At 67.8% G+C, this 57,671-nt stretch carries 47 protein-coding genes, 2 tRNA genes and 1 pseudogene (1 of these 50 running past the window's edge); 30 read left to right on the forward strand and 20 right to left on the reverse strand.

Features of this window, described 5'->3' with window-relative positions:
- From ABS73_RS04025 to lipB, 3 genes are all read right to left on the reverse strand, one after another.
- Positions 1–551 (reverse strand): cbb3-type cytochrome c oxidase subunit I (locus ABS73_RS04025; RefSeq protein WP_286693407.1); only part of this gene is annotated, 551 nt, incomplete at its 3' end.
- Between the two features lie 146 nt (positions 552–697).
- On the reverse strand, positions 698–1,138 hold the full coding sequence (locus tag ABS73_RS04030) for a c-type cytochrome (RefSeq protein ID WP_277020766.1): 441 nt from the start codon (positions 1,136–1,138) through the stop codon (positions 698–700).
- Between the two features lie 117 nt (positions 1,139–1,255).
- Positions 1,256–1,900: a lipoyl(octanoyl) transferase LipB gene (gene lipB / locus ABS73_RS04035; RefSeq protein WP_277020764.1), complete on the reverse strand. Its 645-nt coding sequence runs from the start codon at positions 1,898–1,900 to the stop codon at positions 1,256–1,258.
- A 108-nt stretch (positions 1,901–2,008) separates the two neighbouring features.
- Between lipB and ABS73_RS04040 the strand changes: the two genes are divergently transcribed.
- From ABS73_RS04040 to eutC, 5 genes and pseudogenes are all read left to right on the forward strand, one after another.
- Positions 2,009–2,095 (forward strand) — tRNA-Leu (locus ABS73_RS04040).
- A 428-nt stretch (positions 2,096–2,523) separates the two neighbouring features.
- Positions 2,524–2,863, forward strand: a pseudogene (locus ABS73_RS04045) (transposase); the annotation flags it as partial.
- A 569-nt stretch (positions 2,864–3,432) separates the two neighbouring features.
- On the forward strand, positions 3,433–3,810 hold the full coding sequence (locus ABS73_RS04055; protein ID WP_277020760.1) for a hypothetical protein: 378 nt from the start codon (positions 3,433–3,435) through the stop codon (positions 3,808–3,810).
- 606 nt (positions 3,811–4,416) lie between these two features.
- Positions 4,417–5,790 carry an ethanolamine ammonia-lyase subunit EutB gene (locus ABS73_RS04060; RefSeq protein WP_277020757.1) on the forward strand — a complete coding sequence of 458 codons (1,374 nt, stop codon included), beginning with the start codon at positions 4,417–4,419 and terminating at the stop codon, positions 5,788–5,790.
- Positions 5,787–6,512: an ethanolamine ammonia-lyase subunit EutC gene (gene eutC, locus ABS73_RS04065; RefSeq protein WP_277020754.1), complete on the forward strand. Its 726-nt coding sequence runs from the start codon at positions 5,787–5,789 to the stop codon at positions 6,510–6,512. Before ABS73_RS04060 ends, eutC begins: the two co-directional genes overlap by 4 nt.
- Here eutC and ABS73_RS04070 read toward each other — a convergent pair.
- From ABS73_RS04070 to ABS73_RS04080, 3 genes are read right to left on the reverse strand one after another with little or no spacing between them, the layout of a single operon-like run.
- A complete protein-coding gene (locus ABS73_RS04070; RefSeq protein ID WP_286693408.1) occupies positions 6,509–7,894 on the reverse strand; it encodes an efflux transporter outer membrane subunit in 1,386 nt (461 codons plus the stop codon). The two genes, eutC and ABS73_RS04070, sit on opposite strands and share 4 nt — an antisense overlap.
- Positions 7,891–11,007, reverse strand: a complete 3,117-nt coding sequence (locus ABS73_RS04075) for an efflux RND transporter permease subunit (protein WP_277018835.1) — start codon at positions 11,005–11,007, stop codon at positions 7,891–7,893. Before ABS73_RS04075 ends, ABS73_RS04070 begins: the two co-directional genes overlap by 4 nt.
- A 4-nt stretch (positions 11,008–11,011) precedes the next feature.
- Positions 11,012–12,232, reverse strand: a complete 1,221-nt coding sequence (locus ABS73_RS04080; RefSeq protein ID WP_277018832.1) for an efflux RND transporter periplasmic adaptor subunit — start codon at positions 12,230–12,232, stop codon at positions 11,012–11,014.
- A gap of 122 nt (positions 12,233–12,354) precedes the next feature.
- Here ABS73_RS04080 and ABS73_RS04085 point away from each other — a divergent pair, with 122 nt between their 5' ends.
- Complete coding sequence (locus ABS73_RS04085; RefSeq protein WP_277018831.1) at positions 12,355–12,936, forward strand: TetR/AcrR family transcriptional regulator; 582 nt, start codon at positions 12,355–12,357, stop codon at positions 12,934–12,936.
- 6 nt (positions 12,937–12,942) lie between these two features.
- Here ABS73_RS04085 and ABS73_RS04090 read toward each other — a convergent pair whose 3' ends face one another.
- From ABS73_RS04090 to ABS73_RS04100, 3 genes are all read right to left on the reverse strand, one after another.
- Positions 12,943–16,353, reverse strand: a complete 3,411-nt coding sequence (locus ABS73_RS04090; RefSeq protein WP_277018829.1) for a CheR family methyltransferase — start codon at positions 16,351–16,353, stop codon at positions 12,943–12,945.
- Positions 16,346–16,882 (reverse strand): PAS domain-containing protein, encoded by a 537-nt coding sequence (locus ABS73_RS04095; RefSeq protein ID WP_277018826.1) that lies wholly within the window; start codon positions 16,880–16,882, stop codon positions 16,346–16,348. The genes ABS73_RS04090 and ABS73_RS04095 overlap by 8 nt, the downstream gene beginning before the upstream one ends.
- Before the next feature lie 76 nt (positions 16,883–16,958).
- On the reverse strand, positions 16,959–17,984 hold the full coding sequence (locus ABS73_RS04100; RefSeq protein WP_277018824.1) for a LacI family DNA-binding transcriptional regulator: 1,026 nt from the start codon (positions 17,982–17,984) through the stop codon (positions 16,959–16,961).
- A 146-nt stretch (positions 17,985–18,130) separates the two neighbouring features.
- Between ABS73_RS04100 and ABS73_RS04105 the strand changes: the two genes are divergently transcribed.
- From ABS73_RS04105 to ABS73_RS04145, 9 genes are all read left to right on the forward strand, one after another.
- Positions 18,131–19,183 carry a sugar phosphate isomerase/epimerase family protein gene (locus ABS73_RS04105; RefSeq protein WP_277018821.1) on the forward strand — a complete coding sequence of 351 codons (1,053 nt, stop codon included), beginning with the start codon at positions 18,131–18,133 and terminating at the stop codon, positions 19,181–19,183.
- The gene (locus ABS73_RS04110) at positions 19,180–20,286 is read left to right on the forward strand and encodes a Gfo/Idh/MocA family protein (protein ID WP_277018819.1); all 1,107 of its coding nucleotides are present in this window, start codon (positions 19,180–19,182) and stop codon (positions 20,284–20,286) included. The genes ABS73_RS04105 and ABS73_RS04110 overlap by 4 nt, the downstream gene beginning before the upstream one ends.
- The gene (locus tag ABS73_RS04115) at positions 20,283–21,788 is read left to right on the forward strand and encodes a sugar ABC transporter ATP-binding protein (RefSeq protein ID WP_277018817.1); all 1,506 of its coding nucleotides are present in this window, start codon (positions 20,283–20,285) and stop codon (positions 21,786–21,788) included. Before ABS73_RS04110 ends, ABS73_RS04115 begins: the two co-directional genes overlap by 4 nt.
- Positions 21,785–22,780 carry an ABC transporter permease gene (locus ABS73_RS04120; RefSeq protein ID WP_277018814.1) on the forward strand — a complete coding sequence of 332 codons (996 nt, stop codon included), beginning with the start codon at positions 21,785–21,787 and terminating at the stop codon, positions 22,778–22,780. Before ABS73_RS04115 ends, ABS73_RS04120 begins: the two co-directional genes overlap by 4 nt.
- A 27-nt stretch (positions 22,781–22,807) precedes the next feature.
- Positions 22,808–23,743, forward strand: a complete 936-nt coding sequence (locus tag ABS73_RS04125; protein ID WP_136856678.1) for an ABC transporter substrate-binding protein — start codon at positions 22,808–22,810, stop codon at positions 23,741–23,743.
- A gap of 137 nt (positions 23,744–23,880) precedes the next feature.
- Positions 23,881–24,783, forward strand: a complete 903-nt coding sequence (locus ABS73_RS04130; RefSeq protein ID WP_277018809.1) for a hydroxypyruvate isomerase family protein — start codon at positions 23,881–23,883, stop codon at positions 24,781–24,783.
- 37 nt (positions 24,784–24,820) lie between these two features.
- Positions 24,821–26,509, forward strand: coding sequence for a GMC oxidoreductase (locus ABS73_RS04135; RefSeq protein ID WP_277018806.1), 1,689 nt, complete (start codon positions 24,821–24,823; stop codon positions 26,507–26,509).
- Positions 26,509–27,147 carry a gluconate 2-dehydrogenase subunit 3 family protein gene (locus ABS73_RS04140; protein ID WP_277018804.1) on the forward strand — a complete coding sequence of 213 codons (639 nt, stop codon included), beginning with the start codon at positions 26,509–26,511 and terminating at the stop codon, positions 27,145–27,147. The genes ABS73_RS04135 and ABS73_RS04140 overlap by 1 nt, the downstream gene beginning before the upstream one ends.
- A 52-nt stretch (positions 27,148–27,199) precedes the next feature.
- Positions 27,200–27,955, forward strand: a complete 756-nt coding sequence (locus tag ABS73_RS04145; protein WP_277018802.1) for a 3-keto-disaccharide hydrolase — start codon at positions 27,200–27,202, stop codon at positions 27,953–27,955.
- Positions 27,956–28,082: 127 nt separating this feature from the next.
- Here ABS73_RS04145 and ABS73_RS04150 read toward each other — a convergent pair whose 3' ends face one another.
- Complete coding sequence (locus ABS73_RS04150) at positions 28,083–28,940, reverse strand: sugar phosphate isomerase/epimerase family protein (protein WP_277018799.1); 858 nt, start codon at positions 28,938–28,940, stop codon at positions 28,083–28,085.
- Positions 28,941–29,131: 191 nt separating this feature from the next.
- On the opposite strand from ABS73_RS04150, the gene ABS73_RS04155 reads away from it, so the two are divergent.
- A complete protein-coding gene (locus ABS73_RS04155; RefSeq protein WP_277018796.1) occupies positions 29,132–30,616 on the forward strand; it encodes an inorganic phosphate transporter in 1,485 nt (494 codons plus the stop codon).
- On the opposite strand, the gene ABS73_RS04160 is transcribed toward ABS73_RS04155, so the two are convergent.
- From ABS73_RS04160 to ABS73_RS04185, 6 genes are all read right to left on the reverse strand, one after another.
- Positions 30,613–31,437: an alpha/beta fold hydrolase gene (locus tag ABS73_RS04160; RefSeq protein WP_277018794.1), complete on the reverse strand. Its 825-nt coding sequence runs from the start codon at positions 31,435–31,437 to the stop codon at positions 30,613–30,615. The genes ABS73_RS04155 and ABS73_RS04160 overlap by 4 nt on opposite strands.
- Before the next feature lie 85 nt (positions 31,438–31,522).
- Positions 31,523–32,326, reverse strand: coding sequence for an enoyl-ACP reductase FabI (locus ABS73_RS04165; RefSeq protein WP_277018792.1), 804 nt, complete (start codon positions 32,324–32,326; stop codon positions 31,523–31,525).
- A 13-nt stretch (positions 32,327–32,339) separates the two neighbouring features.
- Positions 32,340–33,569 carry a beta-ketoacyl-ACP synthase I gene (gene fabB, locus ABS73_RS04170; RefSeq protein ID WP_277018790.1) on the reverse strand — a complete coding sequence of 410 codons (1,230 nt, stop codon included), beginning with the start codon at positions 33,567–33,569 and terminating at the stop codon, positions 32,340–32,342.
- 23 nt (positions 33,570–33,592) lie between these two features.
- Positions 33,593–34,102: a bifunctional 3-hydroxydecanoyl-ACP dehydratase/trans-2-decenoyl-ACP isomerase gene (gene fabA, locus ABS73_RS04175; protein WP_277018788.1), complete on the reverse strand. Its 510-nt coding sequence runs from the start codon at positions 34,100–34,102 to the stop codon at positions 33,593–33,595.
- A gap of 108 nt (positions 34,103–34,210) precedes the next feature.
- Positions 34,211–35,062, reverse strand: coding sequence for a glycosyltransferase family 2 protein (locus ABS73_RS04180; RefSeq protein ID WP_286693409.1), 852 nt, complete (start codon positions 35,060–35,062; stop codon positions 34,211–34,213).
- Between the two features lie 23 nt (positions 35,063–35,085).
- A complete protein-coding gene (locus ABS73_RS04185) occupies positions 35,086–35,784 on the reverse strand; it encodes a hypothetical protein (protein ID WP_277018783.1) in 699 nt (232 codons plus the stop codon).
- A 153-nt stretch (positions 35,785–35,937) separates the two neighbouring features.
- On the opposite strand from ABS73_RS04185, the gene infC reads away from it, so the two are divergent.
- From infC to ABS73_RS04210, 5 genes are all read left to right on the forward strand, one after another.
- Positions 35,938–36,528 carry a translation initiation factor IF-3 gene (gene infC, locus ABS73_RS04190; protein ID WP_462686782.1) on the forward strand — a complete coding sequence of 197 codons (591 nt, stop codon included), beginning with the start codon at positions 35,938–35,940 and terminating at the stop codon, positions 36,526–36,528.
- A gap of 94 nt (positions 36,529–36,622) precedes the next feature.
- On the forward strand, positions 36,623–37,093 hold the full coding sequence (gene dut / locus ABS73_RS04195) for a dUTP diphosphatase (RefSeq protein ID WP_277018846.1): 471 nt from the start codon (positions 36,623–36,625) through the stop codon (positions 37,091–37,093).
- Complete coding sequence (locus ABS73_RS04200) at positions 37,090–38,142, forward strand: HesA/MoeB/ThiF family protein (protein WP_277018779.1); 1,053 nt, start codon at positions 37,090–37,092, stop codon at positions 38,140–38,142. Before dut ends, ABS73_RS04200 begins: the two co-directional genes overlap by 4 nt.
- A 25-nt stretch (positions 38,143–38,167) precedes the next feature.
- On the forward strand, positions 38,168–40,192 hold the full coding sequence (locus ABS73_RS04205) for a M3 family metallopeptidase (protein ID WP_277018776.1): 2,025 nt from the start codon (positions 38,168–38,170) through the stop codon (positions 40,190–40,192).
- A 107-nt stretch (positions 40,193–40,299) separates the two neighbouring features.
- Positions 40,300–40,593, forward strand: a complete 294-nt coding sequence (locus tag ABS73_RS04210; protein WP_277018773.1) for a hypothetical protein — start codon at positions 40,300–40,302, stop codon at positions 40,591–40,593.
- A gap of 122 nt (positions 40,594–40,715) precedes the next feature.
- On the opposite strand, the gene ABS73_RS04215 is transcribed toward ABS73_RS04210, so the two are convergent.
- A complete protein-coding gene (locus ABS73_RS04215) occupies positions 40,716–44,150 on the reverse strand; it encodes a pyruvate carboxylase (protein ID WP_277018771.1) in 3,435 nt (1,144 codons plus the stop codon).
- A gap of 176 nt (positions 44,151–44,326) precedes the next feature.
- On the opposite strand from ABS73_RS04215, the gene uvrA reads away from it, so the two are divergent.
- Positions 44,327–47,194 (forward strand): excinuclease ABC subunit UvrA, encoded by a 2,868-nt coding sequence (gene uvrA / locus ABS73_RS04220; RefSeq protein WP_277018769.1) that lies wholly within the window; start codon positions 44,327–44,329, stop codon positions 47,192–47,194.
- 125 nt (positions 47,195–47,319) lie between these two features.
- A tRNA-Gly gene (locus ABS73_RS04225) sits at positions 47,320–47,394 on the forward strand.
- Positions 47,395–47,733: 339 nt separating this feature from the next.
- Here the strand turns inward: ABS73_RS04225 and ABS73_RS04230 are convergent.
- On the reverse strand, positions 47,734–50,226 hold the full coding sequence (locus ABS73_RS04230; protein ID WP_277018767.1) for a GcvT family protein: 2,493 nt from the start codon (positions 50,224–50,226) through the stop codon (positions 47,734–47,736).
- Between the two features lie 153 nt (positions 50,227–50,379).
- Between ABS73_RS04230 and panC the strand changes: the two genes are divergently transcribed.
- Both panC and panB read left to right on the forward strand, forming a co-directional pair.
- A complete protein-coding gene (gene panC, locus ABS73_RS04235; RefSeq protein WP_277018765.1) occupies positions 50,380–51,225 on the forward strand; it encodes a pantoate--beta-alanine ligase in 846 nt (281 codons plus the stop codon).
- A 38-nt stretch (positions 51,226–51,263) separates the two neighbouring features.
- Complete coding sequence (gene panB, locus ABS73_RS04240; RefSeq protein WP_277018762.1) at positions 51,264–52,073, forward strand: 3-methyl-2-oxobutanoate hydroxymethyltransferase; 810 nt, start codon at positions 51,264–51,266, stop codon at positions 52,071–52,073.
- Between the two features lie 148 nt (positions 52,074–52,221).
- Here panB and ABS73_RS04245 read toward each other — a convergent pair whose 3' ends face one another.
- Both ABS73_RS04245 and ABS73_RS04250 read right to left on the reverse strand, forming a co-directional pair.
- On the reverse strand, positions 52,222–53,361 hold the full coding sequence (locus tag ABS73_RS04245; protein WP_277018759.1) for an MFS transporter: 1,140 nt from the start codon (positions 53,359–53,361) through the stop codon (positions 52,222–52,224).
- Positions 53,361–54,365 (reverse strand): 2-hydroxyacid dehydrogenase, encoded by a 1,005-nt coding sequence (locus ABS73_RS04250; RefSeq protein WP_277018757.1) that lies wholly within the window; start codon positions 54,363–54,365, stop codon positions 53,361–53,363. Before ABS73_RS04250 ends, ABS73_RS04245 begins: the two co-directional genes overlap by 1 nt.
- Before the next feature lie 201 nt (positions 54,366–54,566).
- Between ABS73_RS04250 and ABS73_RS04255 the strand changes: the two genes are divergently transcribed.
- From ABS73_RS04255 to ABS73_RS04275, 5 genes are all read left to right on the forward strand, one after another.
- Positions 54,567–55,061 (forward strand): SH3 domain-containing protein, encoded by a 495-nt coding sequence (locus ABS73_RS04255; protein WP_338118580.1) that lies wholly within the window; start codon positions 54,567–54,569, stop codon positions 55,059–55,061.
- 192 nt (positions 55,062–55,253) lie between these two features.
- A complete protein-coding gene (gene ndhC, locus ABS73_RS04260) occupies positions 55,254–55,571 on the forward strand; it encodes an NADH-quinone oxidoreductase subunit A (RefSeq protein ID WP_405406484.1) in 318 nt (105 codons plus the stop codon).
- The gene (locus tag ABS73_RS04265) at positions 55,562–56,095 is read left to right on the forward strand and encodes a NuoB/complex I 20 kDa subunit family protein (protein WP_136856657.1); all 534 of its coding nucleotides are present in this window, start codon (positions 55,562–55,564) and stop codon (positions 56,093–56,095) included. The genes ndhC and ABS73_RS04265 overlap by 10 nt, the downstream gene beginning before the upstream one ends.
- A 2-nt stretch (positions 56,096–56,097) precedes the next feature.
- Entirely contained in the window at positions 56,098–56,718 is a 621-nt protein-coding gene (locus ABS73_RS04270; RefSeq protein ID WP_277018754.1) for an NADH-quinone oxidoreductase subunit C, read from the forward strand.
- Positions 56,715–57,671, forward strand: partial view of an NADH-quinone oxidoreductase subunit D gene (locus tag ABS73_RS04275; protein ID WP_277018751.1) — the 5' portion only. 285 nt of this gene lie beyond the right edge of the window; 957 of the gene's 1,242 nt are visible here — the first part of the coding sequence; its start codon is at positions 56,715–56,717; its stop codon lies off the right edge, out of view. The genes ABS73_RS04270 and ABS73_RS04275 overlap by 4 nt, the downstream gene beginning before the upstream one ends.

Here is a 57,671-nt window from a genome sequence, read left to right on the forward strand (position 1 = left end):
AAGATCGCGAGGTCCATCGAGTAGCCGCCCTCGTTGGTGGACAGCGGCGGATACAGCACCCAGCCCACGCCCGAACCCAGCTGCTGGGTGCCGCCCGGCGACAGCAGCGAGGCGATGCCCAGCAGCAGACCGGTGACATACAGCCAATAGCTGAGGTTGTTCATGCGCGGGAAGCTCATGTCCGGCGCGCCGATCTGCAGCGGCATGAAGTAGTTGCCGAAGCCGCCGAACAGCGCGGGAATCACCACGAAGAACATCATCAGCACGCCATGATACGTGATCAGGACGTTCCACAGGTGGCCGTTCGGGCTGCACTCACGGGTGGCGTCGGCGAAGAATCGCGCGCCCTCCATGCACATGTACTGCACGCCCGGCTCGTGCAGTTCCATCCGCATGTAGACCGTGAAGGCCACCGCGATGAAACCGGCGATGCCGGAGGTGAAAAGGTAAAGAATACCAATGTCTTTGTGATTGGTGGACATGAACCAGCGGGTGAAGAACCCGCGCGTGTCATGATGGTCGTCGTGGCCGTGTGCGGCTGCGTCTGCCATACCCGAACTCCCTCAAGATGTCGTCGATCCGGCCTGTCGACCGTCATTATCACGCGTTCTTTAGACCACCTGCATGAATCGGGCAATGCGTCACTGTGGCCTTGCGGGCGAACGCCCCGTCATGCGGCGCATCGCCGCAGGCGCGATCACTCGGCCGGGGCGTCCGGCGAGACGGTCGTCAGATAGGCCGCCAGGTCCGCCTGGTTGCGGTTCAGCTTGAACGTCATCTTGCTGCGGGCCGAATCATCGCCCGACTTCTCGCGCACCCAGACCGTGGGGTCGGTGACATAGGCGATCATCTCCTCCTCGGTCCAGACCAAGTCGGGATTGGCCGCCTTGGCGGCCAGCAGGCCGTCGCCATAGCGATAGCCCTCCTCCTCGGCGATGGGGGTGCCGATGATGTTCCACAGGTTCGGACCGGTAGCGCCGCCCTTGACGATGTCGGTGCCACTGGCATCCTGGATCATGTGGCAGGCGCGGCACTTGCGGAATTCGCTTTCGCCCGCGACGGGGTCGCCGGTTTCCTGTGCAACGGCCGGAATGGCTAGGGTCGCGCCCAGCAGGGCGCCGACAATGGCTGATCTCATGCGTAGTTCCTCGCTCCGCCCCGTGGGTGGGGCCGTGGTCTCCCGACTGGCATCGTAGGGCCAGATCGAGGCGGAAGGCCAGCCACCGAAAGGTCGCATCGCAAGATTTGATCGGCCTTAGCCGAACTGGCGCGCGAACCCGTCCCGCAGGGCCAGATCCAGATCGGCCATCCCCACCGGCAGGCCCAGATCGACCAGCGAGGTCACCCCGTGCCCGCTGATGCCGCAGGGCACGATGCCGTCGTAATGCGACAGATCCGGGTCCACATTGATCGAGATGCCGTGAAAGCTGACCCAACGGCGCAGCTTGACGCCGATGGCCGCGATCTTGTCCTCGCGCATCTGGCCGTCGGGCAGGGGGGGCTTGTCGGGGCGCGGCACCCAGACGCCCACGCGTCCCTCGCGGATCTGGCCCGACACGCCAAAGCTGGCCAGCGCGTCGATCACCCATCCCTCCAGCTGTCCGACAAAGGCGCGCACGTCGCGGCCCCGCCGGTTCAGGTCCAGCATCACATAGACGATGCGCTGGCCCGGCCCATGATAGGTGTATTGCCCCCCGCGTCCCGTCGCATGCACCGGAAAGCGCGGCTGCAGCAGGTCCTGCGCCTTCGCGCTGGTGCCGGCGGTATAGATGGGCGGGTGCTCGACCAGCCAGACGGCCTCGGGGGCGGTGCCGGCCAGGATGGCGGCCACGCGGTCCTCCATGACGGCCACGGCCTGATCGTGGCCGGTCAGGCCGCTGCTGATGATCCATTCAACCATGTCCCGCGATGTGGCGGTTCCGCCCGGCCCCGTCAACATCGATCTGGCCGCGCAGAAAGCGCTTTTCTTTGCACCGCGCCTCGGCTATCAGGCGCGCACTGCCCGGATGCGGCCGTGGCGGAATTGGTAGACGCGCAGCGTTGAGGTCGCTGTTCCTTAACCGGAGTGGAAGTTCGAGTCTTCTCGGCCGCACCAACCTTTCTTTTCAAAGAAAATAAGGCAGGTATCAGGTTAAAGTATGGGGTGATCCCCCGGTCCGTCTCGCAGCGCTGGAGCAGGATGCTTCAGATCGGTTCGCATTGAATTGGTAAATGGATGCCCTCAAACGCCGTTGCCGTCACTCCAATTCGCTGAACGTCCGGCTCGTGTGACACTGTGTGAGGCATAGCTCCCAGCAGGGGCCACCTCCAGGGGGCAATGAATTGTCTTGTCGTGTTCTCCCCATCCCCGCACTGGCCATCATGGCTTTCTAGAACGCCCGGCACAGAGAATACAGGCGCGGCGTCATGCTCCGCTCGACTCCGACACGCCGTCCTCGGCCTCGAAGCCGGCCCCTGTCGAAATTCTCGCACCGCGGGCTGACCAAGGCGGGCCTGAGCGTGATGCTGATGAAGACCCGGCATCCCTCGCGGTTCGCGTCGTCGAAGAGGGTCGGCCTCACGCTGGCGTGCAACCAGTCGGGCGACCGCGACATCTTTGGCGGGATCACCAAAGCGGGGGACGTCACCCTCCGGCGGGTGCTTTGCCGGGAGGCGACGGTCATGATGCATGAGGACGGTTTTCCCGACGATTGGAGGCCGCTCGACATGGCTGAAACCATGGGTAGTACAGGACGCGCGCCGCCGCGGCGCGAAACGGGCCATGGTGGCCCTTGCCCGGCCCATCAGCGTGATCCTGCACTGGATAGCAACTGACGGCACAACCTTACGAAATCGAGGGTCTGCATGCACCGTGATCGGCTAGGCGCGGCACCGTTGCCTGCCTGACCGCAGGCCTTCGAGGTCTCCGCGGGTCGCGGTTCCGATGATGCCGTGGTCAGGACTGTTGCCGACCCACATCGGGCACGCCAATGAGATGGCCACACCGGACCTGCCTCATGATGGCGGCCTGCGCGGCATGTCACGGACCGAAGCAGCGCCCGCATGATCCCGGAGGAAGGTAGCCGCGACAGCCGTGCGACGATCAGACCAAAGCTGAAACCGCCACTCTGCGAACAGCAGCGCATGCGTGGAATCGCTTGACTGAAACGAACCCGTTACCGAAGGGCTGAGCATAGGTTTTATTAGTGAGATGCTGACCTGCCACGGGATCTTTCCCCCACCAGCAACGAAAGTCTCCCCAAGGAAGGAACGGGCATAAAGCGAGCAATGCGAACCGAAAAGCAAATCATCGGCATCTTGCAGAAGCATGAGGCCGGGGCGAACTGTGCCGCACGCACGGGATACCAGAGGGCGCGTTTTACGCTTGGAAGGCGAAGTCTGAACCGCTGCGGGTTTGCCGGATGCTTCAACGTCTGAGCAGGATGGAAGGTCATGAGCGAGACGACGAACAGGGTCTCCCGCGAGCTTCGTGAAAGCGCGGTGCGGCTGGTCTTTGGCAGCGATGGTCAGCATGAAGCGCGGTGGCAGACAGTCATGTCGATTTCCGTTAGGACCTTCTGTGCGCCCGAGGCGCTGACCGATTGGATCGAGAAGGCCGAGGCCTGTAGCGGACGGCGCATTGGTATCCCGGCAGACATCGTCGCGAATAGGAAGGCGCTAGAGCGGGGGAACCGGGAACTGCGCCAGAGCGAGGAGGGTCAGACGATAGCCTGGTGGACCGCTTTTCCGGTGAACGAGGTCCTGCGTAAGGCAAGTGCTTGTTTTGCGACGATCGAAGGCAGCAGCGGTATCGCCTCGAACGCTGCCTGAGATGCGGAAAACCCCGAGCGGTTCATGGTCGTGCCGGGGATCATGACGATCGCGCAATGCCGCGCCATCCGTCCGAGCGGTCGGGCGACGCCAGCCTGGTCAGGTCATATCCCTTGCTTGGAGTGACCGGCTGAGGCGCGATGGCATCCGGATCTGGATGGACGGCGAAGGGTGCTGCATCGACAACCCTGGGGCATTCACGCGGCACCATGGCGGTCACGCCCTCGATCATCGAAGGCCTGTGGCGGACCTGATATCTGGCTCCGCCTCGCTGAACGCTCGAAAGACCGGATCACAAGCCAAGGTGGGCATCGGGCGCTGGATCACGTTTCACAATCACCGGCGGCCAGACACCGCCCGCCATGGGCTGCCTCGACACCATCAACTGATCAGCAGCCACAGGCGGTAGCCTGGATCAGCCACTATCCAAGGATCGGCGAGTGGCTCAGGTTCTCGCGGCCAGCGTACTTGCGGTTTGGGACCCATCAAGTCGTTGGCGCCAAAGGAAAGAGGCCATATTTGGCCGCACCCAATCTCTCTTGGTCATGGATGTCTTGACGCCGTTGCGATGCGGGGCATTCTGGTGCCCTGACAATAGGGACGCCGATGCCCCTCTATTCCGCCGCCGCGCGACAAGAGACATTTCGCTTTGACGGGCTGGCCGCCGTGCTGGCCGCGGCTTCGCCTGAACGGTCAGGCGATCAGCTGGCTGGCATTGCGGCGGGCAGCGCGCTGGAGCGGGTCGCGGCGCGGCGCGTGCTGATGGACCTGCCACTGACGGCGTTCCTGAACGAGCCGCTGATCCCCTATGAGACCGATGAGGTCACGCGCCTGATCCTGGACGGTCACGACCGCGCGGCCTTTGCGCCGGTCGCGGCGATGACCGTGGGGGGCTTGCGCGACTGGCTGCTGTCGCCCGCCGCCGACACCGCCGCCCTGGCCGCGCTGGCCCCCGGCCTGACCCCTGAGATGGTGGCCGCAGTCAGCAAGCTGATGCGCAACCAGGACCTGATCCGCGTCGCGCGCAAGGTCCGCGTGGTGACCGCGTTCCGCAATACAATCGGCGGGCCGGGAGTGCTGGCCTCGCGGTTGCAGCCGAACCACCCGGCGGATGATCCGCGCGGCATCGCGGTGGCGGTGCTGGATGGGCTGCTGCAGGGCGCGGGGGATGCGGTCATCGGGATCAACCCGGCCTCGGACAACCTGGCCAATTGCCACGCGCTGCTGGTCGCGCTGGACGAGATGCGCCAGGCGCTGGAGATCCCGACCCAGACCTGCGTGCTGACCCATGTGACCAACGCGCTGACCCTGCTGGAGCGGGGCGCGCCGGTCGATCTGATCTTTCAGTCCGTCGCGGGCAGCCAGGCCGCCAATGACGGCTTCGGCATCAGCCTGTCCCTGCTGGCCGAGGCGCATCAGGCGGGGCAGGAGGCCGGTCGCGGCACCGTCGGCCAGAACGTGATGTATTTCGAGACGGGGCAGGGGTCCGCTTTGTCGGCGGATGCCCATCACGGCGTCGATCAGCAGACGATGGAGGCCCGCGCCCAGGGCGTGGCCCGCGCCTATGGGCCGCTGCTGGTCAACACGGTCGTGGGCTTCATCGGGCCGGAATACCTGTTCGACGGCAAGCAGATCATCCGCGCGGGGCTGGAGGATCATTTCTGCGGCAAGCTGCTGGGCCTGCCGATGGGGGTGGACGTCTGCTACACCAACCATGTCGAGGCCGATCAGGACGACATGGACACGCTGTCCACCCTGCTGGCGCAGGCGGGCGTCAGCTTTGTCATCGCGGTGCCGGGGGCCGATGACGTGATGCTGGGCTATCAAAGCCTGGCCTTCGAGGACATCGCCTATCTGCGCGAGATCACCGGCCTGACCCCCGCGCCCGAATTCGCCCGCTGGCTGGAGGGGTTCGGGCTGGCAGGTGGCACCCTGCCCGATGCGGGGGCGTTGGCCCGCCGCCTGGGTCTGCCCGCATGAGCGCGCCGGACCTGCGCCGCCTGTCCGCGCTGACGCCTGCGCGGGTGCGGCTGCAGGCCGGGGCGGGGGCCACGCGGCTGGCCGATCTACTGGCCTTTCAGGAGGATCACGCCGCCGCGCGCGACGCGATCCATGCCGCCGTCGACTGGGATGCGCTGGCGGGTGATCTGGCGCCGCTGCCGGTGCTGCGCGTGGCCAGCCGCGCGACCGACCGGGCGACCTATCTGCGCAGGCCTGATCTGGGGCGGCAGCTAGCGGATTGCGATCTGCCGCGCAGCGCGCCGCCGCTGCTGCTTGTGATCGGCGACGGGCTGTCGGCGCCCGCGGTCATGGCGCAGGCGGCGGGGGTCACGCGGGCGCTGGTGGGGCTGTTGCCCGAATTGCAGGGCCAGCCCGTCGTGCTGGCGCAGGGCGCGCGGGTGGCCCTGGGCGATGCGATCGGGACGGCGACGGGGGCGGGCATGGTGATCATGCTGATCGGAGAGCGTCCCGGCCTGTCGGTGGCCGACAGCCTGGGGGCATACCTGACCCATGCCCCCCGCGTGGGGCTGCGCGACAGCGCGCGCAACTGCGTGTCGAACATCCATCTGCGCGGCGGCCTGTCCCACGCCGCCGCGGCCGAGCGTCTGGCCTGGCTGGTGACCCAAGCCCGCCACATCGGCGCTACAGGCGTCGCCCTGAAGGATGAAAGCGGCAGCACCGGGATGCTGCCGCCGGATTAATTCGCGATCCGCGCCACGGCGGCACCGGCCCCCGTGGCGATCTGCAGCCGCGCCCATTCCTTGGCCGCGTCGTTCCTGGCCGACACTGCCTGCAGCCGGGCCGCCGCGCGCTGGCGGTCCACGTCCAGCAGATCGACCAGCGGCAGGGCGCCCGCCTCGAAATTGGTGCGGGCCAGCGCATAGGCGCGGTCATAGCTGGCCGCGGCCTGATCCAGCGCCGCAACCCGCTGGCGCAGGCGGCGCAGGGTCGACTGGCTGGTCTGCACATCCTCGACCGCCGCGGCGACCTGGCTGCGGAAGGCCAGATCGGCCTGGCGCGCCTCGGACAGGCGGCGGGTACGGGCGGCCCCCAACACGCCCTGATTGGCGACCGGCAGGCTGATGCGCGGGCCGAACCCCCAGGCCGTGGCCCCGCCCTGATCGCTGACCGTGCCCGAGAGCGACAACGACGGCAGCATGTCCGCCGTGGCGACCCCCACCGCGGCCAGCGCCTGCACCAGATCCTGCTGGGCTGCGCGGATGTCGGGGCGGTTGCGCAGCAGATCCGCCGGAACCCCGGTGCCCGGACCGGGCGGGATGCGCAGCGCGCCCGACCCGCCCTGCATCTGCGCCATCAGCGGCCCGGCCTGCTGGTTCAGCAGCGTGGACAGGCGATAGACCTGGGCGTTGAACTGTGCCTCGAAATTGGGCAGGTCGGCGCGGGCGATCTGCAGCAGGGCCTCGGTCTGGGCGATGTCGTAATCGGTGGCCAAGCCCAGGGCCTGGGTTTCGCGGGTCACCGACAGGGTGGCCTCGCGGGCGCGGATCGTCTCGCGCGTCAGGGCCATGGCCTGCTGGTTGAAGCGGGCATCGGCATAGGCGCCGATCACCTCGGCCAGCCAGGCCAGGCGGGTGACCTGGGCCTGCGCCTCGGCCGATGCGACGCCGGCTGTGGCCCCTTCGCGGGCACGGCGCGCGCCCCCGAACAGATCAAAGACAAAGCCCGCCGACAGGGTCGCGCTGCTGGTGGTCGCGGTGGGCTGGCCGTCACCGCCCGCGCGCACGCGGCTGGCCGAGGCCGGGTCGCCCGTGATCTGCGCCGACAGGGGCTGGGTCGCCTGCAGGTCGGCGGCGGCCGCGCGGATGCGTTCATTGGCGGTGATGATGTCCAGGCTGGTGCCCAGCCCGCCCGCGATCAGCCGTGACAGGGTGCGGTCCTGATAGCCCGACCAAAAGGCGTTGGTGCCGACCTGGCCCAGGGCGCCGCCCTCGGTTTCGGCAAAGGCACCCTGGACGCGGGTGTCGGGCAGGTCGGTGGGGTCGGGCCCCACCGCGGCACAGGCCGAGATCATCAAAAGCGCGCCAAGCGACAGCGTCGCGCGGGTCATGCGGAGATGGGTCACGAGGGTTGTTCCTTCTTGCGCGACAGCAGCGACCGGATCTTGAGCACGGCCACGTAAAAGACCGGCACCAGGAAGATCCCGATGGCGGCGGAGGAGGCCATGCCGCCCAGAACCCCGATGCCGATCGAGTTCTGCGCCCCCGCACCCGCACCGGAGGCGATGGCCAGCGGCAGCACCCCCAGCATGAAGGCAAAGGTCGTCATCAGGATCGGGCGCAGGCGCTGGCGCGAGGCGATCAGGGCGGCCTCGACGAAGGATTTGCCCTCCTTGACCTGCGCCTCGGCGAATTCGACGATCAGGATGGCGTTCCGGGCGGCCAGCCCGATGGTCGTCAGCAGGCCGACCTTGAAATAGACGTCGTTCGACTGACCGAAATACAGCGCCGCGACCAGCGCGCCCAGGATGCCCACCGGCACCGTCAGCATCACCGCCAGAGGCACCGCCCAGCTTTCGTACAGCGCGGCCAGCGACAGGAACACCACCAGCGCCGACAGCGCGAACAGCAGCGGCGCCTGGTTGCCCGACAGCCGTTCCTGGAACGAGAGGCCCGTCCAGGCGGTGCCATATCCGCCCTCCATATCCGCGACCATCTGTTCTATCACGCTCATCGCCTCGCCCGAGGAGAGGCCCGGTACCGCCGCGCCGCTAAGCTCTAGCGCCCGCGTGCCGCCGAACCGCGCCAGCGATTGCGGCTCCTGCTGCCAGCTTTGATCGGCAAAGGCGCCGAAGGACACCATCTCTCCCTGGTTGTTGCGGGCATACCAGCGGTCCACATCCTCGGGCTGGCTGCGGGCATAGGCCTCGCCCTGCACGATGACGGGGCGCAGGTCGTTGCCAAGCGCAAAGTCGTTCACGTCCCGCCCGGCAAAGATCACCGACAGCATGGCGTTCACGTCGCCGATGTTCAGGCCAAAGGCCGCGGCCTTTTGCTGGTCGATGTCCAGGCGCAGGGCGGTCTGGGTGTTGGCGGTCTCGTTGCCGCGCAGGTTGGTGACCTGGCCGCCCGCCTGGGCATCGGCCACCAGCTGGTTGGCGGCGGCCGCCAGCGCGTCCTGACCCTGTCCGGTCTGGTCCACCAGATACATGGTAAAGCCCGACGAGGTGCCCAAGCCCTGGATCGCGGGCGGCTGCAGGGCAAAGATCAGGCCCTGGCGGTTGGTGGTGAAGAAATAGCCGTTCGCCCGGTTCACCAGGGACGCGATGTCGAACCCGTCGCGTTCGGCGTAATCGCGCAGCTTGATGAAGATCAGCGCGTTGCTTTGGCCCGTGCCGCCAAAGCTGAAGCCCAGGGCGGCAAAGACCGATTCCACCGTGTCGGTTTCCTGGGTCAGCAGATATTGCTCGACCCGCTCGACCAGGGCCTGGGTCTGCTGGGTGGTCGATCCGTCGGGGCCCTGGATGATGGCCAGGGCGACGCCCTGATCCTCGTCGGGCAGGAAGGACCCAGGCAGACGGTCGAACAGCGTCATGACGCCAAAGCCGATCGCGACCAGCACCAGAAGCATCCGCAGCGGGCGTTTCACCAGCCGCGTCACGGCGCTCATGTAGCCGTCATTGACCCGGTCCAGGTTGCGGTTGAACCAGCGGGCGGGCGCGATGCCGCCCTGACCATGCTTGCGCGCCTTCAGCAGGCTTGCGCACATGGCAGGCGTCAGGATGACGGCCACGCCCAGGGACAGGATCATCGCCGTGATGATGGTGATCGAGAACTGGCGATAGATCACGCCCGTGGCGCCCGTCTGGAACGCCATCGGCAGGAACACCGCCGACAGGACCAGCACGATGCCGACCAGCGCGCCGGTGATCTCGTCCATGCTCTTTTCCGTGGCGGCGACGGGGTCCAGGCCCTCCTCCTCCATCACGCGTTCGACGTTCTCGACCACGACGATGGCGTCGTCGACCAGCAGGCCGATGGCCAGAACCAGCGCGAACATGGTCAGCGTGTTGATGGAAAAGCCCGCCACCGCCAGCACCGCAAAGGTGCCCAGCAGCACGACCGGGATTGCCACGACCGGGATGATCGTCGCCCGCCAGCTTTGCAGAAAGACCAGGATGACCAGAAAGACCAGCACGACGGCCTCGGCCAGGGTCTTGTAGACCTGGGTGATCGACTTTTCGACGAAGGGCGAGGTGTCATAGGGATAGGTGATCTCGACCCCCGGGGGCAGGGCGCCCGCCAGCCCGTCGATGGTCTCGCGCACTGCGGCGGCGGTGGACACCGCGTTCGCGCCGGTCGCCAGGTTCACCGCGACGGCGGCCGCCGGGTTGCCGTTATAGCGCGAGTTGCCGCCATAGCTCTCCTGCCCGATCTCGATCCGGGCGACGTCGCCCAGGAACACGGTCGATCCGTCCGGGTCGACGCGCAACAGGATGCTCTCGAATTCGTCGACGGTGGACAGCTGCGACTGGGCGGTGACGGACACGGTCAGGCGCTGGCCCTCGACGGCGGGCTGGGCGCCAAGATTGCCGACGGTGACGTTGGTGTTCTGGGCGGCGACGGCGGCGGTCACATCGGCGGGGGTGACGCCGTATTGCACCATCCTCATCGGGTCCATCCAGATCCGCATCGCATAGCCCGACCCGAAGGTGTTGATCGAACCGACCCCCGGCGTGCGCTTGACCGGGTCCTCGATGAACTGCGCGATCAGGTCGCCCAGCTGGACGGTGGAATAGCTGCCATCCGCCGCCGTCAGCGCCGCCACCAGCAGGATAGAGCTGGACGAGCGTTCGACCTGTACGCCCTGCTGCTGCACCACGTCGGGCAGCTGCGAGGTGACCAGCTGCAGCTTGTTCTGCACCTGCACCTGGGCGATTTCCGGGTCGACCGTGTCGTCAAAGGTCAGCGCGATCGAGGCCGAGCCCGGCGTCGAGTTCGACGTCATGTAGGTCAGCCCGTCGATGCCGGTCATGGCATCCTCGATGACGGTGGTGACCGAGGATTCGACGATCTCGGCCGAGGCGCCGTTATAGGCGGCGCGGATCTGGACGGTCGTGGGGGCGATCTGGGGATATTGCTCGATGGCCAGACTGTTCAGGCCAAGCGCGCCGACCAGCATGGTGATCAGCGCGATCACCCAGGCAAAGACGGGGCGGTGAATGAAGAAACGGGCCATGCGCTTACTCCGCCGCGGGTGCGGCTGCGGCATCCGCCGCGGGTTGATTGGCGGCATCCGCTGCGGGTGCGTCCCCGGCCGGAGCCAATTCGCGCACCACGCCGGTCTGGTCGATGGTCACGGGGACGGTGACGACCTCCATGCCCTCGGCCAGGCCCGCCAGGCCGTCGACGACCAGCAGGTCGCCATCCTCCAGCCCCTCGGTGATGATCCATTGCTGATCATAGCTGCCATCCTCGGTCAGGCGGCGCTGGCTGACCTTGCCGTCCTGGACGACCCAGGCCGTCAGGGTGCCGATCTTGTCGCGCGTGGCCGAGGATTGCGACACCAGGATGGCCGAGGTCACGCCCAGCTCGACCTTGCCGCGCAGGAACATGCCCGGCAGCAGCAGGTTGTCGGGATTGTCGAAACGGAACCGCGTGTCGATCGACCCGGTCGAGGTGGACACCGTCACCCCCGGCGCGACCAGCTGACCCACCGCCTGATATTCGCGCCCGTTCTCCAGCGTCAGGGTCGCGGCCAGTTCGTCGTTCAGGCGCAGGCTGCCATCGGTGATGTCGTCCAGAACGCTGAGAAACCGCGACGAGGGTTCGTACATGTCGACCTCGATCGGGTCCAGCTGGGTGACCGTGGCCATCGCCTCGGCCTGGCCCGCGGTCACCAGATCGCCGACCGATGCGGCGGCCACGCTGGCGATGCCTGCAATGGGGCTGGTCACCGTCGTCCAGTCCAGATCGGCCTGTGCCAGCGTGCGCGTGGCTTCGGCCGATTGAAGGGTGGCATTGGCCTGGTCCAGCGTGGCCTGAGCCTGCTCGACCTGGGCCTGGGTGGTGCCCGACCCCAGCAGCTGCCGCGTGCGGTCAAAGGACGATTGCGCCTGCGTGACCTGGGCCGTGGCCGAGGCGACCTGCGCCTCGGCGCTGGCCAGGTTCGCCTGATAGGTCGTGTCCTCGATGCGGAACATCGGCGTGCCCGCTTCGATCGGGGCGCCGGGCTGATACAGGATCTCGGTGACGATGCCGCCGACCCGCGGGCGGATCGCGGTGTCCGAGGCCGCGACCGCGCGCCCCGGCATGGTGACGATTCGCGGCACGTCCTGGCGCGTGACGGGCATCACCCCGACCTGCTTGGGGGGCATCCCGCCCGGCGCCTGCGACCAGGCCATGGCGGGAAGCAGAATCGCGGCGACCATGGCGGCGCCGGTCGCAAGGCTGTATTTCGGCATTGTAATCGTCCTGGAAGTGCACTCGACGGTGCGTCACTGTCGGGCGCTGATTGCATGATTTTGCGGACTATGCAATATTTGCTTTAACTGCATGGATGCTGCATGGGGAGACTGCCACGAAAATGACCATCAACCTTCGCGACCGCCGCCGCCTGCAGACCGCCCGCGATATCCAGCTGGCGGCGCTGCGGCTTAGCCTGCGGCACGGCTATGCCTGCGTCACGACCGATTCCATCGCCGCCGAGGCCGGGATCAGCACCCGGACCTTCTTCAACTATTATCCGAACAAGCAGGCGGCGGTTCTGGGCATGCCCCCCCAGCTGGACAGTTGTGCGGCGGAATGGATCGTGACCTCGACCGGGCCGCTGGTTGACGATCTGGCCTGTCTGCTGGGCCGCATGCTGGAGGCGAAGGAGATCGACCGCGAGATCGTCCGCATGATCGAAAAGGTCTGGGACACTACGCCCGAGCTGATGGCGGTGTTCCGCAATTCGATGGACAATATCGCCCTGACGTTAGGTGGGCTGCTGCATACGCGCCTTGGCCCCGACCGCCAGCCCGAGGCGATGCTGATCGCCGAACTGGCGACCCATGCGCTTTCGCATGCCGTGCGCCACTGGGCCGCCGATGACGCGATGTCGGTCAGCGACATCCCCCCGATGATCGTCCGCCAGATGCGGCAGGTGGGGCACCTGCTGGTCTGAGCGGCGCTAGAATGTCAGGCGCGTGCGGCGGCTGTCGGCGTCGGCCGTGACCTCAAGCATGCCGCCGATCTGGGCGGTGGCGCCCTCCAGCAGGACCGACCCGAACCCCGCATCAGGGTCCGCGCGGTCCGGATCGGTGGCGTTGGGCGCGTCATAGCGTTCGGTCCAGTCCAGCACGGTGCCGCTGTCGTCGCTGTGCCAGCTGACCTCCAGCGTGCCGTCCACGGGGCCCAGCACGCCGTATTTGAACGCGTTCGTCGCCAGTTCGTGCAGGATCAGCGACATCGGCACGACCCGCTTGGCCGCGATGGTCAGATCACCGCCGCCGATGGTCACCCGCGCGCCGCGATAGGGGGCCAGCGTGGTGTCGACCAGATCCTGCAGGCCGACCTGCGACCGGGTGCCCTTGGCCGTGGTCAGCCCGTGGGACGCGGCCAGCGCATTGATGCGGGTGCCGACCTCGTGGACGACGGTCTGGGCGTCGTCGGTCTCGCGGCCCGCCATCCGCAGCATGGCCGAGATCTGGGTGAACAGGTTCTTGACCCGGTGGTCCATCTCGGAAATCACCGCCTCGCGCAGGGTGGCGGCCGATTGCGCGGCGGTCACGTCCAGCATCACACCCAGCACCCGGCAGTCGCCGTCATCCGTGCCGAACCGCGCGCCCGCCGTCTCCAGCCGCACGCCAGAGCGCGCGTCGGATGCGGGCGTCAGCACCCGCCGAAAGCCCTGGCCCGCCGCGCAGGCCGCCAGATCGGCCAGCAGCCCCTCGCGGTCGGGCGCCGCGATCATCGCCGCAAAGGCCGAGATCGGCAGCTGCGCGGTCTGCCCCAGCCCCAGCAGGTCCGAACTGTCGTCGATGGTCAGCACCTGGGCGCGCGCGTCATAGTCCCAGACCGCAATGCGCGCCAGCGACCGCACGGCCTTGAGCCGTTCCTCCTGACGCTCGACCTCGATGCGCAGGTCGCGCAGGTCGGTCACGTCCTCGAAGACCAGCATGGCGCCGTCCAGATGCCCCTCGGGGCCGCGATAGGGTTTGGCGTCGATGCGCCAGACGCGATGGCCGGTGGCCTCGGGCAGTTCTGTGGTCTGCGCCTCGCCCTGCCGGGCGACCTCGGAGGCCATGTGCAGCAGGACCTCACTGGCAAAGACGTTGGACACATCCGCCAGCGGGCGCCCGTGATCCGACCGGCGCAGCGGAAAGATCTGCTGCGCGGCGGCGGTGAAATTGCGCACCCGCACGTCGCGATCCACCACCAGCAGCGGGATCTTGGTCGCCAGAAAGAAGTTCTGCAGGTCGCTGTTGGCCGCCGTCAGATCGTCGATCTTGGATTTCAGCTCGTCGTTGACGGTGCTCAGTTCCTCATTCGTGGACTGCAGCTCCTCGTTCATCGACATCATTTCTTCGTTGGAGCTTTTCAGCTCCTCATTGGCCGTCTCCAGCTCCTCGACGGCGCTGTGCAGCTCGATCCGGGTCAGGCGCAGCTGCTCCTCCAGCAGGTCCGACCGCGATTCCGTCAGGCTCAGCTCGTCCGTCTCATCCTCGGTGCCCGCGGCCAGCTGCTCGCCCGCCTCGTGGAACACCAGCAGGACGCTGCGGTCGGGCAGGGGTTCGGCGAACAGCGTGACCGGCTGCGACCCCAGGTCCGACCGTGCGGTCAGGTTGCGCATGATCACCGCGCGCCCGCCGGTCACCACCTGATCCAGCGCGGCGGCCACCGCCTCGCGCAGGCCGGGATGCACGATGGCGGGGGCCAGGACCGGGCGCCGCGCCGTCGGATCGACCGCCAGATAGCGGCCCAGCCTGCCCGCGGTCCACAGAACCTCGCCCGCGCGGGACACCTGCAGCGAGGCGGGCGCAAAGCGGTCCAGCACCCGGCGTTGTGCGGCCATCGCGTGATCGCGCGCGGTGGCGCCCTCGGGCGCGCGGGCGGGACCGGCGGGGGGGCGTTCGCCCTCGGCGCGCAGAAACGGCAGGTCCAGCGGCAGGCGGGCCGCGGTCTGGTCGCGCTGGAACAGCCGCGCGGGGCGGTCCATCTCGGTGAAATGGGCCGATTCCCGGCGCACCCCCTCGGACGGGCCCAGGAACAGATAGCCACCCGGACGCAGCGCGTAATGGAACAGCGGCAGGATGCGGCCCTGCAGTTCCTCGTCCAGATAGATCAGCAGGTTGCGGCACGAAATCATGTCCACCCGCGCAAACGGCGGATCGCGCAGCACCGAATGCAGCGAGAACCGCACCCGGTCGCGCAGCTGCGGCGTGATCTGCATCAGCGCATCGCGATGGGTGGTATAGGACGCGCGCATCTCCTCGGGGATGTCGGCCAGGGCGCTGATCGGATAGGTGCCCGCGCGGGCGATCTCGATCATCTGCTTGTCGATGTCGCTGGCGAAGACGGTAAAGCGCGGCCGCAGCCCCGCCGCCCGCATCTCGGTGTCGATCAGCATCGCCAGGCTGTAGGCCTCCTCACCCGAGGAGCATCCCGCGCACCAGACGCGCAGCTCTTCTCCTCCGGCGGCCGCGATCATCGGGCGGATGGCCTGCTCGCGCAGGGTCTGGAACAGCTCTGGGTCGCGGAAAAAGCGCGTGACGTTGATCAGGAACTCGTTCAGCAGCGCCTCGCATTCGTCGGGATGGCGCTTGAGGTGGCGCAGATAGTCCTTGGTGCTGGTCATGTTCAGCACATGCAGCCGCCTGCGGATGCGGCGGATCAGCGTCGACATCTTGTAGCCCGAAAAATCATGCCCGCAGCGGTCCAGCAGGTGCTGACAGATCAGCCGCGCATCGGCCAGCATCACGTCCTCGGGCGGGGTCGATCGGCCCGACTGAAAGAACTGCAGGATCGCGGGGACGATGCGGTCGGGGGGCAGGATGTAATCGACCAGCCCGGTCGATTCCGCCGACAGCGGCATTCCGTCATAGCGGGCGGTGCGCGGCTCCTGAATGACGCAGATGCCGCCATGCTCCTTGACCGCGCGCAGGCCCAACGTGCCGTCCGCCCCGGTCCCCGACAGGATCACGCAGGCCGAGGCATGACCGCGGTCATGGGCCAGGCTTTCGAAGAAATCGTCGATCGGGCGGCGCAGCCCGCGCGGCTGGTCGAAATCGGCCAGATGCAGGCGGCCGTCGCTGATCAGCATCCGCGACCCCGGCGGGATGGTATAGACATGCCCCGGCTGCAGCGTGGTGCCGTCGGTGGCCTGCTGCACGCTCAGCGCCGTGCGGCGGTCCAGCAGCTCGGCCAGCACGCTGTCATGGGTCGGGTCCAGGTGCTGGATCACCACATAGGCGGCGGGGTCCTCGCGGCGGGCATCGCGCAGCAGGTCGTGCAGTGCCTCCAACCCCCCGGCCGAGGCGCCGATGCCGACCACGGCGAAATCATGGCGCGTCGTCGCGCGGTTGGGCGAGGCGTCATTCATCGCGCACGGTGATCCTTGCAAGCGTGCTGATCGACCGTGCGATCAGGTCGGTGGAATCGGCCATGATCAGCCCGAACTCTCCGGCGGCGCGGCGCAGGTCGGTCATGTGGCGGCCCAGGGCGGCGTCGTCGCGGTTGCGGGTGCCCGCCGCCGTCGCCGCCGTCACGTCGAATTGCGACGCGAGGACATAGCGCAGCACGCCGTCGCTGCCGCGCAGCTTGGACATGAATACCAAGTTGATGAACGTGCGCCCGTCGCGTGTGTGGTTCAGCACCGGAAAGCGGGCATCGTCCTGCCCATCGTTGCGCAGGAAATCGGACATGGCGCGGACCTGATCGGGCGGCGTGTCCGGCCCCTGCAGGAACCGGCAGTTGCGGCCGCAGGCGTCATCGGTGCCATAGCCGGTCAGGGTCAGGAATGCTTCGTTCACCAGGCACAGCGGCATGTCCGGCAGCGTGGTGGCCAGGGACAGGGCGATCCGGGACCGCGTGATCTGGTCACGCAGCGCGTCGGGCAAGTCGTGGTGCATCGTCATCCTGTTCCGGCGGGGCGGTGGGCCGCCCGTCTGCGGCAGCAGTTTACCGGGCGAACAAACGGGGGGCAAATCACGTTTCGGCGCACGGCCCCGTGCTGCCGCGAACGACCAGATCAACCCCCAGGGTCACGTGATCGGTGACGGTCTGCCCCTTCATCTGCGCCAGCAGCAGTTCGGCCGCGCGCCGCCCCAGACGGGCGCGGTGCTGGCGGATCGTGGTCAGGCCGGGGCTGCAATAGGCCGCCATCTCGATATTGTCGAACCCCATGACCGAGATGTCGCGCGGCACGTTCAGGCCCGCCGCGATCAGGCCGTGCATCAGGCCGATGGCCATCTCGTCATTGTCGCAAAAGACCGCGCTGGGCCGGTCTGGCATCGCCAGCAGATGCGCCGCGACCTGCTGGCCGAACCTGGCGGTGAAATCCCCGGTCATGCGGTGGCTGTCATCCGGCGCGGGCAGCCCGGCCTGGGCCAGACCGCGCAGGAACCCCTCGCGGCGCGAGGTGGTCAGCGAACTGCCCTCGGGGCCGGTCAGGTGCAGGATGCGGCGGTGGCCCAGATCGGTCAGGTGCCGCGCGGCCAGGCGCCCGCCCTCGACATTGTCGGCCAGCACGCGGGGGGCAGACAGCCCCTCGATCCATTCGCAGGCCTGCACCAGCGGCGGGCAGCCCGCGCGCGCGAACAGATGCGGGTCCATCTGCCCGTCCAGCACGATCACCCCGTCCGATCGCGACCGCGTCAGATAGGGCCCCAGAACCGTCATTGCGGGCTGGTCGGGCACCGCCGTCGTGTCCATCACCAGCAGGCTGAGGTGATGCGACCGCAGCACCTCAGAGATGCCCGACAGGATCTGCGAAAAGAACGGATTGGCCAGGTTGGGCACCAGCGCCAGCACGCCGCCCACCTGCTGCTGGCGCAGGTTCCGCGCGGTGAAGTTCAGCGTGTAGCCGGTCTGGGCGATCGCCGCCTCGACCGCCTGGCGCGTCGCCTCGGACACGATGGCCGGGTTCGAGATGGCGCGGCTGACGGTCGCCACCGACACGCCTGCCAGCTTGGCGACATCGTGGATGCGGGGCGGACGGGGTTGATCTGACACGACAAACTTTCTGATGGGGTGGGTCAGGCTTAGCGGAAAAAACAGTGTTGTAAACCTTTTCATCCTGTGAGAACGTCACATGAAACCGATTACATGACGCGGAATCGGTCAGGGGGAGCTTCGGAGGGGAAGTTCCGGGAGGATGCATGAAGACCATCAAGGGCCCCGGCCTGTTTCTGGCCCAGTTCATGGGCGACACGGCGCCGTTCGACAGCCTGCCCGCGATCACCGCATGGGCGCGCGATTGCGGCTATCTGGGGGTGCAGGTGCCGTCAGGGGCGGCATCGCTGATCGACCTGGACCTGGCCGCGACCTCGGCCGGCTATTGCGACGATCTGGCGGGGCAGACGAACGGGCTGGCCATCACCGAACTTTCGGGCCATCTGCAGGGCCAGCTGGTCGCGGTGCATCCGGCCTATGACGCGGCCTTTGACGGGTTCGCCCCTGAGGCGGTGCGCGGCAACCCGGCGGCGCGGCAGACCTGGGCGGTGGATCAGATCCGCAAGACCATCGACGCATCGGCCAATCTGGGGCTGGACCGGATGGCGGCGTTTTCGGGCGCGTTGGCCTGGCCCTATCTCTATCCGTGGCCGCAGCGCCCCGCCGGTCTGGTCGAGGCCGCCTTTGACGAGCTGGCCGCCCGCTGGCGCCCTCTGCTGGATCATGCCGAGGATAAGGGCGTCGACATCTGCTTCGAGATCCATCCCGGAGAGGACCTGCATGACGGCGTGACCTTCGAGATGTTCCTGGACCGCGTGGACCAGCATCCGCGCGCCCGGATGCTGTACGACCCGTCACATTACCTGCTGCAGCAGCTTGATTACATAGAGAACCTGGACATCTATGCCGAACGCATCGGCATGGTCCATGTCAAGGATGCCGAATTCAACCCGACCGGGCGTCAGGGCGTCTATGGCGGCTTTCAGCCCTGGGCGCAGCGCGCGGGGCGGTTCCGCAGCCTGGGTGACGGGCAGGTCGATTTCGGGGCGATCTTCTCCAAGCTGGCGGTGATGGGCTTTGACGGATGGGCCGTGGTCGAGTGGGAATGCGCGCTCAAGCACCCCGAGGATGGCGCCCGCGAAGGCGCGGCCTTCGTGCGCGATCACATTATCCGCGTCACCGACCGCGCCTTTGACGATTTCGCAGATGGAGGGGCCGACATGACCGCCAACCGCCGCATGCTGGGGCTGGACCGATGAGCCGCCCCATCCGCCTTGGCATGGTCGGCGGTGGCGCGGGTGCCATGATCGGCAACGTCCACCGCATCGCCGCCCGGCTGGATGGCCGGTTCGATCTGGTCGCAGGGGCCCTGTCCTCGGACCCGGAACGCGCGGCGACCAGCGCGCGGGATGCGGGCATCGCGCGCAGCTATGCCGATTACGCGCAGATGGCCCACGACGAGGCCGCCCGCCCCGACGGGATCGAGGCCGTGTCCGTCTGCACCCCTAACCACCTGCATTTCCCGGTGGCGCAGGCCTTTTTGGCCCAGGGCATCCACGTGATCTGCGACAAGCCGATGACCGCCACGCTGGATCAGGCCCGCCAGCTGGCCGATGCGGCGCGGGCGTCGGACGCGCTGTTCATCCTGACGCATAACTACTCCGCCTATCCGCAGATCCGCCAGGCCCGCGCCATGATCGCCCGTGGCGATTTGGGCCGCCTGCGGCTGGTGCAGGTCGAATACGCGCAGGATTGGCTGACCGAGGACAGCGACAGCAAGCAGGCCGCATGGCGCACCGATCCGGCCCGGGCGGGCGCGGGCGGCGCCATCGGCGATATCGGCACGCATGCGTTCCAGCTGGCGCGCTTTGTGACCGGGCAGCGCCCTGAGATGTTGGCCGCCGACCTGACCAGCTTTGTCCCCGGCCGCGCGCTGGACGACAATGCGCATATCCTGCTGCGTTACCCGTCGGGGGCGCGGGGGATGATGTGGGCCTCGCAGGTGGCGCCGGGGCGCGAAAACGGGCTGCGCCTGCGCGTCTATGGCGACAAGGGCGGGCTGGAATGGCAGCACGACACGCCCGAAACGCTGCAATACACCCCCTTTGGCCAGCCCGCGCAGATCCTGCGCCGCGCCGGGCCGGGCAGCCTGTCCGAGGGCAGCCGCGTGCCCTCTGGCCACCCTGAAGGCTATCTGGAGGGGTTCGCGAACCTCTACTCCGAGGCTGCGGACGCAATCCGCAGCGGCACCATGCCCGACACCCTGCCGGGGATCGAGGACGGGCTGGAGGGGCTGCATTTCATCGGCGCCTGCATCCGGTCGGCCAAGGCCGATGCGGGCTGGGTCAGGGTGATGCCATGAGCGGTGCCATTCTGGCGCTGGAGGGCGTCACCAAATCCTTTGGTCCCATCGAGGTGCTGCACGGCGTCGATTTCGCCCTCCATCCCGGAGAGGTCCATGCCCTGATCGGAGAGAACGGCGCGGGCAAGTCGACCACGATGAAGATCCTGGCGGGCTATCTTGACCCGACGGGGGGCCGCGTGACCTTCGAGGGCAAGCCGATCACCTTCACCGGGTCGGATCAGGCCGAGGATCTGGGGATCGTCATGATCCACCAGGAGTTCAATCTGGCCGAGCATCTGTCCATCGACCAGAACGTGTTTCTGGGCCGCGAGCTGAAACGCGGCTTGCTGCTGGATCACAAGGCGATGCGCGTGCGCACGGCGGAATTGCTGTCGCGGCTGGAATGCCGGGCCGATCCGGGCGCGCAGGTCAGCCGGATTTCGGTGCCCGACAAGCAGATGGTCGAGATCGCCAAGGCCCTGTCGCGCAAGGCGCGCGTGCTGATCATGGACGAGCCGACCGCCGTGCTGACCGAGAAAGAAACCGAGATCCTGTTCCGCCAGATCGAGCGTCTGCGCGAGGAGGGGGTCGCGATCCTCTATACCTCGCACAAGCTGGGCGAGGTCAAGCGCATCGCCGACCGCGTGACCGTGCTGCGCGACGGGGTGATGGTGCGGTCGGACCGCACCGCAGACGTCACCGAGGACGACATGGCCACCGCCATGGTCGGGCGCGAATTGTCTGACCTGTTCCCGCCCAAGATCACCGCCCATGGCAAGCCGATCCTGGTGGCGCAGAACGTCACCGTGCCGGGCATCGTCCACGATGCCAGCCTGACGCTGCACAAGGGTGAGGTTCTGGGCATCGGCGGGCTGGTCGGATCGGGCCGCACCGAACTGGCCGAGGCCATCGCCGGTCTGCGCCCGCGCCAAGGCACCGTGCGCCTGAACGGGGCCGAGCTGCCCGCGGGTCAGGTGGCGCAGGCGATGCGCGCAGGCCTCGCCTATCTGACCGAGGATCGCAAGGGCGCGGGCCTGCTGCTGGAAAAGACCCTGCGCGAGAACCTGACCCTGCCGCTGCTGGAGACCTTCGGGCGCCCCCTGATCGACCGCAAGCGCGAGGAGGCGGCGCTGGACCGCGCCATCGCCGATTTCGCGATCAAGGCCCCCGACCGGGGCATGGCGGTGGGCGATCTGTCGGGCGGCAACCAGCAGAAGCTGCTGCTGGCCAAGACGCTGCTGTCGGACCCGCAGGTCGTCATCATCGACGAGCCGACGCGCGGCATCGACATCGGCACGAAACAACAGATCTATTCCCTGATCGCCCAGCTGGCGGCCGAGGGCCGTAGCATCATCGTCATCTCGTCCGAGATGCCGGAACTGATCGGCCTCGCCTCGCGCGTGGTCGTCATGCATGCGGGCCGCATCGCCGGCGCGCTGTCGGGCGACGCGGTGACCGAACGCGGCATCGTGGGCCTGGCGATGGGAATGGACGGATCATCAAAGGACCACGCCGCATGACCACGGCCACGAACACCCTGACCCGCCGCCCGCGCGTCAACCTGACCGTCATCGCGCCGCTGGTGGCGCTCTTGGTGCTGATCGGCATCGGCATGGCGCTGAACCCGAACTTCCTCAGCTGGGCCAACATCACCAACGTGCTGGCGCGATCGGCCTTCATCGGCATCATCGCGATCGGCATGACCTTTGTCATCACCGCGGGCGGGCTGGACCTGTCGGTGGGGTCGATGGCAGCCTTCGTGGCCGGGCTGATGATCCTGTCCATGAACATGCTGACCGAAAGCATGGGGCCGGGCCTGCCGGTGATCTTTGCGGGCATCGCCATCGCGCTGGCCACGGGGCTGGCGGCCGGTTTCATCAACGGCATCCTGATCACGCGGGCGGGGATCGAGGCCTTCATCCTGACCCTGGGCACCATGGGCATCTATCGCAGCCTGGTCACCTGGCTGGCCGATGGCGGCACCCTGTCCCTGGGCTTCGAGATGCGCGAGATGTACCGCCCCGTCTATTACAGCGGCGTCGCGGGCATCGCCTGGCCGATCATCGTCTTTGCCGTGCTGGCGGTCCTGGGCGAGATCACCATGCGCCACACCGCCTTTGGCCGCCACTGCGCCGCCATCGGATCGAACGAAAAGGTCGCGCGCTATTCGTCGGTGGCCGTGCTGCGGGTGCGGCTGGCGACCTATGTGCTGCTGGGCGTGCTGGTGGGCATCGCGGTCGTCATGTACGTCCCGCGCCTGGGTTCGGCATCGGCCACGACGGGCCTTTTGTGGGAGCTGGAGGCCATCGCCGCGGTCATCATCGGCGGCACGCTGCTCAAGGGCGGTTTCGGCCGCGTCTGGGGCACGGTCGTGGGCGTGCTGATCCTGTCGCTGATAGGCAACCTGCTGAACCTGACCGACTTCGTCAGCCCCTATCTGAACGGTGCCATCCAGGGCGTCGTCATCATCCTTGCCGTCGTGCTGCAACGAAACACCGGCGCGGCACGCTGATTTTAACCTGTGGGAGGAGTAACCACCATGAAGACGACCCTGATCGCCACCACCGCCTTGCTGAGCCTGACCGCCTTTCCGGCGCTGTCGCAGACCGTCGGGATCTCGATCCCGGCGGCGACGCATGGCTGGGCGGGGGCGCTGAACTTTCACGCCGACCGCACCGTCACGCGCCTGCAGGAGGCGAACCCCGACATGACCTTCGTGCTAACCACGACCTCGGACCCCGGTCAGCAGGTGTCCGACCTGGAGGACATGGTCGCCACCCGCAACATCGACGCGCTGGTCGTGCTGCCCTTTGAATCCGAGCCCCTGACCGGCCCGATCCAGCGCATCGCCGAAAGCGGCGTCTGGGTCACCGTCGTGGACCGCGGCCTGAGCCAGGAGGGGATCGAGAACCTCTATGTCGCGGGCGACAACGACAGCTTTGGCCGCACCGCGGGCCAGTACTTCGCCGACACGCTGGAGGATGGCGCCAAGGTCGTCGTCATGCGCGGCATCGCGTCGACCGTGGATAACGAGCGCGTGGCGGGTTTCGAGGCCGCGCTGGAAGGCTCGGGCATCGAGGTGCTGGCCATGGATCACGGCAACTGGAACCGCGACACGGCCTTCAACCTGATGCAGGACTGGCTGGCGCGCTTCCCCGAGATCGACGCGGTCTGGGCGGCCGATGACGACATGGCCGTGGGCGCGCTGGCCGCCATCGACCAGGCGGGCCGCACCGAGGACATGTTCGTCGTCGGCGGCGCCGGCATGAAGGAGATGGTCCAGCGCATCCAGAACAACGACCCCACCGTGCCGGTCAACGTGACCTATCCGCCGGCGATGATCTCGACCGCGATCGAGATGACGGTGCTGGGCCTGACCTCGGGTGCGCCGCTGTCGGGCGAATTCATCATCGCGTCCGAGCTGATCACGCCCGAGAATGCCGCCGATTACTACTTCGAAGACAGCCCGTACTAATCTGACACGGCGGCGCGGGGACACCCCCGCGCCGCATCCGACCCCGGAGGAGGGGTCGTTCCGCCCCGACATGTAAACGGTTTCATCTTTGGCCCTGACGGGCCGCGACCGGGGCACCACATGAAAGGGAGGAGAGCATGACCGATTTATCGGACCGGATACCGGCTGCCGTGACGCGGCGCGGGTTGTTCCACGGCGCGGGCGGTCTGGCCGCTGTGGCCGGACTGGGGGGCCTGGGCCTGGGCACCGCCACCGCGCAGCAGGCGCAGGGCCTGCAGGGCAACATCAACCATTCCGTCGCGCGCTGGACCTTTGGCGACATGGCGCTGGACGATCTGTGCGTGCTGGCGCGGCAGGTGGGACTGGGCGCCATCGACCTGTGTGGTCCGGACGACTGGCCGGTCTTGGCCGAACACGGGCTGGCCAGTTCCATGTGCAACGGGGCCGAGATCAGCCTGGAGGATGGCTGGGCCGACCCCGCCAACCACGCGACCCTGATCGACAGCTATACCCGCCACATCGCGCTGGTGGCGCAGTCGGGCCATACCAACCTGATCTGCTTCAGCGGCAACCGGCGCGGCATGTCCGACGCGGAGGGTCTGGACCATTGCGCCGAGGGCCTGTCGCAGATCCTGCCCATCGCCGCCGATGCGGGGGCGGTGCTGCAGATGGAGCTGCTGAACAGCCGCGTGAACCATCCCGACTATCTCTGCGACCGCAGCGCATGGGGAGTGGCGCTGTGCGAGCGGCTGAACAGCCCCAATTTTAAACTGCTCTATGACATCTACCACATGCAGATCATGGAGGGCGACGTGATCCGCACGATCACCGATCACCACCAATGGTTCGGGCATTACCACACCGCCGGCAATCCCGGACGCAACGAACCCGATGACAGCCAAGAGCTGAACTATCCCGCGATCTGCCGCGCGATCCGCGACACCGGATATCGGGGCTGGATCGCGCAGGAATTCGTCCCCCTCGACCCGCAGACCGGTCCGCAATCGCTGCGCGATGCGGTGCTGATCTGCGACGTTTGAACCCGCCTCAAGCCTACCCAAGACAAAGGAACGCCAGATGGCAGACAACATGCACTACGACGCGATCGTCGTCGGATCGGGCATCAGCGGCGGCTGGGCCGCCAAGGAGCTGACCGAGCGGGGCCTCAAGGTCCTGATGCTGGAGCGCGGCCGCAACATCGAACACCTGTCCGATTACGTGAACGCCGACAAGGAGGCCTGGGATTATCCCCATCGCGGCACCGCCACGGTCGAGATGAAGGACAACTATCCGGTCCTGTCGCGCGACTATCCCCTGAACGAGCAGACCTTTGGCATGTGGGCCAATGAGCAGGAGAACCCCTATACCGAGGCGAAACGCTTTGACTGGTTCCGGGGCTATCACGTGGGCGGGCGCAGCCTGCTGTGGGGCCGCCAGACCTATCGCCTGTCGGAAACCGACTTCACCGCCAACGAGCGCGAGGGCGTGGCCGTGGACTGGCCGATCCGCTATGCCGACATCGCGCCCTGGTACGACCATGTCGAGCGGTTCGCGGGCATCGCCGGCACGGCCGAGGGGCTGGACATCCTGCCCGACGGCCAGTTCCTGCCCCCCATCCCGCTGAACATCGTCGAAAAGGACGTGGCCGCGCGCCTGCGCAACGCGTTCGGCGGTAAGCGCTATCTGATCAACAGCCGCGTCGCCAACATCACCGAGGCGCTGCCCGAACAGAACCGCGTCGCCTGTCAGTATCGCAACAAATGCTGGCTGGGCTGCCCCTATGGCGCCTATTTCAGCACGCAATCGGCGACGCTGCCTGCCGCGATGGCCACGGGCAACCTGACGCTGCGCCCGTTCTCGATCGTCAAGGAGGTCCTGTACGACAAGGACACCAAGCGCGCGCGCGGCGTCGAGATCATCGATGCCGAGACCAACCTGACCTATGAATACACCGCCGATGTGGTGTTCCTGAACGCCTCCAGCTTCAATTCGACCTGGGTGCTGATGAACTCGGCCACCGATGTCTGGGAGGGGGGCTTGGGCTCGTCCTCGGGCGAGCTGGGCCATAACGTCATGGACCACCATTTCCGCGTCGGCGCCGAGGGCCGGGTCGAAGGCTATGACGACAAATACTATTTCGGCCGCCGTCCCGCCGGTTTCTATGTGCCGCGGTTCCGCAACATCGACGGAGAGGAGCGGGGCTATACCCGCGGCTTCGGCTATCAGGGCTCGGCCAGCCGTCAGGGCTGGCGGCGCGACATCGCCGAGCTGAACATCGGCGCCGACATGAAGGAGGCGCTGTCCAAGCCCGGCGACTGGACCATCGGCATGACCGGGTTCGGAGAGATGCTGCCCTACCACGACAACTTCATCGCGCTGGACCGGGGAACGACCGACAAATGGGGCCTGCCGGTCCTGTCGATCAGCGTGGAGCTGCGCGAGAACGAGATGCGCATGCGCGAGGACATGAAGCAGGACGCCGTCGACATCTTCGAGGCCGCCGGCGTCGTCGATGTGAAACCCACCGAAAGCGACTATGCCCCCGGCATGGGCATCCACGAGATGGGCACCGCGCGCATGGGCCGCGACCCGGAAACCTCGGTGCTGAACGCGCATAACCAGGTCTGGGACGCGCCCAACGTCTATGTGACGGACGGGGCCTGCATGACCTCGGGGTCCTGCGTGAACCCCTCGCTGACTTATATGGCGCTGACCGCGCGGGCGGCGGACCACGCCGTCACCGCCCTGAAGAACGGAGACCTGTGATGAACCGCCGCCAACTGCTGACGATGATCGCCGCCGTCACCGGCACGGCCATGATCGGTGCGAACCGCGCCTTTGCCTATGACCCGACCGAGGTGGGGGACAACATCTTCACCCCCGAAGATGCCGCCTTCCTGGACGAGGTGGCCGAGACGATCCTGCCCGCCACCGACACACCCGGCGCCAAGGAGGCCGGGGTCGGCGCCTTCATGACCGTGTTCGTCAGCGACTGTTTCGACGCTGAGGGGCAGCAGGCCTTCCGCGAGGGGATGGATGCGCTGCGCGATCTGGCCCAGGATCGCCACGGCACGACCTTCGAGGCGCTGTCCCCCGAGGACCGCCAGGCCCTGCTGCAGGAGGTCTCGACCGAGGCCAACCGCCAGGCCGCCGTGGTCGCCGAATATGCCGAGGAGCGTCGCCAGCAGTCGCTTGACATCCAGCCCTCTGCCGACACCGCCGCGGATGAGATCGTGGACCCCGACGCGCCGCAGCCCCATCCCTTCACGGCGATCCACCAGCTGGTGCTGTTCGGCTTCTTCACCTCCGAGGTCGGGGCCACCCAGGTCCTGCGCTATGAGCCGGTGCCGGGCGAGTACATCGGCGATCTGGATTACGACGGCGAACCGGCCTGGGCCACCTGACCCCGCGCGGCCCCGGACCGTCCGGGGCCGTTTCCCAATGAAAGGACAGCCGATGAAGACGATGACCACCCTGGCCGCGCTGATGGCGCTGACCGCCCCGGCCCTTGCGCAGGACGCCGACGTCACCCCCGAGGAGCGCCGCGCCCAGTCCGAAGTCACCGAGGTCTGGGAGCCGGTGCCCGAAACCGTCCAGACCCCCGAGGGCCAGCCGCCGTCGGACGCGATCGTGCTGTTCGACGGCACCGGCCTGGACGGATGGGAATCCGTCAATGGCGGGCCTGCCGAATGGACGGTCGAGGATGGCGCCATGCGCGTCGGGCGCGGCACCGGCGACATCCGCACCACCGACAGCTTCTGCGACGTCCAGCTGCATGTCGAATGGCGCTCTCCGCCGAATGACGAGAGCCATGACGGCCAGGATCGCGGCAATAGCGGCATCTTCCTGCAGAGCCGATACGAGGTGCAGGTGCTGGACAGCCATGAGAACCCGACTTACCCGAACGGGCAGGCGGGCTCGATCTACAAGCAGCACCTGCCGCTGGTGAACGCGTCGCGCGCGCCCGGGGAATGGCAAAGCTATGACATCATCTTCCAGGCGCCGGTCTTTGCCGAAGGCGGGGCGCTGCGCCGCCCGGCCCACATCACCGTCCTGCATAACGGCGTCGTGGTCCAGAACCACGCCCAGATCCAGGGCGCGACGGAATGGATCGGCTATCCCGCCTACGAGGCGCATGATTGCGCGCCGATCCAGCTGCAGGATCACGATGCGGACGTGGCCTTCCGCAACATCTGGGTCCGCCCGATGTGACAGGCGCCCCGCGCGCCGCATGGCCCGTCCCGAGCGATCGGGGCGGGCCTTTTTCATGGCCGCCGCGCCGCATGAAAAAGGGGCCGCGACGGATCGCGGCCCCAGTCAACCTGTCCGGCAGGGAGGTTCAGCGCGTGGCGCTGTCCGGCAGGTTTTCGGCAAGGAAGGTGGCGCCGGTCATCACGACCTGGGCGGCGTCGATGGGCTGGTCATGCTCGATGATGTACCACTGCGCCCCGGCCTCCTCGGCGGCGGGCAGGATCGCGGCCCAGTCCAGCGTGCCCTCGCCCAGGGCCTTGAAGCCACGCTCGTCAGGGGCCTCCCCCTCGGGGGCGTTGTCCTTGGCGTGGATCGCAAAGATGCGGTCGTCAAAGCGGGCCAGATACTCCACTGGGTCCAGGCCCCCGCGCGCGACCCAGGCCAGGTCCAGCTCAGCCATGACGTCATCGCCGGCGGCCTCCATCATGATCTCCAGCGCGGTGCGGCCGTCATAGTCGACCATCTCGAAATCGTGGTTGTGATAGGCCAGCACCATGTCCTCGGCCCGCAGCGTCGCGCTCAGGCCCGCCAGTTCCTCGCCCAGGGCGGTCCAGCCGGCGGCGTCCGTCGGACGGTCCTCCTCGGCCAGATAAGGCACGGTGATGACGTCATTGCCGATCGCCTTGTTGAACTCGATCACCGCCTGCGCATCGGCACGCAGATCGGCCAGCTGCGCATGGGTCGAGATCGGCTCGATCCCGTATTCCGCCAGCTTGGCCGACAGATCCTCGGCGGTGGTGCCCTGCATGCCCACGGTCTCGACGGCGGTGACGCCTGCGGCCTGAACGGCGGCCAGCTGTTCGTCCAGCGTGCCGTGATCGCGCAGCGTGTACATCTGCACCGCGATGGGCAGATCGCCAGGTTCGCGCGCCATGGCCGCGGGTGCGGCCAGCGTCAGCACGCTCAGCGTCAGGCCGCCCGTCAGGGCGCGTGTTGCGATGGTCATGATATCCTCCTTGGTGGCCCCTGCTCCTCCGGGGGTTGCACCAGATGTAATGGATTTCATTTCCCATGAAAAGGATTACATCGCCGTCCCGACAGGTTTCCGCCGATGCCCCGGGGCAGGGGCGGCGGCCCCGGGTTGCACATGGCGGCAATTCCCCCTAGGCCCCCGCTGCGCCCCACCCAGAGGACATCATGGCCCGTAACGACCTGGAAGCCCGACATCTCGACACCCTGGACCGCGATCTGGGCCGGTTCTCGACCCTGGAATCGGCCACCGCGCTGGTCGCCCGGCCGCTGGTCGCGCCGGGCATAGCGCTGGTCTTCGTGCTGCTGGCGGGGCTGGGGGCGATGATCGCCTTTGGCCAGGCCAACAACGGCATGATCGTGGTCGTGGCGGCCATCTTCGGCGCCTACATGGCGCTGAACATCGGCGCGAATGACGTGGCCAACAATATGGGCCCCGCCGTGGGCGCCAACGCGCTGACCATGGGCGGCGCCATTGTCATCGCCGCCGTGTTCGAGACCGCCGGAGCGTTGATCGCGGGCGGCGACGTGGTCGGCACCATCTCTCGCGGGATCATCGACCCCGCGACCATCGGGACCGAGGGCGTGTTTGTCTGGGCGATGATGGCCGCGCTGCTGGCCTCGGCGCTGTGGGTGAACCTGGCGACCTGGATCGGTGCGCCGGTCTCGACCACGCATTCGGTGGTGGGGGGCGTCATGGGCGCAGGCATCGCGGCGGCGGGCTTCGCGGCGGTGAACTGGCCCACGATGGGCCTGATCGCGGCCAGCTGGGTGATCTCTCCGGTGCTGGGCGGGCTGATCGCGGCGGCGTTCCTGTGGTTCATCAAGGCGCGGATCATCTATCGCGATGACAAGATCGCGGCGGCGCGGGTCTGGGTGCCGGTGCTGATCGGCATCATGGGCGGCGCCTTTGCGGCCTATCTGGCGCTCAAGGGGCTGTCGCGCCTGATCTCTCTGTCCTTCGGTCAGGCGCTGCTGATCGGTGCGGTGCTGGGGACCGCCATCTGGCTGGTGATGATCCCGGTCATCCGCCGCCAGTCGCAGGGGCTGGAGAACCGCAATAAGTCGCTCAAGGTGCTGTTCGGCATCCCGCTGGTCGTGTCGGCGGCGCTGCTGTCCTTTGCGCATGGCGCCAATGACGTGGCCAATGCGGTCGGGCCCCTGGCCGCAATCGTGCAGGCCTCGTCCGCGGGCAGCGCGTCCGAGGCGGTCACCATCCCCCTCTGGGTCATGCTGATCGGCGCCTTCGGGCTGTCCTTCGGGCTGTTCCTCTTTGGGCCGAAACTGATCCGCATGGTCGGCAGCCAGATCACCAAGTTGAACCCGATGCGCGCCTATTGCGTCTCGCTGTCGGCGGCGCTGACGGTGATCGTGGCCAGCTGGCTGGGCCTGCCGGTCAGCTCGACCCATATCGCGGTGGGCGCGATCTTCGGCGTGGGCTTCTTTCGCGAATGGGACGCGGCCCGGCGCGCCCGCGCGGTCCAGGGCGCGATGCCCGAACTGCCCCGCACCGCCCCCGAGGAACGCCGCCGCCGCAAGCTGGTGCGCCGCTCGCATGTGCTGACCATCGCGGCGGCCTGGGTGGTGACGGTGCCTGCCGCGGCCGGCCTGTCGGCGGGCCTGTTCCTGATCCTGCGCGCGATCGGCGGCTAGGCCGCGCAGGCCGCCAGCCAGGCCCGGATCGCGGCCAGGGCAGGGGCCTCGTCCAGCCAGGGAATATGCGCGCGGCCCGGCACCTCGGCCAGGATCAGGTCGGGGCGCATCGCCTGCATCCGCGCGGCGACCGCGGGCGACAGCAGGTCCGAATTGGCCCCCCGGATCAACGCCACGGGCAGGCCCGCGGTCGCCTGCCACAGCGGCCACAGATCCACCGGATCGCCCTGAAACGCAGCCAGGAAGGCCTCGCGCAGCGCCGGGTCATAGCGGATGCGCAACCCCTGCGGCGTCTCGTCGTAATGGCGGCGCACGTCGTCCAGCCAGCGCCCCTCGGGCACATCCTCAAAGCCGGGCATCAGCGCGGGCAGCCGCGCCGCCAGCGCCGCATGGGTCGCATCCGACGGGTTGCGCCCGACATAATCAAAGATCCGCTCCAGCCCGGCGCGCTCGATCTCGGGGCCGACATCGTTCAGGCACAGGCCCAGCAGGCGGTCATGCGCGGTCGCGGCCAGGAACATCCCGACCAGCCCGCCCCGCGACGTGCCCAGCACCGCAGCCCGGTCCACCCCCAGATGGTCCAGCAGCCCCACCGCGTCGCGTGCCTCGCGTGGAACGGTATAGGTCGCAGCACCGGTGTAATCGGACGCGCCGCGCCCGCGATACTCCATCCGGATCAGCCGCACCCCATCCAGATGCGGCGCGAGATAGTCGAAATCCGAAATCCCCCGCGTCAGCCCAGCCAAGCACAGGACCGGCATCCCGGCCCCCTCATCGGAAAACACGATCCGCGCCCCGTCATCCGCCCGAAAATCCGCCATGGCCCCGCGCCTTCTTCTTCATGAAAATATCCCGCGGGGGTCCGGGGGCGCGAAGCCCCCGGCCCTGCCATCGACGGTCGGGCGCTCAGAGGTTCTCGCTCTGCGGCATGCCCAGCACGTGATAGCCGCCATCGACCATCACGATCTCTCCGGTGGTGCAGGCCCCCCAGTCGGAGGTCAGCCAGACCGCCGTCCCGCCGATGGCATCCAGCGTAGCATTGGCGCGCAACGGCGCATTGGCCTCGGTATGGCGAAAGGTCTTGCGCGCCCCCCCGATGGCCGCGCCGGCCAGGGTCTTCATCGGGCCGGGGCTGATCGCGTTCACGCGGATGTTGTCCGGGCCCAGATCGTTGGCCAGATAGCGCACGCTGCTCTCCAGCGCGGCCTTGGCGACGCCCATGACGTTGTATAAGGGCGTGACCCGGTTCGACCCGCCATAGGTCAGGGTGATGATCGACCCGCCCCCCGATCCGTCCTGGGCAGCCATCAGCGGATGGGCGCGCCGCGCCACCTCGATCAGGGAATAGCAGCTGATCTCCAGGCTGCGGCCGAAATTGGCGCGGCTGGTGTTCATGAACCGGCCGGTCAGCTCGTCCTTGTTGGAGAAGGCGATCGCGTGGATGACGAAATCCAGCCGGCCCCACCGCTCGGCGATCGCGCCAAAGGCCGCGTCCAGCGAGGCGTCGTCGGTCACGTCCACATCGACCAGGAAATCGGACCCGACCGAGGCGGCCAGCGGTTCGACCCGCTTGCCAAAGGCCTCGCCCTGATAGGAAAAGGCCAGCTCGGCCCCCTGGTCGGCCATCGCGCGCGCGATGCCCCAGGCAATGGACCGCTCATTGGCGACCCCCATCACAAGCCCGCGCTTGCCCTTCAGAAGATCGCCCATGTGTTTTCGGCCCTTATTCGTGATAGCGCGACATCACCAGCGTCGCATTGGTGCCGCCAAAGCCGAAGCTGTTCGACAGGACCGAATCCAACCCTGCGTTGTCCACGCGGCTGGTGGCAATCTCGCCCGGTTGAATCTCGGGGTCCAGTGTGGTCACGTTCGCGGAGGCGGCGATGAAGTCATTCTGCAACATTAGCAGGCTGTAGATCGCCTCATGCACGCCCGTCGCGCCCAGAGAGTGGCCCGTCAGCGACTTGGTCGAACTGACCGGCGGGGTCGAGCCCTCGCCCCAGATGCGGCGGATCGCCTTGATCTCGCCCAGATCGCCCACGGGGGTCGAGGTGCCATGCGCATTGATATAGCTGATCTTGCGGCCCTCGGGCAGCGTCTCCAGCGCGACGCGCATCGCGCGTTCGCCGCCCTCGCCGGACGGGGCCACCATGTCGTATCCGTCGCTGGTCGCGCCGTAACCGGTGACCTCGGCATAAATCTTGGCGCCGCGCGCCAGGGCGTGGGACAGCTCTTCCAGCACGACGACGCCGCCGCCGCCCGCGATCACGAACCCGTCGCGGGTCGCGTCATAGGGGCGTGACGCGGTCTCGGGCGTGTCGTTATATTTCGACGACATCGCGCCCATCGCGTCAAACAGGCACGACAGCGTCCAGTCCAGCTCCTCGCCGCCGCCGGCAAAGACGATGTCCTGCTTGCCCATCTGGATCTGCTCGACGCCGTTGCCGATGCAATGTGCCGATGTCGCGCAGGCCGATGTGATGGAATAGTTCACGCCCTTGATCTTGAAGGGCGTGGCCAGGCAGGCCGAATTTGTCGACGACATGCAGCGCGTCACCATGAACGGCCCCATGCGCTTGGGCGCGCCCTTTTCGATGACCGTCTGATGCGCCTGGAAGAAATTCGACGTGGACGGCCCGCCCGATCCCATGATCAGGCCGGTGCGCGGGTTCGACACGTCGCCCTCGTCCAGGCCGCTATCCTTGATCGCCTGTTCCATGGCGATGAAGTTATAGGCCGCACCCGGACCCATGAAGCGCAGGTCGCGCTTGTCGATGTGATCCTCCAGCACGATCTGGGGCATGCCGTGGACGCGGCTGCGGAACCCGTGCTCGGCATAGTCGGGGGCTGCGACGATGCCCGAACGGCCCGTGCGCAGGCTTTCGGTGACTTCGTCGGCATTGTTGCCGATGGGGGATACGATACCAAGCCCGGTGATGACGACGCGGCGCATGGGGGCCTCCTTCTGGATGGGGGTCAGCTGGCCGACAGGGCCACTTTCATGTCACGGACCTGATAGATCACCTCGCCATCGGCCTCGACGCGGCCGTCGGCCACGCCCATGGTCAGGCGGCGGGTCTGGATGGCCTTGGTGAAATCGACGGTATAGCGCAGCATCTTGCGGTCCGGGCGGACCATGCCGGTCAGCTTGACCTCACCGACGCCCAGGGCATAGCCGCGCCCCTGCCAGCCGCGCCAGCCCAAGTTAAAGCCGGTCAGCTGCCACAGCCCGTCCAGGCCCAGACAGCCCGGCATGATCGGGTTGCCGGGGAAATGACAGCCAAAGAACCACAGGTCGGGGGTGATGTCGAATTCGGCGACGATATGGCCCTTGCCATGTTCGCCCCCGTCCTCGGACACCTCGGTGATGCGGTCCATCATCAGCATCGGCGGCTCGGGCAGCTGGGCGTTGCCGGGGCCGAACAGCTCTCCGCGCGCGCAGGCAAGCAGGTCGTCGCGGTCAAAGCTGGTCTGGGTCATCGCCATGCGGATCATGCCTTTGTCTGTGCGGCCCCTGCGGGCCGGTCGGTTTTTCAGGTTGCCGCAGGGTCTATCATCCGGGGCAAGACCCGCGCAAGGGCCAGCCGCAGGCGGCTAGAACCACTGGCCGGGCTCCATCAGCCCCAGATCCATCAGCTGCTGCCCGCTCCAGTCAAAGCGGTGAGAGTTGCGCCAGGTCATGTCGCTGATCTCGTCGCGCGATCCGGGGTTGCGCACCAGCGCCTTGGCCACCCGGAAGGACGCGATGGCCGCCGTCAGGTTGTGATGCCAAGGGCAGGAATAGGTGTTGTACTCCTCGACCGAAAAGCGGTGATCGGCGGTCACGGTCAGGCCTTTGGCGGCGCGGAACAGCGCGATGCGGTCGATGCGGCGGCGGTCAGCGGGCAGGTATTCCTCATAGCGCCAGCGCAGCCCGCCGTGGAAATCCAGCTGGCGTTCGCGGGCCTGCCCGTCCGGCCCCTTGCGGCCCAGGGCGTAATAGCCGGTGCGGTCGAACAACGCGTTCTCCAGGTCGACCGCATCCGGGCAGACACTCAGATCGGGCGCATAGAGGTCGATCACATAGGTCAGCATCGCCGGGCGGCGTTCCTCGGTGTGAAAGGCCAGCATCTCGCCGACGCTGCGCGTCTCGCAGAAGGGGTGGAACAGGAATTCCGCGTTGAAGCAGTAATACAGCCACGTCCCTTCGGGCACTGCCGCGATGATGGCGTTGACCGCATCGACATGGGCGGCGGGGCGGCGGGTGTCGTGGCGCAGATGGGTCACGCGGGCGGCCATCGCCTCGGACAGGTCCTGCGGCTGGTCCGACAGCAGCAGGACATGGCGGAACCCGCGCTCCAGATGGTGCTGGACGGTCTGCGTGACGGCGGCGGCGTCCTCAACCAGGATGATGGCCAGCGGGCCCTTGTCCAGGACGGCGGGCTTGTCCGCCAGGAACCGGGCCATGTCCCGGATCGGCAGTACCGGCATCAGCGCATGACCGCGCGGACCTGCTCCAGCGCGGCGGCCAGCAGCGGGGGGTTGTCGGCGGCGCGGGCGATCAGCTGCTTCAGCGTGGCCTTTTGCGCGTCGCTGATGGCGGCGCTGTCGATGATGCGGTCGACCTCGGCGCGGTCAAAACCCTCAGGCGTCAGCAGCGCCTCGATGCGCGCCGCGACCGAGGCCGCGTCGGCGGTGTCGGCGGCGGCCTCGGCGGCCTCCTGCGTGGCGGTGGCGGCCTCTTCGGCGGCCGCATCGGCCAGGGCCGCGACGCCCGAGGTGGCACCTGCCGCGGCGGCGGCCGCACGGTCGGCGGCGTCGATGGCGGCCTGGGCTGCGGCCTCGGCGGCTTGGGCGGCCTCGCTGGCGGGACCGGCGGCAGAGGCTGCGGCCTCGGCTGCGGCATCGGCGGCGATGGCCGCGGCATCGGCTGCGGCATCCGCCGCGGCATTGGCGGCGTCGGTGCTGTCGGTGGCCGGATCGCCCGTGGCGTCATCGGCGGTCTCGGCCGCGGTCTCGGCGGCCTCGGCCGCGTCATCGGCCAGGCGCGCGGCGTCGCCCGCGGGGCTGGCGGGGGCCTCGGCCACGACCGGATCAGGCGCCTCGGAGGTCTGGGTGCGGTTCTGCCAGAACAGCACGCCCCCCGCGATCAGCACCAGAATCACCATGACCGGCAACAGTTTCGACATCACGTACCCTCGACCCAAACGACATTCGGACCCTCTATGCCACAGCCCCCCGGGCCAGAAAAGCCGCGCCTGCCCCCGCCACGCGGCGATCAAGGCCTCCGGGGGCACGATTTGGCCCCCGTCGCGATCAATTCCGGTTGAATCACGGCGCGGTTGCCCTTATTTTCCTGTCACTTCCGCCTTGGCTATAAAAGGAGCACCGCCATAGCCCGCCGCCCGCATAACGCACCGCCCCAACGTGACACCGGTCCCCGCACCAACGAGCGCATCCGCGTGTCCGAAATCCGCCTGATCGGTCCCGAAGGGGAAAACATCGGCGTCGTCCCGCCTTCGGTCGGCATGCAGATGGCACAGGACGCGGGGCTGGACCTGGTCGAGATTTCGCCGAACGCGGCCCCCCCGGTCTGCAAGGTCATGGACCTTGGCAAATACAAATACGAGATGCAGAAGCGCGAGGCCGAGGCCCGCAAGAAGCAGAAGGTCATCGAGATCAAGGAGATCAAGTTCCGTCCGGGAACCGATACCCATGATTACGACGTCAAGATGCGCAGCGTGCTGAAATTCCTGGAAGGCGGCGACAAGGTCAAGGTGACCCTGCGCTTCCGTGGCCGCGAGATGGCCCACCAGGATCTGGGCCTGGAACTGCTGCACCGCGTCCGCGACGACGTCGGAGAGGCCGGCAAGGTCGAGACCATGCCCAAGCTGGAAGGCCGCCAGATGGTCATGATGATCGCGCCGAAATAAAACCTGCGACACAGACGACAGATCCAGGGGCCGCGCGGGCATTGCCGCGCGGCCCTTTGCGTTGCAAGGATGCGCCATGACCCATGCCCCCACCCTGCCCCCCACCCTGCGCGTCATGCGCCTGCCCGATGCCGACCCGGCCATCCCGCTGCCCGCTTATCAGACGGCGGGGGCGGCGGGGGCGGACCTCTGCGCCAACCTGGCCGCACCCGACCGCGCGCAGGGCGTGACCCTGGGGCCGCTGGACCGGGCGCTGATCCCCACCGGCCTGGCCCTGGCCATCCCCGACGGGTGGGAGGCGCAGATCCGCCCGCGTTCGGGCCTGGCCCTGCGCCACGGTCTGACCATTCCCAACAGCCCCGGCACCATCGACAGCGACTATCGCGGGCCCCTGGGCGTGATCCTGGTGAATCTGGGCGATGCGCCCGTCACCATCCGTCACGGCGACCGCATCGCGCAGATGGTCCTGGCCCCCGCGCCCCAGGCCCGGTTCGACTTGGTCGACGCGCTGGAGGATACGGCGCGCGGGCAGGGGGGCTTTGGCTCGACCGGGGGCACGGCATGACCGGCGTCTTCCTGATCGTCATGGTGCTGATCCTGGGGCGGGTGCTGGACCTGCCGCGACGGATCACCCTGTCAGTGGTGGCGCTGCTGTGGCTGGGCATGCTGTCGCTGCAGCTGCTGGCGCCCGGCAGCGGGGCGGCCGCGACGGTCGGCGGCAATGCGGCGGGCTGGCTGGTCCTGGGCGCGGTGGTGGCGCTGGTCATCGGCTATCGCCGCCTGCTGCGCCGCCTGCGCGCCCGCGCGACCCCCGCGCCCGCGCCTGTGGCCCCCGATGCGGGCCTCTCCCCCGATGAATTGGAGCGTTACGCCCGGCACCTGGTCCTGCACCAGATCGGCGGCGCGGGGCAGATGCGCCTGCGGGACGCGCGGGTGCTGATCGTGGGGGCGGGGGGCCTGGGCGCGCCGGTCTGCCTCTATCTGGCCGCTGCGGGCGTGGGCCGGATGACGCTGGCCGATGACGACACCGTCAGCCTGTCGAACCTGCAGCGCCAGGTGATCTTTCGCAACGACCTGCGCGGCGAGCCCAAGGCCTATGCCGCGGCCGAGGCGATGCTGCGCCTGAATCCGCATCTGGACGTGACCCCCCTCACCCGCCGCATCACCGAAGCCGACACCGACCTGATCGCGGGCCATGACCTGGTCATCGACGGCACCGACAGCTTTGGGGCCCGCGCCGCGATCAACCGCGCCTGCGTGGCGGCGGGGGTGCCGCTGATCTGGGGCGCGATCGGGCAATGGGACGGGCAGGTCAGCCTGTTCGACCCGGCGCGGGGCGGCCCCTGCATGGCCTGCCTGTTCCCCCAGGCCCCCGAACACGACGCCCCCTGCGCCGAGGCGGGCGTGGTCGGTGCGCTGCCCGGCATCATCGGCAGCATCATGGCGCTGGAGGCGATCAAGCATCTGACCGGCGCGGGGCAGGGACTGCGCGGGCGGATGATGATCTTTGACGGGCTTTATGGCGAAAGCCGGATGATCACGACGGCGCAGGACCCGGCCTGCGCGGTCTGCGGGGCGCAATCGGCGCTGGAACCCAGGCGCGCGCAACCCTAGGCTGCCCCTGACGACAGGAGGCACCATGAACCCGCAACTGACCCGCTGGACCGGCCCCGAGGGGCTGCCGCGTTTCGACCTGATCCGCGATACCGATTTCGCGCCCGCCTTCGACCGCGCGCTGGCCGCCGCCGAGGCCGCGCATGAGGCGATCGCCGCCAACCCCGACGCCCCCGATTTCGCCAACACGATCGCGGCGATGGAGGTCGCGGATGAGGACCTGAACCGCGTCCTGTCGGTGTTCTACACGCTGGCCGGGGTCGATTCGAACGACGCCCGCCAGGCGCTGCAGCGCGATTTCGCGCCGCGTCTGGCCGAATATGGCAGCCGGATCAGCATGGACCCGCGCCTCTATGCCCGCGTGCGTGCGGTGGCTGCGGCGGCGGACGCCCTGCCGTCCGAGGATCGTCGTATCACCGAACTGGCGCTGCGCGACCTGACGCGGGCGGGGGCGGGGCTGGATGCGGCAGGGCGCGCGCGAATGGCCGAAATTCGCGCGCGTCTGGCGGTGCTGACCACCCAATTCACCCAGAACGTGCTGACGGATGAGCGCGACTATGTCCTGCCGGTGGCTGATGACGCGCTGGCGGGGCTGCCCGACTGGCTGGTCCGCGCGATGCGGGCGGCGGCGCGCGAACGCGGCATGGCGGGGCAGGTGGTGACGCTGAACCGGTCGCTGATCGTGCCGTTCCTGGAGCATGCCCAGGACCGCGCCCTGCGCGAGACAGCCTTCCGGGCCTGGACGGCGCGCGGGTCGGGGTCGGGCGCGGGCGGTCAGGCGACCGACAACCTGCCGCTGGTCGCCGAGATTCTGGCCCTGCGCCATGAGCGCGCGCAGCTGCTGGGTTACGCCGATTTCGCCAGCTACAAGCTGGAGACGCAGATGGCCGCGACCCCCGACCGGGTGCGCGATCTGCTGTCCCAAGTCTGGACCGCGGCCCGCGCCCGCGCCCTGTCCGATCAGGACCGGCTGACCGCAATGCTGCACCAAGACGGCGTGAACGGCCCGCTGGAGGCCTGGGACTGGCGCCTGTACGCCGAACGCCACCGCGCCCGCGCGCATGATTTCGACGCGGATGACGTGGCCCCCTATCTGACGCTGGACGCGATGCTGGGCGCGGTCTTTGACGTGGCCCATCGCCTGTTCGGGCTGGAGTTCCAGCCGCTGGAGGCGCCTCTGTGGGCGCCCGACGCGCGCGCCTGGCGGATCACCCGCGACGGCGCGCTGATGGCCATTTTCGTGGGCGACTACTTTGCGCGGCCGTCGAAACGGTCGGGGGCGTGGTGTTCGTCCCTGCAGGTGCAGCACAAGATCGGCGCGGGCCAGCGCCCCATCGTGGTGAACGTCTGCAACTTCACCCCGCCGGACCAGCCGGGCGGCCCGGCCTTTCTGTCCTGGGACGATGCGCGCACGCTGTTTCACGAATTCGGCCATGCGACGCATCACATCCTGTCGGACGTGACCTGGCCCTCGATCTCGGGGACATCAGTGGCGCAGGATTTCGTGGAGCTGCCCAGCCAGCTTTATGAACACTGGCTGGAACAGCCTGCGGTGCTGGACGCCCATGCGCGCCACCATGAAACGGGCGCGGTTCTGCCCGCCGATCTGCGCGACCGGATGCTGGCGGCGGGCAAGGCGGGGGCGGGGTTCTCGACCGTGGAATACCTGGAGAGCGCGCTGGTCGATCTGGCCTTCCACGAGGGCGCCCCGGCCACCGACCCGATGGCGCGGCAGGCGCAGGTGCTGAAGGGGCTGGAGGCGCCCGACGCCATCCCCATGCGCCACGCGACGCCGCATTTCGCGCATGTCTTCGCGGGCGACAGCTATGCGGCGGGCTATTACAGCTACATGTGGTCCGAGGTGATGGATGCCGACGCTTTCGCGGCCTTTGCCGAGACGGGCGACACCTTCGACCGCGCCACCGCGCGACGACTGGAGGAGACGATCCTGTCCAAGGGTGGATCGGCCCCGGCGGATCAACTGTGGATGGCGTTCCGGGGCCGCATGCCGGGCGTCGATGCCCTGCTGAAAGGGCGCGGGCTGGCCTGAGGCCCGCGCGACCCCGCGACGGAGAGCGTCCGAGGCCAATCCAGTCCGCCGCCCTGCTGGCGGTGCTGGCCCTTGCGGCCTGCAGGACAGAAACCGGCGGCGTCTCCGTGCCGCCTCCGGCGCAGGGCGGCGCGGCGCTGGTCGACGGGACCTATGACCTGCGCGCCGAGGCCTGCGGCGATCCTGCCTCGGAGACGCGGCTGACGCTGGCGGGGCAGAGCTGGCGGTTCTACGAGGCGCGCTGCACGCGTGGTGCGGTGGGGGCGGACGGATCGCTGACGCTGAGCTGTTCCAGCGAGGGCATGACGGACAGCCGCGCCGTGACTGCCGTGATGGAGGGAGCTGCGCTGCGCGTGACCGATGCGGGGGGCGCGCGGCTTTATCAGCGCTGTCCGGGCTGAGGGCGCAAGGGCCCGGGGGCGGGGTTGCCGACCGATGGTCGGCGTGCTGCCGCCCGGGCGGCAGGCGCCGCTGACGCGGCGCGGTCGTGCGGGGCCGGGGCAGGGTGACGCGGCCCGGGCCGTCACTCGATCTCGACCAGGAGGTCCTTGGCGTCGATCTGCTGGCCGGGGCTGACATGGAGCGCCTTGATGGTGCCGTCGCGATCGGCATGCAGGCCGGTCTCCATCTTCATCGCCTCGATGGTCAGCAGCATGTCGCCCTGCGCCACCCGCGCCCCCGCCGTCACCGCGACCGAGGCCACGACCCCCGGCATGGGCGCGCCCACATGGCCGGGATTGGCGGCATCGGCCTTGGGGCGGGCGGCCTGGGCGCCGGTCGCCTTGCGGTTCGGGATGCGGACCTGACGCGGCTGGCCGTTCAGCTCGAAGAAGACCTTCATCTCGCCCTTGTCGTCGGTCTCGCCGAGGGTCAGCAGGCGCACCTCCAGGGTCTTGCCGGGGTCGATCTCGACGCTGATCTCGTCGCCCGGCTCCATGCCGTAGAAGAAGGTGCGCGTGGGCAGGGTGCGCACCGGGCCATAGGTCTCATGGCGCTGCATGTAGTCGGTGAAGACCTTGGGATACATCAGATATCCGGCCAGATCCTCGTCATCGACCTGGCGGCCGTCCAGCATCTCGGACAGCTTGGCGCGCTCGGCCTCCAGGTCCACGGGGTCCAGATGGGCGCCGGGGCGGTCTGTGATGGGCGCCTCTCCCTTCAGCACCTTGGTCTGGATCGCCTGCGGCCAGCCGCCGGGAGGCTGGCCCAGATTGCCGCGCATCATGTCCACGACCGAATCGGGAAAGCTGACATCCTTGGCCGGGTCCAGCACGTCCTCGGGGGTCAGGTTCTGCGCCACCATCATCAGCGCCATGTCCCCCACGACCTTGGACGACGGCGTGACCTTGACGATGTCGCCGAACATCCGGTTCACGTCGGCATAGGCCTGTGCCACCTCGTGCCAGCGATCCTCCAGCCCCATCGACCGCGCCTGGCCCTTGAGGTTGGTGAACTGCCCGCCCGGCATCTCGTGCAGATAGACCTCGGAGGCCGGGGACTGCAGGCCCGATTCGAAGGCGGCATAGCTTTCGCGCACGCGTTCCCAATAATTGCTGATGGCGCGCACGGCGCCGATGTCGAGGCCCGTGTCGCGATCGGTGTGGGCCAGCGCCTCGACCACTGACCCCAGGGTCGGCTGGCTGGTGTTGCCCGACAGCGCGTCCATCGCGCAATCGACGGCATCGACACCCGCATCGGCGGCCGCCAGAATCGTGGCGCCGCCCATGCCGCTGGTGTCATGGGTGTGGAAATGGATCGGCAGGCCGACCTCCTCCTTCAGGGCTTTGATCAGAATGCGCGCGGCGGGCGGCTTCAAGAGGCCGGCCATGTCCTTCAGGCCCAGCACATGCGCGCCCGCGGCCTTCAGCGCCTGCGCGGTTTTCACGTAATACTGCAGGTCGTATTTGGAGCGGTCGGGGTCCAGCATGTTGCCGGTATAGCAGACCGTGCCCTCGCAGATCTTGCCACTGTCAATCACGGCATCCATCGCGACGCGCATGTTCTCGACCCAGTTCAGGCTGTCGAAGACGCGGAACACGTCGACCCCGGTCTCGGCGGCCTGTTTCACAAAGAACTGCACCACATTGTCGGGATAGTTGGTGTAACCCACCCCGTTCGACGCGCGCAGCAGCATCTGCGTCATCAGGTTGGGCATCTGCGCGCGGATGTCGCGCAGCCGCTGCCACGGGCATTCCTGCAGGAACCGGTACGCCACGTCAAAGGTCGCGCCGCCCCAGCATTCGACGCTGAACAGCTGCGGCAGGTTCGCGGCATAGCTGGGCGCCACGCGGATCATGTCAATCGACCGCATCCGCGTCGCCAACAGCGACTGGTGCCCGTCGCGCATGGTGGTGTCGGTGATCAGCAGCTGTGTCTGCGCGGCCATCCAGTCGGCCACGGCCTGCGCGCCCTGTTCCTCCAGCAGCTGGCGGGTGCCCGGCGCGGGGGCGGTCCTGGGGGCGGGCGGCAGCGGCGCGCGCGCCTGGGCCGGGGGCAGGGCGCGGCCTGCGGTCTCGGGGTGCCCGTTCACGCTGATATCGGCCAGATAGGTCAGGATGCGCGTCGCCCGGTCCTGACGCTTCTTGAAGTCGAACAGGTCGTCGGTCGTGTCGATGAACTTGGTCGTGTAGGTGTCGTCCAGAAAGACCGGATGCTTCAGCAGGTTGATGACGAAATCGATGTTGGTGGACACGCCGCGCACCCGGAACTCGCGCAGCGCTCGGTCCATGCGGCGGATCGCCTGGTCGGGCGTCTGCGCCCAGGCCGTGACCTTGACCAGCAGCGAATCGTAATACCGCGTGATGACGCCGCCCGAATAGGCCGTGCCGCCATCCAGGCGGATGCCCATGCCGGTCGCGGACCGATAGGCCGTGATGCGCCCGTAATCGGGAATGAAGTTGTTCTGCGGATCTTCCGTGGTCACCCGGCATTGCAGGGCGTGGCCCGACAGGGTGATGTCGGCCTGCGTCGCGTGGCCCGTGGCGCTGGCCAGCGTCTCGCCCTCCGCGATGCGGATCTGGCTTTGCACGATGTCGATGCCGGTGACCTCCTCGGTCACGGTATGTTCGACCTGGACGCGGGGGTTCACCTCGATGAAGTAGAACTGCTGGTTGTCCATATCCATCAGGAACTCGACGGTCCCGGCGTTCTGGTACCCCACCGCCTGACCGATCTTCAGCGCCAGGCCGCAGACCTCGCCGCGTTGTTCGTCGGTCAGATAGGGGGCTGGGGCGCGTTCGACGACCTTCTGGTTGCGGCGCTGCACGGTGCAGTCGCGTTCGTACAGGTGATACAGGCCGCCATGCGTGTCGCCCAGCAGTTGCACCTCCACGTGGCGGGCGCGCAGGATCATCTTTTCCAGATAGCCCTCGCCATTGCCGAACGCGGCCTCGGCCTCGCGGCGGCCCTCGCGGACCTTCTCGACCAGCTCGGCCTCGGAGTTGATCGGCCGCATGCCGCGCCCTCCGCCGCCCCAGCTGGCCTTCAGCATCAGCGGATAGCCGACCTCGGCCGCCTCACGCTTGATGGCGTCGAAATCCTCGCCCAAGACCTCGGTCGCGGGGATGACCGGCACGCCTGCCTCGATCGCCACGCGCCGGGCACTGGCCTTGTCGCCAAGCGCGCGCATCGTGTCGGCGCGCGGGCCGATGAAGGTGATCCCCGCCTCAAAGCAGGCATCGACGAAATCGGGGTTCTCGGACAGCAGGCCGTATCCCGGATGGATCGCGTCCGCGCCAGACAGCTTGGCCACGCGGATGATCTCGGGGATGGACAAATAGGCCGCGACCGGCCCCAGCCCCTCGCCGATGCGATAGGCCTCGTCCGCCTTGAAGCGGTGCAGGCCCAGCTTGTCCTCCTCGGCATAGACGGCGACGGTCTTCTTGCCCAGCTCGTTGGCCGCCCGCATCACCCGAATGGCAATCTCACCCCGGTTCGCGATCAGGATTTTCTTGAACATGGCCGGGGCTCCCTTGATTGTGATGGCGGCATCCTACGCGTGCCGCGTTGCAGCGCAAGTGGTGGCGATAACAGCCCGCGACATCGCATCCGGGCGATGTTCCGCCTTCGTTCCCAAATGGAACTTGCTTTCCGCCCAAGCGTCCCTATCTGTTGCAGTCGGTCAGAGGGGCACACATGGAACAGAAGTTCATCGAGGTGCGCGGCGCGCGCGAACACAACCTGAAAAACGTCGACATGGACATCCCCCGCGATCAGCTGGTGGTGATCACCGGCCTGTCGGGGTCCGGCAAGTCGTCCTTGGCCTTCGACACGGTCTATGCCGAGGGCCAGCGCCGCTATGTCGAAAGCCTGTCGGCCTATGCGCGCCAGTTCCTGGACATGATGGGCAAGCCCGACGTGGACCACATCAGCGGCCTGTCCCCCGCGATCAGCATCGAACAGAAGACCACCTCCAAGAACCCGCGTTCCACCGTCGGCACGGTGACCGAGATCTACGACTACATGCGCCTGCTGTTCGCGCGGGCGGGCACGCCCTATTCCCCCGCGACCGGCCTGCCCATCGAGGCGCAGCAGGTTCAGGACATGGTCGACCGCACCATGGCCCTGCCCGAAGGCACGCGCGCCTACCTGCTGGCCCCCATCGTCCGCGACCGCAAGGGCGAGTACAAGAAGGAGCTGCTGGAGCTGCGCCGCCAGGGCTTTCAGCGGGTTAAGATCAACGGCACCTTCCACGACCTGGATGACGCGCCCACTCTGGACAAGAAGTTCCGCCACAACATCGACATCGTCGTGGACCGCATCGTGGTCCGCGAGGGGCTGGAGACGCGGCTGGCCGACAGTCTTCGCACCGCGCTGAACCTGGCCGACGGCATCGCCCATCTGGAACTGGCGCAGGAGGAGGGGGCCGAGGGCGAACCCGAACGCCTGACCTTCAGTGAGAAATTCGCCTGCCCCGTCAGCGGCTTCACCATCCCCGAGATCGAGCCGCGCCTGTTCAGCTTCAACGCGCCCTTTGGTGCCTGTCCGGTCTGCGACGGCCTTGGGGTCGAGCTGTTCTTCGACGACCGCCTTGTGGTCCCCGACGCCGCCCTGTCCGTGGACAAGGGCGCCATCGTGCCCTGGGCCAAGACGAAATCGGCCTATCTGACCCAGACCATCAACGCGCTGGCCAAGCATTACGGCTTTGACAAGAAGACCGCGTGGAAGGACCTGCCCGACAACATCCAGCAGATGTTCCTGCGTGGATCGGGCAAGGAGGAGATCAAGTTCCGCTTCGACGACGCGGGCCGCGTCTATGAGATCGCCCGCGTCTTCGAGGGGGTGATTCCCAACATGGAACGCCGCCTGCGCGAGACCGATTCCAGCTGGGTCCGCGAGGAATTCGAACGCTATCAGAACAACCGCCCCTGCGGCGCCTGCAATGGATATCGCCTGAAGCCCGAGGCCTTGGCCGTCAAGATCGCCGGCAACCATGTGGGCCAGGTCGTGCAGCTGTCCATCCAGGAGGCTCTGGACTGGGTGACCGACGCGCCCAACCACCTGTCGAAACAAAAGACCGAGATCGCCGCCGCGATCCTCAAGGAGATCCGCGAACGGCTGGGGTTCCTGGTCAATGTGGGCCTGAACTATCTGACCCTGTCGCGCGCGGCAGGAACCCTGTCGGGCGGCGAAAGCCAGCGCATCCGTCTGGCCAGCCAGATCGGCAGCGGCCTGACCGGCGTCCTCTATGTGCTGGACGAACCCTCCATCGGGTTGCACCAGCGCGACAATGACCGCCTGCTGACCACGCTGATGAACCTGCGCGATCAGGGCAACTCGGTCCTGGTGGTGGAACACGATGAGGATGCGATCCGCCACGCCGACTATGTCTTTGACATGGGGCCTGGGGCGGGGGTGCATGGCGGCACGGTCGTCAGCAAAGGCACGCCCGCGGAAATCGCCGCCGACCCCAACAGCCTCACCGGCCAGTATCTCTCCGGCAAGCGCGCGATCGAGGTCCCCGAGACCCGCCGCAAGGGCAACGGCAAGAAGGTCACCGTGGTCAAGGCCACCGGCAACAACCTGAAAAGCGTCACCGCCGAATTCCCGCTGGGCCGCTTTGTCTGCGTGTCGGGCGTGTCGGGCGGCGGCAAGTCCACCCTGACCATCGAGACGCTGTTCAAGACCGCATCCCTGCGCCTGAACGGTGCCCGCCAGACCCCGGCGCCCTGCGAGACGATCCGCGGCCTGGAGCATCTGGACAAGGTCATCGACATCGACCAGCGCCCGATCGGCCGCACCCCGCGGTCGAACCCGGCGACCTATACCGGCGCCTTCACCCCCATCCGCGACTGGTTCGCGGGCCTGCCCGAGGCCAAGGCGCGCGGCTACAAGCCGGGCCGCTTCAGCTTCAACGTCAAGGGGGGCCGCTGCGAGGCGTGTCAGGGCGACGGCGTCATCAAGATCGAGATGCATTTCCTGCCCGACGTCTATGTCGAATGCGAGACCTGCAAGGGCAAGCGTTACAACCGCGAGACGCTGGAGGTGCAGTTCAAGGGCAAGTCCATCGCCGACGTGCTGGACATGACAGTCGAGGACGCGCAGGGCTTTTTCGCCGCCGTGCCCGCTATTCGGGACAAGATGGACGCGCTGATGCAGGTGGGTCTGGGCTACATCAAGGTCGGTCAGCAGGCCACGACCCTGTCGGGCGGAGAGGCGCAGCGGGTCAAGCTGTCCAAGGAACTGTCGCGCCGGTCCACCGGACGCACGCTCTATATCCTGGACGAACCCACCACTGGCCTGCACTTCGAGGACGTGCGCAAGCTGCTGGAGGTGCTGCACGAGCTGGTCGACCAGGGCAATTCGGTCGTCGTGATCGAACACAACCTGGACGTCATCAAGACCGCCGACTGGATCATCGACATCGGCCCGGAGGGCGGCGATGGCGGCGGTGTGATCGTGGCTCAGGGCACCCCCGAAGAGGTCGCGCTGGTCCCCGCCAGCCATACGGGCCGCTATCTGGGCCCCATGCTGAACCCCGCCCGCAGCCGCGCCGCGGAATAGGGCGGGGGGCTGTGAGATAAAATTGGGGGCTTGCGTTTTTTCCTCTTGCACCCCCCGGCGAGCTTTCGTAAATACCCGCTCACCGAAGGCGAGACGGTCAAACGGATCGCTGGAAGTACTGGAGTGCGGGCGTAGCTCAGGGGTAGAGCATAACCTTGCCAAGGTTAGGGTCGGGCGTTCGAATCGCCTCGCCCGCTCCAAAAACAAAAGGCCAGACCTTCGGGTCTGGCCTTTGTCGTTTCACGCTCTGTCGCGCTGCGTCAGACACATCATATCCCGCAGAGGATCATCCAGACTGCGGATGTCTGAACCGCGATCCGCCAACTGAGTCAGTCTGTTCGCATGAAGGTTCGACGGGCGGGTTGCACCGTGCTGGCGCCTCATGGCCCCGCCGTCTGATCTGTTCGATCAGTCGCCGTCCGAACACCCGGCCCATCGCGCGCCCGGCGGTCGTCCCGGGCCGGGATGCGACCACCGGGCATGTCTCAGGGGCCCGTCAGGGCGCAGGCGACCACCGGGGGGCCGCCTGCGCGAGCGCGCTATCCGTCGATTCGGATGCGAGCGTTCTGCGGGTCGTGCGGGCTGTCCTCGGTCACCACGGCGTCATACAGCTCGCGGAACATCCGCACCTGCAACCGGGTGCCCGGCGCGGTCAGGTCGGGGCGGACATAGCCCATGCCGATCTGCTTGCCGAAGGCCGCCGAATACCCGCCAGAGGTCAGGCGCCCGACCTTGACCCCGTCCAGGAACAGCGCCTCGCGGCCCCAGGGATCGGCATCCGCAGGCCCGTCGATCAGCAGCGTGACGCAGGCCGACCGGATGCCCTTGGCCTGCATCGCCGCCTTGCCGCGGAACTCCTTGCCCAGATCGACGAACCGGTCCAGCCCCGCCTCCAGCGGCGTGGCATCGCGGCCCAACTCGGTGCCGAAAGCGCGATAGGATTTCTCCTGCCGCAGCCAGTTCTGCGCCCGCGCGCCGACCAGTTTCATTCCGGACGGTTCCCCGGCCTCGATCAGCTTGTCGAACAGGTGGTTCTGCATCTCGATCGGGTGGTGCAGCTCCCATCCCAACTCGCCGGTATAGGCGACGCGGATGGCCATGACCGGCACCATGCCCAATTCGATGTTGCGCATCGACAGCCACGGGAAGCGCTTGTTCGACAGCGCGGTCGCGGGCTCTGCATCGCGGATCATCCGCGCCAGAATCGCGCGGCTCTCGGGGCCCGCCAGAGCAAAGACACCCCATTGCGTGGTCACGTCCTGCACATGGACGTATTCGCCGCCCGCGCCCATGAAATCCTGCGCGGATTTCAGCAGGTTGTCGCGGTCGTAATCGGTCCAGGCCCCGGCGCTGACCAGGTAATAATCCTGCTCGCCCCGCCGCACGATGGTGTATTCCGTCCGCACGGTGCCCGCATCGGTCAGCGCATAGGTCAGGTTGATCCGCCCCACCTTGGGCAGCTTGTTGGTCGTCAGCCAGTCCAGAAACGCCGTCGCCCCCGGGCCGGTGACGGTGTGCTTGGCGAATGCCGTCGCATCGACCAGACCCGCGGTCTGGCGCACGGCCTCGGCCTCGGCACGCGCGTATTCCCACCAGCCGCCGCGCCGGAAGCTGCGGCTGTCATGGTCGTCGAACCCCATGGGCGCATAGTAATTCGGGCGTTCCCACCCGTTCACGCAGCCGAACTGCGCGCCCCGCGCCGCCTGCCGGTCATAGGCCGGCGAGGTGCGCAGGGGTCTGCAGGCGGGCCGTTCCTCGTCGGGGTGGTGCAGGATGAAGACGTGGTCATAGGCCTCCTCGTTCTTGCGGGCGGCGTATTCCGTGGTCATCCAGCTGCCGAAGCGGCGCGGGTCCAGCGACGCCATGTCGATCTCGGCCTCGCCCTCGGTCATCATCTGCGCCAGGTAATGGCCCACGCCCCCTGCGGCGGTGATGCCAAAGCTGAAGCCCTCGGCCAGCCACATGTTGCGCAGGCCCGGCGCGGGGCCGACCAGCGGGTTGCCGTCAGGCGTATAGCAGATCGGGCCGTTGAAATCGTCCTTCAGACCCACCGTCTCCGAGGTCGGGATGCGGTGGATCATCGCCATGTACTCCTCCTCGATCCGCTCCAGATCCAGGGGGAACAGGTCGGCGCGGAAGCTGTCCGGCACGCCATATTCGAACCGCGCGGGCGCGCCCTTCTCATAGGGGCCCAGAATCCAGCCGCCGCGTTCCTCACGGACATACCACTTGGCGTCCGCATCGCGCAGGACCGGGTGTTCGGGGTTCCCCTCGGCGCGCCAGCGCATCAGCGCGGGGTCCGGCTCGGTCACGATGAACTGGTGTTCGACCGGGATGGCGGGGATCTTGATGCCCAGCAAACGCGCCGTGCGCTGCGCATGGTTGCCGGTCGCGGTCACGACATGTTCGGCATGAATGTCGTAGGTTTCGCCCGACGGGATCAGGTTGCCGCCGCGATCGACCATCTTTTCCACCGTCACGACCCATTCGCTGCCGGTCCAGCGATAGGCGTTCACCTGGATCTTGCGCTCGATCCGGCAGCCCGCCATCCGCGCGCCCTTGGCCATGGCCTGGGTCACGTCGGCGGGGTTGATGTACCCGTCGGTCGGGTGGAACAGCGCGCCCTTCAGATCCTCGGTGCGGACCAGCGGCCAACGCTCCTTGATCTGGGCGGGCGTCAGGAACTGATGCTCGATCCCGATCGTCTCGGCGGTGGCGGAATACAGCATGTATTCGTCCATCCGTGCGTCGGTCTGCGCCATGCGCAGGTTGCCGCAGCGGGTGAAACCGGCGTTCAACCCCGTCTCGGCCTCCAGCCCCGCATAGAGTTTCACCGAATAATCGTGGATGTGGCTTGTCGCATAGCCCATGTTGAACAAAGGCAGCAGCCCCGCCGCATGCCAGGTGGACCCCGCTGTCAGCTCGTCGCGCTCGACCAGCAGCGTGTCCCAGCCCGCGCGCGCCAGATGCAGCGCAATGCCGCATCCGACCGCGCCCCCGCCCACGACCAGAACCTTCACATGCGACGTCATCGCGCTCTCCTGTTGAACCGTTTCGCCAAGTCATGCCCCATCGCGGAAACGCCGCGTCAAAGGCGCCCGACCTCTATGGGCGAAAAACGACATGGCCTTGCCCAGACCCGCCCCCGCGACTAGGGTGCCCCCCGCACCAGAGGGGGGGCCTGAATGGATATCTGCCGCAGCACCGACGCCATGCGCGCCTGGCGCAGGGATGCGGGCCGCGTGGCGCTGGTCCCCACCATGGGCGCGCTGCATCAGGGCCACCTGACGCTGGTCGCGCGGGCGCGCGACTGGCTGGACGGGCAGGGGGGTGGCCGGGTCGTGACCTCGATCTTCGTGAACCCCGCGCAATTCGGCCCGACCGAGGATCTGGACAAATACCCCCGGCAGGAGGCGCAGGACCTGGACCTGCTGCGCGATGCGGGCTGCGACGCGGTGTTCCTGCCGCAGGTCTCCGACATCTGGCGCCCCGGCGCGCAGACCCATGTGCAGGTCAGCCAGCTGGCCGGCATCCTGATGGGCCGCCTGCGCCCCGGCCATTTCCGCGGCGTGGCGACGGTGGTGACCAAGCTGTTCAACATCGTCCAGCCCCAGGCCGCGGCCTTTGGCGAAAAGGACTATCAGCAGCTGACCCTGATCACCCGCATGGTGGCCGATCTGGACATTCCCGTGACCATCCTGCCCGTGCCCACGGTGCGCGAAGCCGACGGGCTGGCCATGTCCTCGCGCAACCAGCGCCTGACGCCCCAGGATCGCGCGGCGGCCCCGGTGCTGGCCCGCGCGCTGGACCATGCCGCGGCCTCGGTCAGCATGGGCACGCCGGTCAGCCTGCTGCGCCGCCAGATCCGCGCGATCATCTCGTCGGAACCGCGCGCCGATATCCGCTCCATCGACATCCGCAACGCGGATGACCTGTCGCGCATCGCCGTCGTCGGCGGTCCGGTGGCGATCCTGCTGGCCGTCCGCTTTGGCGACGTGCTGCTGATCGACCAGCGCACCGCCCATCCCTGACCCGCGCGGCCCCGCGCATTCCCTGAAAGGCCTGTCCCATGTCCGCGCAAGCCCCCGTCAAACGCATCACCGCGCCCCAGATCGCCGCCCGCAAGGCCGCGACACCCATCGTCGCGCTGACCGCCTATACCGCGCCGATGGCCGCCCTGGTCGATGCCCATGCCGATGTGATCCTGGTGGGCGACAGCCTGGGGATGGTGGTCCACGGCCTGCCCTCGACCATCGGCGTCACGCTGGAGATGATGATCCTGCACGGCCAGGCCGTGATGCGCGGATCGTCCCGCGCCATGGTGGTGGTCGACATGCCCTTCGGCAGCTACGAGGAATCGCCGGAACAGGCCTTCCGCAACGCCGCCCGCGTGATGGGAGAGACCGGCGCCGGCGCCGTCAAGCTGGAGGGGGGCGCCCGCATGGCCCCCACCATCCGCTTTCTGGTCGACCGGGGCATCCCGGTCATGGCCCATATCGGCCTGACGCCCCAGGCCACGAACACGATGGGCGGCTTCAAGACGCAGGGTCGCGACCCCGCCACCTGGCCTGCCTTTGTCGAGGATGCCCGCGCCGTCGCCGATGCGGGCGCCTTCAGCGTCGTGGTCGAGGGCGTGATGGAGGCCTTGGCCGATCAGATCACCGATGCGGTGACGGTGCCCACCATCGGCATCGGCGCCTCGGCCCGCTGCGACGGCCAGATCCTGGTGCTGGACGACATGCTGGGCCTGTCGGGCCGGGTGCCGCGCTTCGTGCGCCGCTTTGGCGACCTGGGCGCCTCGGCCGATCAGGCCATCGCCGCCTATGCCGACGCCGTCCGCGACCGCAGCTTTCCGGCCCAGGCCGAGCTCTATCGCTGACCCCGCGCAACGCGCGCAAGCGGTGTACAGGCTGTGCACCTCCTGTGCCTGCGCGGTGCACGCCCCGTGCGGCCCGATCGCCAGCATTTGCTGGCCCGGAACCGGGTGACGCGCCGGGGGCGTTGCGCGGTGACGGTGTGCAACGCGCTCAGCCGTTGCGTGGGTCGAAATCGGCGGTGCGGGCCAGACGCGACAGCGCCAGCGGGATCAGCAGCAGCGCCGCCAGACCCGTATAGATGACCCCTAGGCCGATCCGCTCGGCCAGGAACCCGATGCTGCCGGGCGCCAGCAGGATGCCGGAATAGCCCATCATCGTGACCACCGACAGGCCCATCCCCGCCGCCAGCCCCGGCACGTTTCCGGCCGCCGAAAAGGCGATCGGCACCATGTTCGCGATGCCGATGCCCGCCAGCGCAAAGCCCGCAATCGCTGGCCCCGGCGTGGCCGACAGCCCTGCCAGCGCCAGCCCGGCCATGGCCACGCCCGTGCTGGCGCGGAGCGTCGTGACCGCGCCGAACTGCCGCCGCAGCCCGTCGCCCAGAAAGCGCATCACCGCCATCGTCGCCGCGCAGGCCGCAAAGCCCCAGCCCGCCAGCGCGATCGAGGCGCCCATCTCGCGCTGCAGATAGACGGCGGCCCAGTCCAGGATTGCGCCCTCGGGGATCATGGCGGTCAGCGCAATCACTCCCAGCAGCCAGGGCAGGGGGCTGCGCGGCAGACGCAGGGGTGCGCGCGGCGCATCCGGGGCAGGCGCGTCCTGAACCAACCGTCCCTGCGCCCAGAGTAGCACCAGCGCAAAGACGAAAGACACCGCAACCCCATGAAAAACCTCTCCGAATTGCTGGATGACCCAGCCCCCGGCGCCGGCGCCCGCAAAGGCCCCCAGGCTCCAGAACCCGTGGCAGGACGACATGATCGCCCGGCCCCGCACGCGCTCGACCGCCACGGCATTGGCGTTCATCGCGACATCCATGCCGCCCACCAGCCCGCCGAACAGCGCCACCGCCGCCGCCACCGACCAGTAGGTCGGCGCGACCGAGATCCAGATCATCGAGGGCGCCGCCAGCCAGGCCGCCAGCCGCACCGCCCGCGCCGATCCGGCCCGCGCCACCATCGCCCCAAAGACCGGCATCACGCACAGCGATCCCAGCCCCAGGGCCAGCACGATCAGCCCGGCCCGCGCCTCGGTGATGTCCAGCCGGTCCATCAGCACGGGGATGCGCGGCGCCCAGCTGCCGATCAGCAACCCGTTCGCCAGGAACAGGGCCGAAACCGACCAGCGGATCATTACAGCATGGCCGGAACGACCAGGTCCGGCGGCCGGTGCCCGTCGGCAAAGGTCTTGATGTTGATGATGACTTTCTCGCCCATCTCGGCGCGGCCCTCGACCGTGGCGCTGCCCATATGGGGCAGCAGGACCACGTTGGGCAGCTCGCGCAGGCGGGGGTTGATCTCGTGGCCATGCTCGAACACGTCCAGACCGGCGCCCGCGATTTCGCCCGCGCGCAGCATCCGCGTCAGGGCGTTCTCGTCGATGACCTCGCCGCGCGAGGTGTTCACGATCACCGCCGACGGCTTCATCAGCTTCAGCCGCCGCGCGTTCAGCAGATGGAAGGTCGAGGGCGTGTGGGGCGCGTTCACGCTGACCACGTCCATGCGGGCCAGCATCTGGTCCAGGCTTTCCCAATAGGTCGCCTGCAGCGCCTCCTCGGTCTCGGGGCGCAGGCGCTTGCGGTTGTGGTAATGGACCTGCATGCCAAAGGCATTGGCGCGACGCGCGACCGCCTGGCCGATCCGGCCCATGCCCAGGATGCCAAGGCGCCGCCCGCCGACGCGCCCGCCCAGATGCGCGGTGGGCGACCAGCCCTGCCAGCGCCCGGCCTGCATCTCTGCCAGGCCCTCGGGGATGCGGCGGGTCACGGCCAGGATCAGCGCCAGCGTCATGTCGGCGGTATCCTCGGTCACGACGCCCGGGGTGTTGCTGACCAGCACGCCGCGCTGACGCGCCGACAGCACGTCGATATGATCGACCCCCGCGCCGAAATTCGCGATCAGCTTCAGCCGCTCGCCCGCGCGGGCCAGCATGGCGGCGGTGATCTGGTCGGTGACGGTGGGCACGATCACGTCCGCGCCCTGCATCAGGGACACCAGCTCGTCCGCGGACAGCTTGCGGTCGTCGTCGCGCAGGGCCACGTCGAACAGCTCGGACATGCGGGTCTCGACCGCTTCGGGCAGGCGGCGGGTCACGGCGACGCGCAGCCGGGTGCGCGGGGTGGCGGGGGTGGCGGGCATGGTCACCTCACTGTGTCACAAGCTTGTCGGCACGCCCTTCCCATCGGGTGACGCTTTTGGCAAACTGCCCGCGTTGAGGGGCAGGCACAAGACCCCAGAGGGCGCGTGCCCTTGCAGCAGGACAGGATCGGACAACGCATGACGGCACGGCCAGGCAGGACAGGCGCAAGGGTGGCCCTTGCGGTTGCGGCGATGATCGCGATGGGGCTGACATCGGCCCCCGCCACGGCGCAGGCGGTCCCCCAGCAAAGCCAGGGCGCCCCCGAACAGCGCGGCGCGGTCACCAACCTGCCGCTGCCCCGCTATGTCAGCCTCAAGGGCAACGAGGGCAATGCCCGGCGCGGCCCCAGCCTGTCGCACCGCATCGACTGGGTCTTCCGCCATGCCGGCATGCCGCTGCGCGTGGTGGCCGAGTTCGGGCATTGGCGCCGGGTCGAGGACAAGGACGGCGCCGGGGGCTGGGTGCATTACGCGCTGTTGTCGGGGGTGCGGACCGCGCTGGTGACCCAGGACATGCTGGAGCTGCGCACCCGCCCGAACCCGGATGCCGACATCGTCGCCCGGGCCGAGATGGGCGCCATCCTGCGGCTGAACGAATGTCAGCCCGAATGGTGCCGCGTGTCGGGGGGCGGTCAGCGGGGCTGGGTGCCCAAGACGACGATCTGGGGCGTGGACGCGGCCGAGATCCGCGACTGAACCCGTCGGATTGCAACAATTCGCCGCGCTTTCCGGGCCCCGCGCCCGTTGACCCCGGCACGCGCCGGGTCTAAACCGCACACAGCCAAACCCGTCGCGGGGCGCAGCCACTGATCCCCGCGACCGACAAGGGGATCGTCACCCGTGCAAAACATAACGCAGGATTATCTGCCCATCCTCGTCTTCGCGGCGATGGCCTCGGCGCTTGCGCTGATCTTGCTGCTTTCCGCCTTCGTCATTGCCGTGCGCAATCCCGACCCCGAAAAGGTCAGCGCCTATGAATCGGGCTTCAACCCGTTCGATGACGCGCGGATGAAATTCGACGTGCGATTCTATCTGGTGTCGATCCTGTTCATCATTTTCGACCTCGAGGTCGCGTTCCTGTTCCCCTGGGCCGTCAGCTTCCAGGCGATCAGCGAGACAGCGTTCTGGTCCATGATGGTCTTCCTGGGCGTGCTGACCGTGGGCTTTGCCTATGAATGGAAGAAGGGAGCGTTGGAATGGGCGTGATGGCAGGGGCGAACACCGCCGGACCCGATCGCGAATTCGCGACCAAGGCCCTGAACGCGGAGCTGCAGGACAAGGGGTTCCTGCTGACCACGACCGAGGACATCATCAACTGGGCGCGCAACGGCTCGCTGCACTGGATGACCTTCGGTCTGGCCTGCTGCGCGGTCGAGATGATGCAGACCTCGATGCCGCGCTATGACCTGGAGCGTTTTGGCACCGCGCCGCGCGCCTCTCCGCGCCAGTCGGACCTGATGATCGTCGCGGGCACGCTGACCAACAAGATGGCCCCGGCACTGCGCAAGGTCTATGACCAGATGCCCGAGCCGCGTTACGTCATCAGCATGGGCAGCTGCGCGAATGGCGGCGGCTACTACCATTACAGCTATTCCGTGGTGCGGGGCTGCGACCGGATCGTGCCCGTGGACATCTATGTCCCCGGCTGCCCGCCGACCGCCGAGGCGCTGCTGTATGGCATCCTGCAACTTCAGCGCCGCATCCGGCGCACCGGCACGCTGGTGAGGTGATCATGGCGACCTATACCGATCCCGACGCGCTGGACCAGCTGGCCGAGCATATCAAGCTGCGCCGCCCCAACGAGGTCGTCGGCACCGACGTGGCCTTCGGCGAGCTGACCGTGACCGCCACGGCCAGCGGCATCCTGGACCTGCTGGATTTCCTGCGCTGCGACAACAGCTGCCGGTTCTCGACCCTGGTCGACATCACCGCCGTCGATTACCCCTCGCGCCAGCAGCGCTTCGACGTGGTCTGGCATTTCCTGTCGATGTACCAGAACCAGCGCATCCGCGTGAAGGTCAGCGTCCGCGAGGATGAGATGCTGCCCACGCTGACCGGCATCTTTCCCGCCGCCAACTGGTTCGAGCGCGAGATCTTCGACATGTTCGGCATCCTGTTCACGGGCCACCCGGACATGCGCCGCATCCTGACCGATTACGGCTTTTCGGGCCATCCGCTACGTAAGGATTTCCCGACCACCGGCTATGTCGAGGTTCGCTATGACGACGCCGAAAAGCGCGTCATCTACGAACCCGTCAGCCTGGTTCAGGAATACCGCCAATTCGATTTTCTGTCTCCGTGGGAGGGTGTGCAATACGCCCTGCCGGGTGATGAGAAGGGGGCTGCGAAATGATGGACGGCGACATCCGCGTGAACAGCTATGACGACGGCAGCGAGGATCTGCTGACCGGCGAACAGCGCATCCGCAACTTCAACATCAACTTCGGTCCCCAGCACCCGGCGGCGCATGGCGTGCTGCGCATGGTGCTGGAGCTGGACGGCGAGGTCGTCGAGCGCGCCGACCCGCATATCGGCCTGCTGCATCGTGGCACCGAAAAGCTGATGGAAAGCCGCACCTATCTGCAGAACCTGCCCTATTTCGACCGGCTGGATTACGTCAGCCCGATGAACCAAGAGCACGCCTGGTGCCTGGCGATCGAGCGTCTGACCGGCACCGTCGTGCCGCGCCGCGCCAGCCTGATCCGGGTCCTGTATTCCGAGATCGGCCGCATCCTGAACCACCTGTTGGGCCTGACCACGGGCGCGCTGGACGTGGGCGCGCTGACGCCGCCGCTGTGGGGCTTCGAGGCGCGCGAGCAGCTGATGATCTTCTATGAGCGGGCATCGGGCGCGCGTCTGCACGCGGCCTATTTCCGGCCCGGCGGCGTCCACCAGGATCTGCCGCCGGACCTGCTGGACGATATCGAAGCCTGGTGCGACCAGTTCCCCAAGGTGCTGGACGATCTGGACACGCTGCTGACTGAGAACCGGATCTTCAAGCAGCGCCTGGTCGATATCGGTATCGTCACCGAGCAGGATGCGCTGGACTGGGGATTCTCGGGCGTGATGGTGCGCGGATCGGGCATGGCCTGGGATCTACGCCGCAGCCAGCCTTATGAATGCTACGACGAATTCGATTTCAAGATCCCGGTCGGGACGAATGGCGACTGCTATGACCGGTTCCTGTGCCGCATGCAGGAGATGCGCGAATCGACCTCGATCATGCGTCAGGCGATCACCAAGCTGCGGGCCGAGGGCCCGGGCGAGGTTCTGGCCCGCGGCAAGCTGACCCCGCCCAAGCGCGCC

The organism is Paracoccus sp. SCN 68-21 (assembly GCF_001724535.1).
GTDB classification, from domain to species: Bacteria; Pseudomonadota; Alphaproteobacteria; order Rhodobacterales; family Rhodobacteraceae; genus Paracoccus; species Paracoccus hibiscisoli.

Bases quoted from the DNA above. Each gene is read 5' to 3' on its own strand.
- ABS73_RS04030 (WP_277020766.1), bottom strand. From the start codon at position 1,138: ATGAGATCAGCCATTGTCGGCGCCCTGCTGGGCGCGACCCTAGCCATT.
- lipB (WP_277020764.1), bottom strand. From the start codon at position 1,900: ATGGTTGAATGGATCATCAGCAGCGGCCTGACCGGCCACGATCAGGCC.
- ABS73_RS04055 (WP_277020760.1), top strand. From the start codon at position 3,433: ATGAGCGAGACGACGAACAGGGTCTCCCGCGAGCTTCGTGAAAGCGCG.
- ABS73_RS04060 (WP_277020757.1), top strand. From the start codon at position 4,417: ATGCCCCTCTATTCCGCCGCCGCGCGACAAGAGACATTTCGCTTTGAC.
- eutC (WP_277020754.1), top strand. From the start codon at position 5,787: ATGAGCGCGCCGGACCTGCGCCGCCTGTCCGCGCTGACGCCTGCGCGG.
- ABS73_RS04075 (WP_277018835.1), bottom strand. From the start codon at position 11,007: ATGGCCCGTTTCTTCATTCACCGCCCCGTCTTTGCCTGGGTGATCGCG.
- ABS73_RS04080 (WP_277018832.1), bottom strand. From the start codon at position 12,232: ATGCCGAAATACAGCCTTGCGACCGGCGCCGCCATGGTCGCCGCGATT.
- ABS73_RS04085 (WP_277018831.1), top strand. From the start codon at position 12,355: ATGACCATCAACCTTCGCGACCGCCGCCGCCTGCAGACCGCCCGCGAT.
- ABS73_RS04090 (WP_277018829.1), bottom strand. From the start codon at position 16,353: ATGAATGACGCCTCGCCCAACCGCGCGACGACGCGCCATGATTTCGCC.
- ABS73_RS04095 (WP_277018826.1), bottom strand. From the start codon at position 16,882: ATGCACCACGACTTGCCCGACGCGCTGCGTGACCAGATCACGCGGTCC.
- ABS73_RS04105 (WP_277018821.1), top strand. From the start codon at position 18,131: ATGAAGACCATCAAGGGCCCCGGCCTGTTTCTGGCCCAGTTCATGGGC.
- ABS73_RS04110 (WP_277018819.1), top strand. From the start codon at position 19,180: ATGAGCCGCCCCATCCGCCTTGGCATGGTCGGCGGTGGCGCGGGTGCC.
- ABS73_RS04115 (WP_277018817.1), top strand. From the start codon at position 20,283: ATGAGCGGTGCCATTCTGGCGCTGGAGGGCGTCACCAAATCCTTTGGT.
- ABS73_RS04120 (WP_277018814.1), top strand. From the start codon at position 21,785: ATGACCACGGCCACGAACACCCTGACCCGCCGCCCGCGCGTCAACCTG.
- ABS73_RS04125 (WP_136856678.1), top strand. From the start codon at position 22,808: ATGAAGACGACCCTGATCGCCACCACCGCCTTGCTGAGCCTGACCGCC.
- ABS73_RS04130 (WP_277018809.1), top strand. From the start codon at position 23,881: ATGACCGATTTATCGGACCGGATACCGGCTGCCGTGACGCGGCGCGGG.
- ABS73_RS04135 (WP_277018806.1), top strand. From the start codon at position 24,821: ATGGCAGACAACATGCACTACGACGCGATCGTCGTCGGATCGGGCATC.
- ABS73_RS04140 (WP_277018804.1), top strand. From the start codon at position 26,509: ATGAACCGCCGCCAACTGCTGACGATGATCGCCGCCGTCACCGGCACG.
- ABS73_RS04145 (WP_277018802.1), top strand. From the start codon at position 27,200: ATGAAGACGATGACCACCCTGGCCGCGCTGATGGCGCTGACCGCCCCG.
- ABS73_RS04150 (WP_277018799.1), bottom strand. From the start codon at position 28,940: ATGACCATCGCAACACGCGCCCTGACGGGCGGCCTGACGCTGAGCGTG.
- ABS73_RS04155 (WP_277018796.1), top strand. From the start codon at position 29,132: ATGGCCCGTAACGACCTGGAAGCCCGACATCTCGACACCCTGGACCGC.
- ABS73_RS04160 (WP_277018794.1), bottom strand. From the start codon at position 31,437: ATGGCGGATTTTCGGGCGGATGACGGGGCGCGGATCGTGTTTTCCGAT.
- ABS73_RS04165 (WP_277018792.1), bottom strand. From the start codon at position 32,326: ATGGGCGATCTTCTGAAGGGCAAGCGCGGGCTTGTGATGGGGGTCGCC.
- fabB (WP_277018790.1), bottom strand. From the start codon at position 33,569: ATGCGCCGCGTCGTCATCACCGGGCTTGGTATCGTATCCCCCATCGGC.
- fabA (WP_277018788.1), bottom strand. From the start codon at position 34,102: ATGGCGATGACCCAGACCAGCTTTGACCGCGACGACCTGCTTGCCTGC.
- ABS73_RS04180 (WP_286693409.1), bottom strand. From the start codon at position 35,062: ATGGCCCGGTTCCTGGCGGACAAGCCCGCCGTCCTGGACAAGGGCCCG.
- ABS73_RS04185 (WP_277018783.1), bottom strand. From the start codon at position 35,784: ATGTCGAAACTGTTGCCGGTCATGGTGATTCTGGTGCTGATCGCGGGG.
- ABS73_RS04200 (WP_277018779.1), top strand. From the start codon at position 37,090: ATGACCGGCGTCTTCCTGATCGTCATGGTGCTGATCCTGGGGCGGGTG.
- ABS73_RS04205 (WP_277018776.1), top strand. From the start codon at position 38,168: ATGAACCCGCAACTGACCCGCTGGACCGGCCCCGAGGGGCTGCCGCGT.
- ABS73_RS04215 (WP_277018771.1), bottom strand. From the start codon at position 44,150: ATGTTCAAGAAAATCCTGATCGCGAACCGGGGTGAGATTGCCATTCGG.
- uvrA (WP_277018769.1), top strand. From the start codon at position 44,327: ATGGAACAGAAGTTCATCGAGGTGCGCGGCGCGCGCGAACACAACCTG.
- ABS73_RS04230 (WP_277018767.1), bottom strand. From the start codon at position 50,226: ATGACGTCGCATGTGAAGGTTCTGGTCGTGGGCGGGGGCGCGGTCGGA.
- panC (WP_277018765.1), top strand. From the start codon at position 50,380: ATGGATATCTGCCGCAGCACCGACGCCATGCGCGCCTGGCGCAGGGAT.
- panB (WP_277018762.1), top strand. From the start codon at position 51,264: ATGTCCGCGCAAGCCCCCGTCAAACGCATCACCGCGCCCCAGATCGCC.
- ABS73_RS04245 (WP_277018759.1), bottom strand. From the start codon at position 53,361: ATGATCCGCTGGTCGGTTTCGGCCCTGTTCCTGGCGAACGGGTTGCTG.
- ABS73_RS04250 (WP_277018757.1), bottom strand. From the start codon at position 54,365: ATGCCCGCCACCCCCGCCACCCCGCGCACCCGGCTGCGCGTCGCCGTG.
- ABS73_RS04255 (WP_338118580.1), top strand. From the start codon at position 54,567: ATGGGGCTGACATCGGCCCCCGCCACGGCGCAGGCGGTCCCCCAGCAA.
- ndhC (WP_405406484.1), top strand. From the start codon at position 55,254: ATGGCCTCGGCGCTTGCGCTGATCTTGCTGCTTTCCGCCTTCGTCATT.
- ABS73_RS04265 (WP_136856657.1), top strand. From the start codon at position 55,562: ATGGGCGTGATGGCAGGGGCGAACACCGCCGGACCCGATCGCGAATTC.
- ABS73_RS04270 (WP_277018754.1), top strand. From the start codon at position 56,098: ATGGCGACCTATACCGATCCCGACGCGCTGGACCAGCTGGCCGAGCAT.